59 protein-coding genes and 1 pseudogene (2 of these 60 cut by a window edge) are annotated in these 57,671 nt (G+C 46.7%); 43 read left to right on the top strand and 17 right to left on the bottom strand.

Going from position 1 to position 57,671, the window contains the following annotated elements:
- Together SU60_RS06365 and SU60_RS06360 are read left to right on the top strand one after the other, a co-directional pair.
- Positions 1–127, top strand: partial view of a hypothetical protein gene (locus SU60_RS06365; protein WP_014386660.1) — the final stretch only. It extends 629 nt beyond the left edge of the window; only the last 127 of its 756 coding nucleotides appear in the window; its start codon lies off the left edge, out of view; its stop codon occupies positions 125–127.
- A 62-nt stretch (positions 128–189) separates the two neighbouring features.
- Entirely contained in the window at positions 190–912 is a 723-nt protein-coding gene (locus tag SU60_RS06360; protein WP_041154780.1) for an NYN domain-containing protein, read from the top strand.
- A gap of 255 nt (positions 913–1,167) precedes the next feature.
- On the opposite strand, the gene SU60_RS06355 is transcribed toward SU60_RS06360, so the two are convergent.
- From SU60_RS06355 to SU60_RS06330, 7 genes are all read right to left on the bottom strand, one after another.
- Positions 1,168–1,608: a hypothetical protein gene (locus tag SU60_RS06355; protein WP_041154779.1), complete on the bottom strand. Its 441-nt coding sequence runs from the start codon at positions 1,606–1,608 to the stop codon at positions 1,168–1,170.
- A 96-nt stretch (positions 1,609–1,704) separates the two neighbouring features.
- Positions 1,705–2,241, bottom strand: a complete 537-nt coding sequence (locus SU60_RS06350; RefSeq protein WP_041154778.1) for a hypothetical protein — start codon at positions 2,239–2,241, stop codon at positions 1,705–1,707.
- Between the two features lie 48 nt (positions 2,242–2,289).
- Positions 2,290–3,498 carry a DUF3644 domain-containing protein gene (locus SU60_RS06345; protein WP_245228374.1) on the bottom strand — a complete coding sequence of 403 codons (1,209 nt, stop codon included), beginning with the start codon at positions 3,496–3,498 and terminating at the stop codon, positions 2,290–2,292.
- A gap of 352 nt (positions 3,499–3,850) precedes the next feature.
- Positions 3,851–5,890, bottom strand: coding sequence for an ATP-binding protein (locus tag SU60_RS06340; protein ID WP_014232713.1), 2,040 nt, complete (start codon positions 5,888–5,890; stop codon positions 3,851–3,853).
- Positions 5,887–6,318, bottom strand: a complete 432-nt coding sequence (locus SU60_RS22310; RefSeq protein ID WP_342418110.1) for a hypothetical protein — start codon at positions 6,316–6,318, stop codon at positions 5,887–5,889. The genes SU60_RS06340 and SU60_RS22310 overlap by 4 nt, the downstream gene beginning before the upstream one ends.
- 38 nt (positions 6,319–6,356) lie before the next feature.
- Entirely contained in the window at positions 6,357–7,304 is a 948-nt protein-coding gene (locus SU60_RS06335) for a hypothetical protein (protein ID WP_245228372.1), read from the bottom strand.
- Positions 7,305–7,397: 93 nt separating this feature from the next.
- Positions 7,398–7,994 (bottom strand): tyrosine-type recombinase/integrase, encoded by a 597-nt coding sequence (locus SU60_RS06330; RefSeq protein ID WP_041154776.1) that lies wholly within the window; start codon positions 7,992–7,994, stop codon positions 7,398–7,400.
- Positions 7,995–8,103: 109 nt separating this feature from the next.
- Here SU60_RS06330 and SU60_RS06325 point away from each other — a divergent pair, with 109 nt between their 5' ends.
- The 10 genes and pseudogenes from SU60_RS06325 (at position 8,104) to SU60_RS06280 (ending at position 21,405) form a co-directional block, all read left to right on the top strand.
- Positions 8,104–9,807 (top strand): class I SAM-dependent DNA methyltransferase, encoded by a 1,704-nt coding sequence (locus SU60_RS06325; RefSeq protein WP_041154775.1) that lies wholly within the window; start codon positions 8,104–8,106, stop codon positions 9,805–9,807.
- Positions 9,797–11,032, top strand: a complete 1,236-nt coding sequence (locus SU60_RS06320) for a restriction endonuclease subunit S (protein ID WP_041154774.1) — start codon at positions 9,797–9,799, stop codon at positions 11,030–11,032. The genes SU60_RS06325 and SU60_RS06320 overlap by 11 nt, the downstream gene beginning before the upstream one ends.
- Before the next feature lie 85 nt (positions 11,033–11,117).
- Entirely contained in the window at positions 11,118–11,960 is an 843-nt protein-coding gene (locus tag SU60_RS06315; protein ID WP_209419676.1) for a COG2958 family protein, read from the top strand.
- A 16-nt stretch (positions 11,961–11,976) separates the two neighbouring features.
- Positions 11,977–15,204 carry a type I restriction endonuclease subunit R gene (locus SU60_RS06310; RefSeq protein ID WP_041154773.1) on the top strand — a complete coding sequence of 1,076 codons (3,228 nt, stop codon included), beginning with the start codon at positions 11,977–11,979 and terminating at the stop codon, positions 15,202–15,204.
- A 311-nt stretch (positions 15,205–15,515) separates the two neighbouring features.
- Positions 15,516–16,543: pseudogene (locus SU60_RS22880) on the top strand (IS630 family transposase).
- A gap of 442 nt (positions 16,544–16,985) precedes the next feature.
- Positions 16,986–17,831 carry a phosphonate ABC transporter ATP-binding protein gene (gene phnC / locus SU60_RS06300; RefSeq protein ID WP_041154772.1) on the top strand — a complete coding sequence of 282 codons (846 nt, stop codon included), beginning with the start codon at positions 16,986–16,988 and terminating at the stop codon, positions 17,829–17,831.
- A complete protein-coding gene (gene phnD, locus SU60_RS06295; protein ID WP_041154771.1) occupies positions 17,828–18,691 on the top strand; it encodes a phosphate/phosphite/phosphonate ABC transporter substrate-binding protein in 864 nt (287 codons plus the stop codon). The genes phnC and phnD overlap by 4 nt, the downstream gene beginning before the upstream one ends.
- Before the next feature lie 3 nt (positions 18,692–18,694).
- The gene (phnE, locus tag SU60_RS06290) at positions 18,695–19,531 is read left to right on the top strand and encodes a phosphonate ABC transporter, permease protein PhnE (protein ID WP_425337372.1); all 837 of its coding nucleotides are present in this window, start codon (positions 18,695–18,697) and stop codon (positions 19,529–19,531) included.
- Between the two features lie 9 nt (positions 19,532–19,540).
- Positions 19,541–20,551 (top strand): phosphonate dehydrogenase, encoded by a 1,011-nt coding sequence (locus SU60_RS06285; RefSeq protein ID WP_041154770.1) that lies wholly within the window; start codon positions 19,541–19,543, stop codon positions 20,549–20,551.
- Entirely contained in the window at positions 20,545–21,405 is an 861-nt protein-coding gene (locus SU60_RS06280; RefSeq protein WP_011783503.1) for a LysR family transcriptional regulator, read from the top strand. Before SU60_RS06285 ends, SU60_RS06280 begins: the two co-directional genes overlap by 7 nt.
- Here the strand turns inward: SU60_RS06280 and SU60_RS21265 are convergent.
- The 4 genes from SU60_RS21265 to SU60_RS06265 form a co-directional block, all read right to left on the bottom strand.
- Entirely contained in the window at positions 21,320–22,012 is a 693-nt protein-coding gene (locus SU60_RS21265) for a reverse transcriptase domain-containing protein (protein ID WP_084735639.1), read from the bottom strand. The two genes, SU60_RS06280 and SU60_RS21265, sit on opposite strands and share 86 nt — an antisense overlap.
- Before the next feature lie 371 nt (positions 22,013–22,383).
- A complete protein-coding gene (locus SU60_RS06275; protein ID WP_041154769.1) occupies positions 22,384–22,974 on the bottom strand; it encodes a DUF6448 family protein in 591 nt (196 codons plus the stop codon).
- A gap of 204 nt (positions 22,975–23,178) precedes the next feature.
- On the bottom strand, positions 23,179–24,330 hold the full coding sequence (locus SU60_RS06270) for a helix-turn-helix domain-containing protein (RefSeq protein WP_041154768.1): 1,152 nt from the start codon (positions 24,328–24,330) through the stop codon (positions 23,179–23,181).
- Positions 24,321–26,306: a response regulator gene (locus SU60_RS06265; protein ID WP_425337371.1), complete on the bottom strand. Its 1,986-nt coding sequence runs from the start codon at positions 26,304–26,306 to the stop codon at positions 24,321–24,323. Before SU60_RS06265 ends, SU60_RS06270 begins: the two co-directional genes overlap by 10 nt.
- Before the next feature lie 204 nt (positions 26,307–26,510).
- Here SU60_RS06265 and SU60_RS22090 point away from each other — a divergent pair, with 204 nt between their 5' ends.
- The 11 genes from SU60_RS22090 (at position 26,511) to SU60_RS06215 (ending at position 37,491) form a co-directional block, all read left to right on the top strand.
- Entirely contained in the window at positions 26,511–27,323 is an 813-nt protein-coding gene (locus SU60_RS22090; protein ID WP_209419670.1) for a ferric reductase-like transmembrane domain-containing protein, read from the top strand.
- Entirely contained in the window at positions 27,248–27,745 is a 498-nt protein-coding gene (locus SU60_RS22085; protein WP_209419678.1) for a ferredoxin reductase domain-containing protein, read from the top strand. The genes SU60_RS22090 and SU60_RS22085 overlap by 76 nt, the downstream gene beginning before the upstream one ends.
- A gap of 111 nt (positions 27,746–27,856) precedes the next feature.
- Positions 27,857–28,237: a PepSY domain-containing protein gene (locus tag SU60_RS06250; protein WP_019677800.1), complete on the top strand. Its 381-nt coding sequence runs from the start codon at positions 27,857–27,859 to the stop codon at positions 28,235–28,237.
- A 54-nt stretch (positions 28,238–28,291) separates the two neighbouring features.
- Entirely contained in the window at positions 28,292–28,765 is a 474-nt protein-coding gene (locus tag SU60_RS06245) for a DUF2271 domain-containing protein (RefSeq protein WP_011784788.1), read from the top strand.
- A gap of 22 nt (positions 28,766–28,787) precedes the next feature.
- Entirely contained in the window at positions 28,788–31,007 is a 2,220-nt protein-coding gene (locus tag SU60_RS06240) for a PepSY domain-containing protein (RefSeq protein ID WP_041154766.1), read from the top strand.
- A gap of 75 nt (positions 31,008–31,082) precedes the next feature.
- On the top strand, positions 31,083–31,835 hold the full coding sequence (locus SU60_RS06235; RefSeq protein ID WP_011784790.1) for a VIT1/CCC1 transporter family protein: 753 nt from the start codon (positions 31,083–31,085) through the stop codon (positions 31,833–31,835).
- A gap of 364 nt (positions 31,836–32,199) precedes the next feature.
- Positions 32,200–33,288 (top strand): HsdR family type I site-specific deoxyribonuclease, encoded by a 1,089-nt coding sequence (locus SU60_RS22300; protein WP_245228369.1) that lies wholly within the window; start codon positions 32,200–32,202, stop codon positions 33,286–33,288.
- Positions 33,289–33,314: 26 nt separating this feature from the next.
- The gene (locus SU60_RS22295; protein WP_245228368.1) at positions 33,315–34,199 is read left to right on the top strand and encodes a hypothetical protein; all 885 of its coding nucleotides are present in this window, start codon (positions 33,315–33,317) and stop codon (positions 34,197–34,199) included.
- Entirely contained in the window at positions 34,199–34,927 is a 729-nt protein-coding gene (locus tag SU60_RS06225; RefSeq protein ID WP_041154765.1) for a M48 family metallopeptidase, read from the top strand. Before SU60_RS22295 ends, SU60_RS06225 begins: the two co-directional genes overlap by 1 nt.
- A 589-nt stretch (positions 34,928–35,516) precedes the next feature.
- Complete coding sequence (locus tag SU60_RS06220; protein WP_041154764.1) at positions 35,517–36,299, top strand: ParA family protein; 783 nt, start codon at positions 35,517–35,519, stop codon at positions 36,297–36,299.
- Between the two features lies 1 nt (position 36,300).
- Positions 36,301–37,491: a ParB/RepB/Spo0J family partition protein gene (locus SU60_RS06215; protein WP_041154763.1), complete on the top strand. Its 1,191-nt coding sequence runs from the start codon at positions 36,301–36,303 to the stop codon at positions 37,489–37,491.
- Between the two features lie 91 nt (positions 37,492–37,582).
- Here SU60_RS06215 and SU60_RS06210 read toward each other — a convergent pair whose 3' ends face one another.
- Together SU60_RS06210 and SU60_RS22290 are read right to left on the bottom strand one after the other, a co-directional pair.
- Complete coding sequence (locus SU60_RS06210) at positions 37,583–38,626, bottom strand: RNA-guided endonuclease InsQ/TnpB family protein (protein ID WP_243750270.1); 1,044 nt, start codon at positions 38,624–38,626, stop codon at positions 37,583–37,585.
- Positions 38,580–38,684: a helix-turn-helix domain-containing protein gene (locus SU60_RS22290; RefSeq protein ID WP_243750269.1), complete on the bottom strand. Its 105-nt coding sequence runs from the start codon at positions 38,682–38,684 to the stop codon at positions 38,580–38,582. The genes SU60_RS06210 and SU60_RS22290 overlap by 47 nt, the downstream gene beginning before the upstream one ends.
- A gap of 129 nt (positions 38,685–38,813) precedes the next feature.
- Between SU60_RS22290 and SU60_RS06205 the strand changes: the two genes are divergently transcribed.
- The 6 genes from SU60_RS06205 to SU60_RS06180 all read left to right on the top strand — a co-directional run bounded on the left by SU60_RS06205 (position 38,814) and on the right by SU60_RS06180 (position 40,932).
- The gene (locus SU60_RS06205) at positions 38,814–39,086 is read left to right on the top strand and encodes a helix-turn-helix domain-containing protein (RefSeq protein ID WP_014386681.1); all 273 of its coding nucleotides are present in this window, start codon (positions 38,814–38,816) and stop codon (positions 39,084–39,086) included.
- 140 nt (positions 39,087–39,226) lie between these two features.
- Positions 39,227–39,502, top strand: coding sequence for a hypothetical protein (locus SU60_RS06200; RefSeq protein WP_041154762.1), 276 nt, complete (start codon positions 39,227–39,229; stop codon positions 39,500–39,502).
- A gap of 17 nt (positions 39,503–39,519) precedes the next feature.
- Entirely contained in the window at positions 39,520–39,822 is a 303-nt protein-coding gene (locus SU60_RS06195; RefSeq protein ID WP_041154761.1) for a hypothetical protein, read from the top strand.
- 93 nt (positions 39,823–39,915) lie between these two features.
- Positions 39,916–40,110 carry a hypothetical protein gene (locus tag SU60_RS06190; protein ID WP_041154760.1) on the top strand — a complete coding sequence of 65 codons (195 nt, stop codon included), beginning with the start codon at positions 39,916–39,918 and terminating at the stop codon, positions 40,108–40,110.
- A gap of 18 nt (positions 40,111–40,128) precedes the next feature.
- Positions 40,129–40,560 carry a hypothetical protein gene (locus tag SU60_RS06185; protein WP_041154759.1) on the top strand — a complete coding sequence of 144 codons (432 nt, stop codon included), beginning with the start codon at positions 40,129–40,131 and terminating at the stop codon, positions 40,558–40,560.
- 78 nt (positions 40,561–40,638) lie between these two features.
- Positions 40,639–40,932, top strand: coding sequence for a hypothetical protein (locus SU60_RS06180; RefSeq protein ID WP_041154758.1), 294 nt, complete (start codon positions 40,639–40,641; stop codon positions 40,930–40,932).
- Between the two features lie 149 nt (positions 40,933–41,081).
- Here SU60_RS06180 and SU60_RS06175 read toward each other — a convergent pair whose 3' ends face one another.
- From SU60_RS06175 to SU60_RS06160, 4 genes are read right to left on the bottom strand one after another with little or no spacing between them, the layout of a single operon-like run.
- Positions 41,082–43,289, bottom strand: a complete 2,208-nt coding sequence (locus SU60_RS06175; protein ID WP_041154757.1) for a DNA topoisomerase 3 — start codon at positions 43,287–43,289, stop codon at positions 41,082–41,084.
- Positions 43,290–43,592, bottom strand: a complete 303-nt coding sequence (locus tag SU60_RS06170; RefSeq protein ID WP_052481500.1) for a hypothetical protein — start codon at positions 43,590–43,592, stop codon at positions 43,290–43,292. It abuts the gene before it with no gap.
- Positions 43,574–44,347, bottom strand: coding sequence for a hypothetical protein (locus SU60_RS06165; RefSeq protein ID WP_128814625.1), 774 nt, complete (start codon positions 44,345–44,347; stop codon positions 43,574–43,576). Before SU60_RS06165 ends, SU60_RS06170 begins: the two co-directional genes overlap by 19 nt.
- A 4-nt stretch (positions 44,348–44,351) precedes the next feature.
- Entirely contained in the window at positions 44,352–44,591 is a 240-nt protein-coding gene (locus SU60_RS06160) for a hypothetical protein (RefSeq protein ID WP_017085216.1), read from the bottom strand.
- 163 nt (positions 44,592–44,754) lie between these two features.
- Between SU60_RS06160 and mobH the strand changes: the two genes are divergently transcribed.
- The 14 genes from mobH to SU60_RS06095 form a co-directional block, all read left to right on the top strand.
- Positions 44,755–47,829, top strand: coding sequence for a MobH family relaxase (gene mobH, locus SU60_RS06155; protein ID WP_041154755.1), 3,075 nt, complete (start codon positions 44,755–44,757; stop codon positions 47,827–47,829).
- A 12-nt stretch (positions 47,830–47,841) separates the two neighbouring features.
- Positions 47,842–49,704, top strand: coding sequence for a conjugative transfer system coupling protein TraD (gene traD / locus SU60_RS06150; protein ID WP_041154754.1), 1,863 nt, complete (start codon positions 47,842–47,844; stop codon positions 49,702–49,704).
- Between the two features lie 9 nt (positions 49,705–49,713).
- Complete coding sequence (locus SU60_RS06145; RefSeq protein WP_014386706.1) at positions 49,714–50,298, top strand: hypothetical protein; 585 nt, start codon at positions 49,714–49,716, stop codon at positions 50,296–50,298.
- The gene (locus tag SU60_RS06140) at positions 50,255–50,884 is read left to right on the top strand and encodes an IncC plasmid conjugative DNA transfer DtrJ family protein (RefSeq protein WP_014386707.1); all 630 of its coding nucleotides are present in this window, start codon (positions 50,255–50,257) and stop codon (positions 50,882–50,884) included. Before SU60_RS06145 ends, SU60_RS06140 begins: the two co-directional genes overlap by 44 nt.
- 16 nt (positions 50,885–50,900) lie before the next feature.
- Positions 50,901–51,302 carry a hypothetical protein gene (locus SU60_RS06135; RefSeq protein ID WP_014386708.1) on the top strand — a complete coding sequence of 134 codons (402 nt, stop codon included), beginning with the start codon at positions 50,901–50,903 and terminating at the stop codon, positions 51,300–51,302.
- A gap of 168 nt (positions 51,303–51,470) precedes the next feature.
- Positions 51,471–51,614, top strand: a complete 144-nt coding sequence (locus tag SU60_RS21965) for a hypothetical protein (RefSeq protein ID WP_153274586.1) — start codon at positions 51,471–51,473, stop codon at positions 51,612–51,614.
- Positions 51,615–51,771: 157 nt separating this feature from the next.
- Complete coding sequence (gene traL, locus SU60_RS06130) at positions 51,772–52,053, top strand: type IV conjugative transfer system protein TraL (protein ID WP_014386709.1); 282 nt, start codon at positions 51,772–51,774, stop codon at positions 52,051–52,053.
- Entirely contained in the window at positions 52,050–52,679 is a 630-nt protein-coding gene (locus SU60_RS06125; protein ID WP_014386710.1) for a TraE/TraK family type IV conjugative transfer system protein, read from the top strand. The genes traL and SU60_RS06125 overlap by 4 nt, the downstream gene beginning before the upstream one ends.
- Complete coding sequence (locus SU60_RS06120) at positions 52,669–53,619, top strand: TraK domain-containing protein (RefSeq protein ID WP_014386711.1); 951 nt, start codon at positions 52,669–52,671, stop codon at positions 53,617–53,619. The genes SU60_RS06125 and SU60_RS06120 overlap by 11 nt, the downstream gene beginning before the upstream one ends.
- Positions 53,620–53,622: 3 nt before the next feature.
- Positions 53,623–54,972 (top strand): TraB/VirB10 family protein, encoded by a 1,350-nt coding sequence (locus SU60_RS06115; protein ID WP_052481499.1) that lies wholly within the window; start codon positions 53,623–53,625, stop codon positions 54,970–54,972.
- Positions 54,972–55,520, top strand: coding sequence for a type IV conjugative transfer system lipoprotein TraV (gene traV / locus SU60_RS06110; protein WP_014386713.1), 549 nt, complete (start codon positions 54,972–54,974; stop codon positions 55,518–55,520). Before SU60_RS06115 ends, traV begins: the two co-directional genes overlap by 1 nt.
- A 14-nt stretch (positions 55,521–55,534) precedes the next feature.
- Entirely contained in the window at positions 55,535–55,909 is a 375-nt protein-coding gene (gene traA, locus SU60_RS06105) for a TrbC/VirB2 family protein (RefSeq protein WP_014386714.1), read from the top strand.
- Positions 55,910–56,003: 94 nt separating this feature from the next.
- Entirely contained in the window at positions 56,004–56,378 is a 375-nt protein-coding gene (gene traA, locus SU60_RS06100; RefSeq protein WP_109320306.1) for a TraA family conjugative transfer protein, read from the top strand.
- 207 nt (positions 56,379–56,585) lie between these two features.
- A protein-coding gene (locus SU60_RS06095) for a DUF4165 domain-containing protein (protein WP_041154753.1) crosses the window boundary here: on the top strand, positions 56,586–57,671 show its 5' portion. It continues 255 nt past the right edge of the window; the window shows 1,086 of its 1,341 coding nt (coding positions 1–1,086); its start codon is at positions 56,586–56,588; its stop codon lies off the right edge, out of view.

Raw genomic sequence — 57,671 nt, 5'->3', positions numbered from 1 at the left:
AGCGAAAAAATACGGTACTGCCGACAATGTAGAAGCTTGGGGGCATCCAACTTCCAAATTCACATACCTTATTGTTAACGATAATGGGCGTCGCACCTTAGTAACTGTTTTTGAGCGCGAACAATAACCTTGGAAGGAATAAAATTGGATAGTGCAACTAACTACATAAAGGATGGTCACGCACGGATTATGGGTAACAGAAAAATCGCTGTATTAATTGATTCAGAAAACACTCCACACTCAAAGCTAAACCTGATTATTGAAGAGCTTTCTAGTTTTGGGCAGATCATCGTTAAACGTGCATATGGCGATTTTTCTGCTGAACAACTAAAAAACTGGAAGCAGCCTTTGAATGAGTTAGCGATTCAAGCTAAGCAGCAATTTGCCTATACATCTGGAAAAAACTCGACAGACTCTTTAATGATTATTGATGCAATGGATCTCTTGTACAGCCAAAGGTTTGATGCTTTTGCTTTGATATCCAGTGATAGTGACTTTACAAGTCTTGCTACGAGATTAAGAGAGTCGGAGATACACGTCATCGGTGTAGGAAAAGCGATGACTCCGACTTCGTTTAAAAACGCTTGTGATGACTTTGTAGCGATAGAGAACTTAAACGCTGATGTTGATCTTGGGGAGGCACAACCAAGCTCTAATCAAGACTCAGAACGCGAATTATGGCGATTAATGCATCAAGCTTGGCAGAACTATCGAGATGAATCGGGCTGGGCAAAACTAGGTGAAATAGGCAAGTACTTAAAGAGACTGAAGCCAGATTTTGACCCTCGAAACTACGGGTTGAAGAAGTTATCTGACTTTTTTGATAAATATCCAACGCGCTATAGAACCCGTAACACTAAACGCACTGGTATGGAGTTTCAGCTGATAACAAAGGCAAGCAAACAAAAATGATGTGCTGCCTTCGCTGACGACATACTGCAATCGGGTAACTCAAAAATGCCCCATTGTCATTTTCGCTCTTTAAATTTCTTGTCGTCCTGCTTCAAAATTTTCCTCAATAAAATTCATGTGAGAGAAATATATGTGTTTGCACAATTATTCATTAAAGGTGAGTAGTTAGAAATCAGTTGCCCGGAGATATGCTGACGATGATTTTGAGTCACTTCGGGACAAATGCGAGTTTGGTTAACATCGCTGGGCTAGGATTTAACGTATTCGACAAAGCTTGAATTCGTAACCATTCTCGACTGTGCCATCTAGGCATTCGACTATCCAAAAATGGTCGTCATGACCTGCTTTAATCCCTCCTTTGGAGGTACCAAATTTAGTGCCTTTTACCAAGATTACATAGCATTCTAGTGACTGAGAAAACGCATCCCTGACGGCTTCAAACAGCTCTTTTGAATGGCTAATACTTAATGGCTCGTGGCCCAGCGCTATACTCATGGCTGGAACCCTTTTACTAAAAGTACCATCCTTATGATTGTACCTGTTGTCTTCAGGATGTATGTGGTCTATCTCTGCCGAAAAAACATAGGTTAAATCTGTTTTCGCCACCCACGAGTATTGATCTCGCTGAATGGCACCAAGACTTTGATACGCATTTTTTAAGCCTTTGACCCAAGATAATGGTTTTGATGGTTCCATTGAGATTCCTAATGCACTACAGGTTAAGTGCTTATACTAGGGCTATAAAGTTCGACCAGTCAATTGAACTGGGACAAAAGCGCCTTAGTTCATTCATTACTGGTGCCCTTTCCAGAATTTTTCAATTTCCCATAACGCGCGGCTGCCCATTACTTCTCTGATTGATTGGATCACTTGTTCATATTGATCTGAGGAAAATTTAGACCACCTTGCTAGCTCAGCCTCTTTCCAGCGAAACTTCAGTCCTCCGAAATTACTTCGGCACAAAGCGTTCAACAACACAGCATCTATGGGAGGGTGCAAATCGACGACTTTTACGTGCGAATCATGTCCCCCGCAAACCAAAGCCGATTTTAAGTACATGTTGATTAATTTGGCGGCGACCCCATGAGTAAAGGTCAATCCTATTTTACTTGCTTCAGCAATAAGTTGTTCACGCCATAGGCGGTGCTGTTTATCAATGTCCACTCTTGCTGGTAGTTTATCTGGATTGTCAACCAATGTGTCTAGACCTATAGACTCGATAAGTTGTTTACCTTGTTCTACCGTAAACCTTGTCTCCTTGACACTTGACGCTCTGGAAGCTGCCCATGCACAGAAGCGATGTTTATGTTCAGTTATTGTGTATGTCATCGGTTTAATCTTTTCTCATTTAAGGACAATGAAGCGCTTTACAGAAAGCTACTTTTTCTTTGAAGCTTGAGCCTTCGCTTGCTTAATAAAGTCATCCTTCGTTGTAATATGTCTAACCAGATCATCAACCGCATCTTGAGAATAAATGTGTGTATTGGATATCTTTTGGTAGTGGTGGTGTTTGTTAGACGTTGCTTTCCAATTTAGCTTTTTTAATGCTGCTTGGAAGCAATGATTGTTTATCGTTGGCTTTCCTCTCTTGTCTCGAGCTACTAAACACTTCTCTAGCTTTGCGGTATCGTAGTTAGCATGAAGGGTTTTATTGATTGCATCAATAGCAGTCTTTTGAGTAAAAGTATGAGTTTTCTCTGGGTCTACTCGTTTTTCTACAATGAGAGCTTTTTTCAACCGCTCCAAGTCCTGAGTTTTACCATTAGCAGCAGCAAGTATTATCTGACTATCTTTTTCATTGCGAGCGTATACAAGTGATACGTTAATAGGTATGGCGAACTCAATATCATCTTCTTGCTCAATTTCGTCTTGTACCGTTTGAGCTAATTCAAGAATATCTTCCGCAGCTTTACCATATAATGAGCTTAACATCGCTTTTGGTGGCATTTTGAAATCACCAACTAGAGATATCATGCCAGCATGCTGAGACTGCATAAATGGTATCTCAGCAAAATCTTGAAACTTGGATGAGTAATTTAGAACGCCTGATTGAAAAATTCGAGAGGCTAATCCTTGAAGCTCTGGCATAAGTAGATGAACTGCACCATCACGCCAATCAGCTATACGAGAGATATTCTTCCTTACATTGTCATTCTCTTTGAACAACTTATCCAAACATTGTCGCAAAGAAATTGTTTTCTTAACGCCTTGTTTATTCGATTTCTCAAATATTGATTCTTCACCATCACGCTCAATGATAATTGCCTTAAGTAGCTGTTCCCAAGCTGTTGAGTACATCATGACAAATCCATCTAACTTATTTTCAAGTGATGGTCTGTTATAAAGCTCTAAGGCGAGCATCATATTATCTTTGGATTTTTTGAGCAGAGCTTTCGCTAAGTTAGATTTACATTTATGACCTAACTCTTGATAGTGTTTGCTTTGAGATAAACGCTTTTTGAACTCGATGAAACTTACGTCTAGTACATTTATTGCTTCGTACGTATTAGCTTCGATCTCAGCTAAGAACTGGGTGATCTGTCCCTTCCCGTAGTAAGACTTGAATGTACTGGGTTTCCAACCCACTTGCTCAAGAAGCTCTTCTTTGGTGAAAGTAGAACTCTCAGTTTGATGCTTCTGTAAGATTGGTACAGCAATAGCTGCATATCGGTTTTAGCCATTTTGCACTCAAATATATGATGGGACTATTGCAATGCATATTATTGAATATCAACGAGCAGTTCAGAGAGAGGCATCAAAGAACGGGATTTTCCTAGAAAGTAGCATCAGCTTTAGGAACGAACTTCTAAAACAAGACCCAAATCAAAATTGTCCAGAGACGTCTCACGACGCCTAGCTTGGGGACAAAAGCGCCTTAGATTAGTTAACCTTAATTCGTGTTGTAAGGCATATCTTTGGCGCTATTTTAACAGATAAATTAATCTCGGTTTTGCCACTCTTCAACGATTGGCTGCCAGTTTACTTCACGTGGCTCAGTTGTGGAGTTAGACCATACGTTCCAAAAGTCTGGATCATCAGATTGTGGTCTTTGTTCTTCAGTAAGTTCTTTCATTCGAACTAAAACGGGGAGTTCAGAAGCCCATCCGAGTAAAATTGCATGTCGTGATGGTAGTGATGGTAGCTCTCTTAATAATCCCCTCATGTTATCGGGAACAAGCCTATGGACTTGTTCTTGGTCTCTATCATTGCTAATTCTGTGCAATAAAAAAGTATTACATTGAGACAGAACAGTGGGAGATAGCTCAGAAGGTCGTTGGGATGATACTACTAGACCTAAACCAAATTTCCGCCCTTCGCGAGCGATCTTTTCAAAGACTTTGCAGCACACATCAGAGACTGACTGACTCTCACTTTCTTCTTTGTATCGTTTGATAAATGTATGGGCTTCCTCTGCAACCATTACTGTCGGTAATGGTTTTCCATTCATTTTCCTGTATCGTTGAAGAGCTTCAAAAGTCACTCTAGAGATTACTGCTGTTACAAGATGGATAATTTCATTTGGAACGAGTGAAAGGTCGATAACTGTGATAGCACCATGAGTGTCCTTCCCAAGAAAAGTATCTAACCAATTAGTTAAACTGATAGGTTCCTCCGAATCTTTAGTGACGGCACTAATTCGGGTGTCACCTAACATTGTGCGAATTCGAGTCAAAAGAAATTCCACGAATTGCTCTGTTCCTGTTTCTTGTGCTAAAGCTTCGAGATATGCTACGAAGTCATCACCTTCAAAACGAATAGGCGTATCTTCACTTTTCGGGAGAAGTTCTTGTTCATCGCCGCCAAGTGCAACATGAGCTTGTTTTAAGTCAGCAATCAACCTGTCTGTATCACCGACATCAGGCTTAGCAGGCCACTGTATTCCTCTTCTGGAGGATAGATACGCATTTATCGTACTTATTAGGTTATCGAAAGGTTGGTTGTCGATTTTTTCGTTTAGTGTTAAAAGGCTACTTTCCCATGACGTTAAACTTTCAACTAAGCCTTTGGCAGGGCCAGCATTCACATATATCTGCCCTTGACTTGCTAGTTGCCTTATTGAAACGAGAAGTATTCCGCAAAAATGTTTTGCTTGAATTGTTACGTCATCTTCTGACAACACATCATTTCTCATCGCCCTCAAAGCTCGTCGTAGCAATGGGAGTTGAACTTTTGAACTTGCTTGAGTGAACGCTCCCCACTCAGAACTATTCCATAGCCATGATGGTACTTTAAGATCTAGCTCACCATCATCAGAGTTAGCTTCTACGCGTAATAACTTACCCTTGTATTTTGACTTTGGGCCAAATGCTCGGCTGTACTCCCCATTAGGATCAAGTATTATGAATCGAGCATTTGGGGTCTTTCCCTGTTGTAAAACTGCGTCCAAAGACCATTGAATTAGCCCCGCCACAGAACAAGACTTACCACTACCCGTATTGCCCAAAACAGCTATATGTCGCCCAAAAAGCCTATCGGGATCGATTTTTATTTCTGCATTGTTAGCTAGAGGACTATCTCCTATTTTAACCCTTCTGTTTTCACCTGATTCGATTATTGAGTTTAATTGTTTATCAGTAGGTAGGAGTACTGAATCACCAACCGAAGGAAATGCATCTGTTCCTCTAGTGAATCTGAAGCCATCGTTTTTTCTATCGCTTCTCAATGTCCCAACGGGGTTGATACTGAGCTTTTTTAGTGGAAAAGGTAGATCTATCAAGCCAAAATCTTGCAAGCCTCTTCTCTTTGGATATGGCGAGTGTTCTACTGCGATCCACTCAACTTGACCAACGAGAAACCCATCATCACTGTTTATCAGTACATAGCTATTTATCCGGGGAAAGTTGCGAGGAGAACCTCCTTGAAGAGACACTGAGTCTGGAGAATCAATTTCTAAGGAAACTCTAATTTCACTAGGCGATACAAAACCAACGGTTCCGATTCGTAGCTGCTCTAGTCTTTCTATAGGCAAGTAACTCATAGTGTTACCTCGGTGGTAGTTGCATTACCTGAGTGTTCTGACTGGATAAAGCCTCGCTGCTTTAGTAGTTCGGCCATCTTTATTGATGCTTTATCTATGGCTGGTTTAGGTAGATAGTTATCAACCAAAGTTTTGAGGTCACCTAAATGGTCACCCATTAGTAAAGTGATTTGAGCTTTTCTTCCACTTTTACTAATGAAGTTCATAATTCTTCCGAGCGGGTCACCGAAAGCAATGATGACGAGATGGGTAGATGGAACGGTAAGCATATCTTCAATTACTCGGTTTATATGCTCATCACCAAAGCTATAGCCATACGTGACTAATGTACTGTTTGGACGGCTAGTCGCTGCTGCTAAGTCTCTAAATAGCTCTACATAGGGGTACTCTGCGGTTTCTCTGTCTTTGACTGAATTAGGGTAAATCATTAGTTGTTCATAGCTATTGCTTTCGTGACCTTCTGCTTCTAAAAACGGTTCAACAGAGCGTGCTCCAAAAGGTAAACCAAAGCGCCTAATCGCACCATCTTGTTCGTGCCAATCAAGAGAACCGTGAAGCTTGGTAAAACGAGCCACTCCTTCCAAATATCTTGGTTCACCACGTATTCCCGGAGGTTATAGTGATAATCAACTTCTAATCTTGAGGATCTAAAAACGGGAGCGATACTTCCAACAAAACGATCTATGAGTCTTAAACCTGCAAGTTCAGCACCAACCTCGATAATTCGGTCGTAGTTCGTTGTAAAAATATGCAATCTATCGCGTGTAGCGGTTCTACTTGCAAAGCTCATTAAGAAGCTCACAAGATAGTTGAAAGTTTCCTCTTTTCGTTTTGGTTCAGCACTTTTAATTAAGTGTTCTCCGTTACTGACAGATTTTGAAAACTCACCTAGACATCGAGACAACTCCCCCTTAATTGCATCTAAATCAGCTTTTAGGTCTCTATAGGCTACAAAAGGAGCTGGAGGGTTTTCAGGTTGTGGGTTATTTAACACTGTTAGAATTTCAAGCCCTTTGATAAGTTCATTAATAGCTCTTATTTGATCTTCTATATTTCCTTTATCGCGACCAGCCGCTGTGGCAGCTTTTGTAGCGAATGCATTTATTTCGCTTTGACAGACGGCTAGATCACTGATCCACCCCATTCCAGCAGGAGGCGCACCTGTTGCCGACATTTGAATAGACGTACTCAAACCTGCACCGATCAATAGATTTAAATGTTCGGATTGAAAAAGAGCTGTTAACCAAGGCTCGATATTTTGACGCAATTTCTCTATCGATACTTCGGAACCTTGTTCTCCCCATGTACTATTCGTTGAGAGGGTAAAAGGATAAGAATCACTTTGCTCATTGGGGTTTGGCATTAGCTCAATAATATCGGGAACACTGCCAACTTTAATGTGCTGAGTAGTCATAAATACACTTCTTATATTTGTATGAAAGATATAGTGTTGGGGACACAAACAACTGCCATTAATGTTTACAACTTAAGCCGTTGGCATTGAATCTTACGTCTCGCAACTCTCCGAAATCCTTAGCGCATCTTCAATCTCAACACCAAGGTATTCAATCGTACTTTCTAACTTAGCATGTCCAAGAAGTAACTGGATAGCACGTAAGTTCTTGGTTTTGGCGTAGATCAAAGAAGCCTTGGTGCGACGTAGCGAATGTGTGCCGTACTGAGATTTATCTAAACCGATATCCGTTACCCATCTGTTAACCATAGTCGTGTAGTAATGGTAAGAGATTGGTTGACCTTGACGACGTGGGCTTGGGAACACGTAGTCGGTTGGCGTCAGACAATTCTTAATAATCCATTGAGATAAGGTTTGTTGGGTCTTAGGCGTGATCTCGAAGTGCACTTCTTGATGGGTTTTCTGTTGCTTCACAATAGCTCGTGACATCACACAACCACTGCGGCTAACGTCTTGTACCTTTAGGTTACGCAAGTCACATGCTCTGAGTTTGCTATCGATGGCAAGGTTAAACAACGCCAATTCAAATAACCGTTCCTCAAGCTCCAATCGAATTCGAATGCGCCAAATGTCTTCCAATTTGAACGCTTTCTTCTGTCCAACTCTTTTTCCTTTATTCCAAGCAGCCATAATGTGCTCCTTACTTCATAAAAATCACTGTTAAGTAAGGCAGAACTCAAGGAAGTTTGCTTAGTTACTGGTATCATAAGGTAAATTTTTCGAATTCAAGAAATCAGCAATGAACGAACAAGAACAACTATTCCTCAAAGAGCTGGAAAGTAAGCTCTGGACAGCCGCAGACAAACTCCGTGCGTCACTCGATGCCTCTCAATACAAACATGCGGTGCTTGGCTTAATTTTCGTTAAATACGTGTCTGACGCCTTCATGTTGCGCCAAGAAGAGCTAAAACAAGACTTTGCTAATCCTGATCACGAGTACTTCCTCGATCCTGAAGGTTACACGGCTGAAGAACTTGAACAAGAAATCGCGATTGAGCTGGAACAGCGCGATTACTACAAAGAGAAAAACGTGTTTTGGTTGCCTACAGAATCTCGTTGGAAGTTCCTGCAAGACAATGGCCCGATGGTTATTGGTGGTGCCGATTTGGTTATTGATGGTAAAACGAAGAAAATCACGTCTGTTGGTCACCTGATTGATAATGCATTGGAGGGGATTGAGCGCGACAACCAGAAGCTAAAAGGTGTACTCAACAAGCACTACGCCGCTCTAAAAATTGATCAGTCAAAACTTAATGAGCTGATTAACCTCATCGCGACCATCCCATTCAATCATAAGTCGCTTAACAGCAAAGATATTCTTGGTCATATTTACGAATACTTCCTAGGCCAATTTGCTCTTGCTGAAGGTAAGAAAGGCGGTCAGTTCTACACGCCTGCATCAATCGTTTCGCTGATTGTTGAGATGATTGAGCCGTTTGAAGGCCGTGTGTATGACCCTGCAATGGGTTCGGGCGGTTTCTTTGTGCAATCAGAGAAGTTTATTGAGCGCCGCGCTAACCAAAAAGAGATTGACCCACTCACGCAAAAACAAAGAATCTCTATTTACGGTCAGGAATACAACTACACCACATGGCAGCTTGCTGCGATGAACATGGCAATCCGTGGGTTGGATTATGATTTTGGTAAGGAACCTGCCAGTACCTACACCAATGACCAACATCCTGATTTGCGTGCTGACTTCATCATGGCTAACCCTCCTTTCAACATGAAAGAGTGGAATACGGGTGTCGATGATAATGATCCGCGCTGGGTATACGGCACACCACCGTCGGGTAACGCAAACTTTGCGTGGATGCAGCATATGCTTTACCACCTAGCTCCTGATGGTTCTCAAGCCTTGTTACTTGCCAATGGCTCGATGAGTTCAACCACCAACAACGAAGGTGAAATTCGTGCGGCCTTAGTCGAGAACGATTTGGTTGAATGTATGGTTGCGCTTCCGGGACAACTGTTTACCAACACCCAGATCCCTGCTTGTATCTGGTTTTTAACCAAAAACAAGAAAGCCCGTACCGATAAATCAGGCCGAAAACTACGTGATCGTAAAGGTGAAGTGTTGTTTATTGATGCACGTAACCTTGGCTATATGAAAGACCGTGTGCTTCGAGATTTTACCCAAGATGATATCCAGAAAGTCGCTGACCTTTACCATGCATGGAAAACGGGTGCGGAAGTAAATGGTGTCGCTTACGAAGACCAAGCAGGCTTCTGTAAATCAGCAACGTTAGAAGAGATTAAGAAACACGATTTTGTGCTCACTCCGGGACGATACGTTGGTGCTGCTGAAGAACTAGATGATGGTGTTCCATTTGCTGAAAAGATGACTGTTCTAACCAGTAAGTTAAGTGAACAGTTTGCAGAATCAGCAACACTAGAAGCTGAGATCAAGAAGAACCTAGTGGAGTTGGGTTATGAGCTTTGAAACCGCGACTCTAGATTCATTGTGCGAACTTGTAGTTGACTGTCCTCATTCAACACCAAAATGGACTGATGAAGGGATTATTGTCTTACGAAATCAGAATATCAAAAATGGTGTTCTAGATCTTTCCGCTCCTAGTTTTACTAACGAAGAAGATTATCAAAAACGAATAAAACGAGCAGCCCCAAAAGCAGGTGATATCGTATTTACGCGTGAAGCCCCGATGGGTGAAGTATGCATGATACCAGAAGGCTTAAAGTGCTGCTTAGGACAGAGGCAGGTATTATTACGTCCAAAATCTGATGTAAATGGACAATATCTATTTTGGGCTTTGCAATCTCCTTACGTCCAGCAGCAGATAGCTTGGAATGAAGGAACAGGTTCCACAGTTAGTAATGTTCGAATTCCTGTATTAAAAGCCTTGAATATTCCTCGAATTGGCAATGAGGATATGGTTGCGAAGTCATTGTCTGATATTGCCTCAAAAATGGCGCTAAATACACAAACCAACCAAACCCTAGAACAAATGGCACAAGCTATCTTCAAATCGTGGTTTGTCGATTTCGATCCAGTTAAAGCCAAAATGAATGGCGAGCTGCCAGAGGGGATGGATGCTGCCACTGCCTCGCTATTCCCTGAAAAGCTCGTTGAGTCTGAGCTTGGTTTGATCCCAGATGGTTGGGAAGTAAAACCATTTTCTGAGTGGGTGAAAATAACTAAAGGTAAAAACATCACCAAGAAAACCATTGTTGACGGTGATGTCCCTGTTGTGGCTGGCGGGTTAAAGCCAGCATATTTTCACAACGCCCATAATGTAGATGGGCCAGCTATAACTATTAGTGCTTCTGGTGCAAACGCTGGGTATGTAAATTTGTATTTTGAAAACATTTGGGCTTCAGATTGCTCTTACATAAGCCAATCGACCACCCCTCTGTTTTTCTTACAGTATGTAGCTCTTAGGTATAATCAGAAAAAGATTTTTGATATGCAAACTGGAGCAGCTCAGCCACATATTTACCCAAGAGACTTCGAACGATTGATGATAGTTGTTCCTAATGAAGAGTTATGTAGAAAGCTAGAGGAAGTTTTTGCATCATTTTTCAGAACTGTGGCGAACAATAAACAGCAAAATATCAATCTTGCAGCACTGCGAGATACCTTGCTTCCTAAATTGCTTTCCGGCGAAATCGAGTTAGGACAAGCTCAAGAATTAGCAGAGGTCGAATAATGGCAACCCGAGTAGAAATGATTATCGAAACGCTCAAGCGAACCCCGACAAGAAGTTTACTGCTCGGGATTTAGCCAAAGAATTTGTGCTTCGATATCCAGAAGAAATCGCTGAGAAGCAAGCAAACCCTCGATACAACACCGAAGACAAGCTTATCGCCCAGCTCGCGGCAGAAATTGGTGGGGAACGTACTGAAAGAGCGAAAATCGTTTGTCCTAATGTCGCCACTCGTGACAAACCAAGACCTCGGGTTTATTACTGGGAGCAGAAGCCTACACCTGCTCATCAGGAAGATGATCTTAGCGATGCAGATGAATCAGACATCGATACGCCTCTCGTGCCGCAAAGCTTAAGCGAACACGATCTCTACCCAATGTTGATTGAGTACCTTAGCAAGGATCTGGGCCTTTACTGTCAGCGTATTGACGAGCGTAAATCTAAAAACTCTCATGGCAACGGTGGCAATCACTGGTTACATCCGGATGTGGTGGCGCTAGAGCCGCTCGACCAAGGTTGGGATGAAATTGTGAGAAGCTGTGTGCGCAATGGGAATCATAGCTCGGTTCGACTTTGGTCTTTTGAAGTGAAGAAACATCTTACTAAAGGCAACGTACGAAAATACTTTTTCCAAGCAGTATCGAATTCGAGTTGGGCCAATTTCGGCTACCTTGTTGCCACAGGCTTAAATAGCGACGTTGAAGGTGAGCTGCAAATGTTGTCGAGCTTGCACGGGATTGGCGTGCTGATTCTGGATACTGAATCTTTGTTTGATAGCCAAATACTCATTCCAGCTCAAGAGAGAGTCAACGTGGATTGGCAATCTGCAAACCGAATCGTCTCTGAAAATAGGGATTTCCACCATTACATTGAGCAGGTTGGCATTTATAACCAAACCGGACGGTTGATTAAGAGCACATGGAATAAATAATAAGGATAAAGGCTTAATGATTACTGAAGACCAACTAGAACAACAATGCCTCGATTGGTTTAAAGAGCTAGGTTACCAATACCAAAATGGCTATGACATCGCACCAGATGGTGATATGCCTGAACGTGAAAACTATCAGCAAGTCACGCTACAGGCGCGTTTAGTCTCTGCCTTGGAAACCTTAAACCCAAATGTGCCCAGTGACACCTTAATCGAAGTAGCGAAAATCGTTGCCACACCGCAAACGCCTGTACTGATTAAAAACAACAAACTCTTTCACCAATATTTAATCGAAGGTGTGCCTGTTGAATACTCGGTAATGGAGCAAGAACAATGGGTGACCAAGCATACTCATGTTCGATTAATTGATTTTGAGAACCGCGAGAATAACGAGTTCTTAGTGGTTAATCAGTTCACCATCACAGGCACCAAAGTCAATCGTAGGCCAGATGTGATTGTCTTTATCAATGGCTTGCCAATGGCGGTCATTGAGCTGAAAAATCCAGCCGATGATCACGCCGATATTTGGAATGCTTACAATCAAATCCAAACTTATAAAGAAGAAATCGCTGACCTCTTTGTGTTCAATGAAGCGCTGGTCATTTCAGATGGATGGACGGCGCGAGTCGGCTCGTTAACGGCTAATAAAGAGCGCTTTTTGCCATGGAAAACCATCGAGGACGAAGACGACAAGCCATTACTCGAATTCCAATTAGAAACCATGGTGCGTGGCTTCTTTAAGCCAGAATTGCTGCTCGATTACATTCGCTACTTCGTATTGTTCGAAAATGATAGCGACAAGATCATCAAAAAAATCGCAGGTTATCACCAATTCCATGCCGTCCGAGCTGCTGTTAAGGCAACCGTCACGGCTGCCACAACGTCTGACCAAATTACTGAGCCACGGGCAAATTACGCCAATACCGTGGTGCCCGGAAGTAAAAAAGCGGGCGTGGTTTGGCATACCCAAGGCAGCGGGAAAAGCATTTCGATGGTCTGTTACGCAAGTAAATTGCTGCAACAACCAGAAATGAATAACCCAACCTTAGTAGTGGTTACCGACCGTAATGACCTAGATGGCCAGCTATTTAACACCTTTACGATGGCGCAAGAAACGCTAAAACAGATTCCTCTGCAGGCAGAAGACCGTGACTCATTGCGCGATTTACTGCTCAATCGTCAATCCGGTGGCATCATCTTCACTACTGTACAGAAGTTTGCTTTACTCGACGAAGAAATGGCACATCCTATCCTTTCTGAACGCTCGAATATCGTGGTGGTTTCCGATGAGGCACACCGTAGCCAGTATGGCAACAAAGCTCGCCTAGTAGATGTTAAAGACGAAGATGGCAACGTGGTTGATCAGCGTTATGTTTATGGTTACTCCAAATACATGCGTGACGCGCTGCCAAATGCCGCTTTTATTGGTTTTACAGGTACACCGATATCAATGGATGATAAAGATACTCGCAGTGTCTTTGGTGATTATGTTTCTATCTACGATATTCAAGACGCGGTCGATGACGGCGCGACAGTGCCGATTTACTACGAATCCCGCTTAGCCAAGCTCGATATAAATCAAGATGAAATCGAAGCGCTTAACGATCAGGTCGAAGAGGAAATTGGCGAAGACGAAGAAACGGAAAGTCGCGAGAAAATAAAATCACAGTGGTCAGCACTTGAGAAACTCGTTGGTGCAGAGCCGCGAATCAAACAAGTTGCCCAAGACCTGGTTGAGCACTTTACCATTCGCTGTGAAACTTTTCCGGGTAAGGCGATGATTGTTGCCATGAGTCGAGAGATTTGTGTGGATTTATACGATGCCATCGTGGCCATCAAACCCGAATGGCACAGCGATGATCCAAACAAAGGCGCGATCAAAATTGTTATGACAGGCAGCGCTGCTGACAAGGCCAAAATGCAGCCTCATATCCATGATAAGAAGACCAAAAAGCTGTTCGAGAAACGTTACAAAGATACCGATGACGAATTGCAATTGGTTATTGTGCGAGATATGTGGTTAACAGGTTTTGATGCGCCTTGTTGTCATACCATGTATATCGACAAGCCAATGAAAGGTCATAACCTGATGCAGGCGATAGCGCGAGTGAACCGCGTGTTTAAGGATAAGCCCGGAGGTTTAGTTGTTGACTATATTGGTATTGCCAATGAACTCAAAAACGCACTGAAGACCTATACCAATAGCCAAGGTAAGGGAAAGCCAACCGTTGATACCGCTGAAGCTTTCGCAGTCTTTATGGAAAAAATCGACGTAATTCGCGGTATGTTTGCCACGCCTGTTGATGGTGACATCTTCAACTATCGTCCGGATTTTGAAACCAAACCACTGCAACTGCTTCCGGGAGCCGTGAACCATATCTCAGGTCTCTCACACCGCAACAGCAAAGGCGAAGAAGTTCGTGATGGCAAACGCCGTTTCCTTGATGTCATGGCTGCGTTGATGAAAGCCTTCTCATTGTGTAATACCTTGGATGAGGTTGATGGTTATAAGAGTGAAATCGCCTTTTACGGAGCGATCAAGACCGCTTTCTTAAAACACTCAACAGTTGATAAAAAGCGCAGTGATGAATTGCGTAATTCTGCTTTGCGCCAGATCTTGAATAACGCGGTGGTTGCCGATGGAGTGGATGATATCTTTAAAACGGTTGGTTTAGATAAACCGAATATTGGCTTGCTCTCTCCTGAGTTTTTGGAAGATGTCGCCAATATGAAAGAGAAGAATTTAGCCGTAGAACTGCTAGAAAAGCTGTTGCGCGACGAAGTGAAAGCAAGAATGAAAAACGATGTTGTGCAGGAAAAGAAATATTCCGACCGTATTATGTCGACTTTGCAGAAATATCATAATCGCAACATTGAAACCGCACAGGTAATTGAAGAGCTGATCCAGTGGGCCAAAGAGATGCAAGCTGACGCTGAGATGATGGAAAAGCTGGGGCTTTCCACTGATGAAATTGCGTTTTACCGTGCATTGGTCACCAACGAGGCTTCCGTGCGAACGTTAGGCGATGACAACCTTCGTCAACTCGCCATTGAACTCACTCACCAACTGCGTAAATCCGCTACGGTAGACTGGCAGAAACGTGAGAGTGTCCGTGCTCGTATGCGCAACCTTGTACGTCGTTTATTACGCCGCTGGAAGTACCCACCTGATGCCGCTGAAGAGGCGATTAAGCTGGTTCTGGATCAAGCAGAAGTGCTAGCTGATGGGTGGTATGCAGCATAATTTTAATAGAGGCAAGGGGGGAAAACCTTGCCTTTTGCATATTTATTTATCATTGACTTCCACTTTAGTGAGGGTATTGGTTCGGTCAGAGTACATTAAATAATGAATAGAGGGTTATTTAGTGTATCGACCCTAAATGATTTTTGTCCAAAAACGATTCTGAGATTAAATATCCTTTATAAGGGGGTGTGACGCCCAATGGAACGAAAACGCTAACAAAAAATAAAGCCATTTACTAATGGGTTCGAAAGTAAGCGAACATCATTTATAATGTAGGCTCCGTTCGCCAAGCTTATCGGATATTTACACACATGCGCCACGATGACGGTCGTAAACTTGATCACAAAACATTAGAAGCCATTCGCGTTCGCGCCGTTCAACGGGTCATGGATGGCGAGAGTCCAGAAGTCGTCATCAAAGCGCTGGGGATGAGCCGAGCACGAATCTATGAATGGCTGGCTGCCTACCGCGAGGGTGGCTTTGACGCGCTCAAGGCCAAGCAGATTTCCGGTCGTCCCAAGAAACTGAGCGGTGCTCAGATCCGGGAGCTGTATATCTGGATAACGACCTTTACGCCGGACCAGTTGAAGTTTGATTTTGCCCTGTGGACTCGGGGCCGAGTGCGTGAGCTCATCCGGCAAAAGTTCAACGTCCGGTTAAGCGATGTCTCGGTCGGTCGTCTGCTTCGAAACCTGGGGCTGACGCCTCAGAAACCCCTGCATCGGGCCTACCAGCAAAAGCCAGAGGCCGTGAAACAATGGAAAGAAGAGACCTACCCGGAAATTCGCAAGGAAGCAAAAAAAGTCGGCGCCACCATCTATTTCGGCGATGAAGCAGCATTCGGTCTGATTATCACAGTGGCACCACCTGGGCACCCAGGGGTGAAACTCCGATCATCCGTAATACGGGCAGTCGCTTCAGCATCAATCTGATCTCGGCCATCTCGCCTCGCGGCGAGCTTCGCTTTAAGACCATTCAGGGCAACATGAACACCGATGCGTTTCTTGGTTTCCTCAAGGCTCTGGTGCAAGACGTTGACAAGCCGGTTTTCCTGATCCTCGATAACCACCCGGTTCATCATGCTCGTCGGGTTCGAGACTATGTTGAGAGTCTCGACGGCAAGCTCAGGTTGTTCTTCCTGCCGCCGTACTCGCCGGAGCTGAATCCTGACGAGTCTGTTTGGGGCTATATCAAATACCATCACGTCGGTAAAAAGATCATTAACAGCAAAGAACAACTTCGGAGCACTGTTTACCGGCAGCTTCGACGTTTGCAAAAATTGCCACGACTATTGAAATCGTTTTTTGGCCATCCGGATTTGGCTTATATCTCCGGGTAATGTTCGCTTACTTTATTTCGAATTAGTAAGTGCAAGGCTGTCCTTGCCCACCCTTAAGGCCACACCTTGAATTGCTGCCCGTTTCCAGATCCACCCCACCATAGTCAGCACCTGGAAGCGCGACCTATTGGAGAGCGCGTCCGACCTCCTCGAAGGCAAGAGTATAGTCGGTAAGCAATTCGATGAACTCAGCACGGACGAACTGTACCGTGAGATTCGCCGACTGACGGTGGAACGCAATTTTTGTTGCTTAAGCTCCTGGGTGGCTCGTTCCACTTTGGCTGAGCTCCATGTATTTCACAGAGCCCTTCGGAAAATCCTTGCGAACCAAAAGCACTTCATCAAACTGTCACATCAGTGACACGACGTTGTCATCTCTCAGCTTTATCGTTCAATTGTAACTCGCAATACGGCGAGCTTATTTATTGCAAAAGGTGATACTGTGGCCCCAACTCAATCAACCAATGTGATGCTTCGAGTCGAGAGTATGGGCGTAACCTACCCGGGAAACGTCCTCGCGCTCAAACCCACCAACGTTCACTTTCACAAGGGCGAATTCACCGTGCTACTGGGACTTTCAGGCGCGGGTAAATCCACTCTGCTTCGTTCACTGAATCACCTGGTTAAGCCCACAACCGGGAAGGTTGTGTCTGGCGAGTTTGGTGAACTGACCAACCGTAGAATCCTGCGACAGCACCGCAGCCGCACCGCCATGGTGTTCCAGCATCACCAGCTGATCGAACGATACACCGTGTTACAGAATGTGCTGACAGGCAGACTTGCGTATCACGGTACTTGGCGAAGCCTGCTTCCCCTGCCCCGGCAGGACCTGGAGTTGGCTCTGCAATGCCTCGACCGCGTAGGTCTGGCTGACAAAGCGCTTTCCCGAGTAGATCAGTTGTCCGGCGGCCAGCAGCAGCGGGTTGGAATCGCCAGAGCATTGGTGCAGCAACCATCCATGATTCTTGCCGATGAGCCCGTTGCCAGCCTGGATCCGGCCACTTCTGAAAAGGTACTCGGCCTACTGCGCGATATTTGTCAGGAAGATGGAATCACCGCGGTTATTTCCTTGCACCAATTGGAATACGCCCAGCGTTTTGCAGACCGGATCATCGGCCTTTCGAACGCTCATATCGTTTTTGACGATGCTCCTGAAAACCTGAAATCGAAACACCTGGACGAGATTTACCACCGTTCACCCAGCGTGGTAGCTGCGGAAGGCAAACCAGCCATCCATAAACCTAAGACCACCCCGATAACGACAGACGTACTGGAGATAGCACAATGAAGACAATGATTCACTCTTTGCTGGCTCTGATAATGATGCTCGGCATCCATTGGTCAGCCCATGCCGCAGATACAGACCCTGATCTTTTGAAAGTTGCCTTGCTGCCGGATGAGAACGCGTCAGAACTGATCAAGCGAAACCAACCTTTGAAGGATTACCTGGAAACCACTCTTGGTAAGGAAGTAGAACTGATTGTTACCACCGATTACTCCTCCATGATCGAAGCCATGCGTTTTGGCCGAATTGACCTGGCTTACTTTGGTCCGTTGTCCTATGTGATGGCCAAGAGTAAGAGTGACATTGAACCCTTTGCCGCCATGGTGGTAGACGGGAAGCCGACTTATCGCTCCATCATTATTGCCAATGCGGACTCTGGCGTTGGCTCCTTCGCGGATATCAAAGGCAAGAAAATGGCCTACGGTGACCGCGCATCCACTTCCAGCCACCTGATCCCCAAGACCGTACTCCTTGAGAAGGCAGAGCTCGAAGCCGGAAAGGACTATGAGGCTCATTTCGTCGGTAGCCATGACGCTGTTGCGGTTAACGTCGCCAATGGCAATGCCGACGCCGGAGGGTTGTCCGAAGTTATCTTCGAGCATGTGATGGACAGCGGTTTGATTGATCGGAGCAAGGTCAAAGTGCTGGGCTACAGCGGTGACTTTCCTCAATACCCCTGGGCCATGCGTTCGAACCTGGCCCCTGAGCTGAAGAGCAACATTCAGAAAGCCTTTCTGCAGATCGATGACCCGGAGATTCTCGACAACCTGAAGGCTGAGGGATTCGCGGCAATTACCGACGAAGATTACGATGTCATCCGCGCTATGGGTGGCCTGCTCAATCTTGATTTCGCAAAAATGTGAGGAGTGCCCCATGAACTATACAACGAAGGAACCGGCGACTCTGTCGCGGCCCCGTCGGCCTCCGTGCTGGATGAGCACGCGAAAGGCTGGCGGAAAAAACTCGGACAGTCGCTGTTAGTGCTGCTCATCATTTTTGTCGCAAGTTGGCACGTAGGGCTGCTCAATTTCAATACACTTGCCAATGGCGTGCCAGCCATAGGCACACTCATTGGCGAATCTCTTCCACCTGACTTCACCAATGTGGCCAGCTGGGTGTCGCCGTTAATCGACACGCTTGCGATGAGCATTGCCGGTACTGCCATTGCAGTAACCTTGTCTGTGCCACTGGCATTCCTGGCTGCGCGCAACACCTCTCCACATCCGGTGGTGTTCCAAGTAACTCGAACCCTTTTAAACGGTTTGCGTTCAGTCCCGGAACTAATCATGGGCATCATCTTCGTGGCTGCTGTTGGTTTTGGGGCGTTGCCTGGCGTACTGGCGCTCGGTCTTCACTCCATTGGCATGGTTGGAAAGTTTTTTGCCGAAGCGATTGAGCATGTAGATGAGGCGCCAGTGGAAGCGGCCGATGCTGCCGGCGCTACTCGCTTGCAGGTGCTCTATCACGCCGTGCTGCCACAAGTACTTCCTCAATTCGCGGACGTGTCCATTTATCGCTGGGAATACAATTTCCGTGCCTCGACCGTAATGGGCATGGTGGGTGCCGGTGGTATTGGCTTCGAATTGATGGGCTCGCTGAGAATCATGCAGTATCAGGAAGTCAGCGCCATTCTCATTGTCATCTTGTTGATGGTCACCGTCGTGGACAGTCTCAGTGGCCGCCTTCGTAAGAAATTCAAATAAGGACCGTCTATGAAACCCAAGATTGTGATAACCCATAAGATCCATGACAGTGTTCTGGATGAACTTGCCCAAGATTGCGAGCTGGTCACCAACCAATCCGGCGCCACGTTGCCCCAGGAGGAAGTGGCTGCGCGCGTTGCAGACGCTGATGCGATGATGGCGTTCATGCCAGACCGAGTTGGAGTGGAGTTCCTACAGGGGTGTCCGCGCTTGAAGGTGATTGGTGCAGCCCTGAAAGGCTATGACAACTTTGATGTGGATGCCTGCACGCGTCATGGGGTTTGGCTGACATTTGTACCGGATTTGCTAACCGTGCCTACTGCAGAGCTAGCGGTCGGGCTGACGATCAGTCTCACCCGACAAGTCAAGGCGGCGGACCACTTCGTTCGATCCGGTGAATTTACTGGCTGGACACCACGCTTCTATGGGCAGGGGATCGAAGGCTCACGGATTGGTATTGTGGGTATGGGGGCCATCGGCCAAGCGGTGGCGCAGCGCCTGAACGGATGGGGAGCGGATTTAATCTATTCCCAGCCGGAACGTTTACCCGTGCAGCATGAGCAGGCACTGGGTTTGTCCCATACTCCCCTCAAGATGCTGCTGGCCCAGTCAGATATTGTGATCCTGGCACTGGCGCTCAATGAGCAAACCCTCCACACCATTAATCGCGAAACGCTAACAGGAATGAAACCGGGCGCATTCCTTATCAATCCCTGCCGTGGATCTGTGGTGGATGAGGGTAGTGTTCTGCAAGCGCTTCAATCCGGTCAGTTGGGGGGGTACGCCGCTGATGTGTTTGAGATGGAAGATTGGGCGAGAGAAGATCGTCCGAGGGAGATCGCCCAGGGGCTCAGGGCCCACCCCAACACGCTGTTTACTGCTCACATCGGATCGGCAGTCAGCCAGGTGCGTCTGGCTATCGAGCAACGCGCTGCTCGGAACATTCTGCAAGTGCTTCGGGGTGAGCGGCCGGGTGATGCGATCAATGATCCCAGTGGCCGCGAGAGCGGCCCATGCTGAATCTTGTCTGGCTGAAGAGTTTCGTGGCGGTGCTGGACCACAACGGGTTTCAGGCCGCAGCCCGCCAGTTGGACATCGCACAACCCACACTGTCCCAGCACCTTCAAAAACTCGAAAACCAACTTGGCGTTTTATTGGTCCACAGGGGGCGCTCTGGCTGTGAGCCAACCCGGGCTGCCTTAACCTTGTTGCCTTTTGCCCGAAGTCTGCTCCGGCTGGAGGAGCAGGCGAGATCTTCCATTATGGAGGCTCGACTTCGCGTTGGGGCGAGCTCCAATATTGGGATTTATATGCTCCAGCCCTACATCCGTCGTTACAAGGAGCTGGGCGTAGGGCCCGAGGTGGATGTGGTAATAGATTCCAATCCGACTATTGCACGGCATTTATCGGACGGTGAGCTGGACGTGGCGATTATGGAGTGGTGGCATGATCTACCCGGATTCCATGCTCAGGCGTGGCGTAACGAGCCCGTTGTTCTAATCGTTCCGCCTGGTCACCCGTTAGCCCGTCGAACCGATATCGACCGCGATACGCTGTCTAACATGGCTCTGATCGGCGGCGAACCCGGCACCGGCACTGGCCGGCTTTTGGCGACCTACTTCGGTGAGCATGGGCCATTTCCGACGGTATCTATGCAGCTGGGTAGCACCGAAGCCGTCAAGCAAGCGGTTAAGGTCGGACTTGGCGCATCGTTGGTGCTTGAAAGTTCTGTACGGGAGGAGGTCCAAAATGGAAGTCTGGTGGCTATTCCCGTGAGTGAGCCTGGCCTTAGCAAGGAGCTGATGGTGATTTATCCGAGCAGCCTGGACAAACACAGGCCAGTATACTCGTTTGTTGGGCATCTCTGTGAATAGCTATTGGGTCCACCTCACGCATATCTAGCTGGGAATGCAGATACTGAGCCTCACGCTCACTTCGACAACGCAGTATTCCGTCATCTGCATATCGGCAGAATGGGATATCCGGATGACGAACGGTCAGCCAACGATCCAATGCATAATGCCGAAACAGGTTTGCCAGAACTGGCGATAACGGGCCACCTTGTGGTGTGCCAACGTTCCGTCGTTCCTGCTTACCATCTTTCGTCTGCATCGGTGCCGTTAGCCAGCGCCTCACATACAGCAGCACCCAGGATTCAGAGCAATGGTGGTCAAGGGCCTTGAGCAATAGCTCATGATCAATATGATCAAACAAGCCACGGATGTCATACTCCAGCACCCAGTCCCTTTCCCAGCACCGCTTTCGCGTGATCGCAAGCGCATCATGCGGGGATTTCCCGCGCCGATACCCGTACGAGTCCACATGAAAGACAGGTTCCAGGATAGGTTCCAGCGTCATAGTAACCACAGTTTGCGCTATACGATCGCTAACCGTGGGTACCCCGAGCAATCTTTCTCCTCCACTTTTCTTCGGAATTGGAACTGCTTTGACGGACGGTGGGAAATAGCTGCCGGACGACATCCGATTCCAAATTAGATAGAGGTTCTTACTTAAGTCTCGATCAAAGTCCTGAATCGTCTGGCCATCTACACCGGCCGCACCTCGATTTGATTTAACGCGCTGATACGCCTTCCATACCTGGCGCTTGGAATTTTTTTCTCTAATTGCGGAAATACCGAAATTAGATAAAACACAGCACGCCCCTCAGTTAGTAATATGGCTGCCCGATATCCCGGAATGATTATGAAGCGGAGATTGGTGTTGGCTTCATTTATGTTTTTTGATGCGCCTTAATAGAATGATGGTACCAATTCAGCCGAAGGCGAAACTGGAAATGAATACAACGGCAAAGCAGGCCGTCAGCCTGCTTTGCGTCTGCGTGAAGATAGGAATTAGTGCCCCTGGTGCCCCTGCCCTCCAGCAGCGCCATGCACGCCCTCTATATAGTGCATGTAATTGACGTAGTCAGCGACAAAGGCACGCCCCTTATCGCCGCTTTGATCAGCCATGGCCCTTGCACGCTGAGCCTCATGATAACGCTCACGAATACCGTTCTCGATCTTGCGGGTTATATTTGCCACGAGGCGATCAATTTGCCCGTTTTCCAACGCCGCATCCGCCGCCATTAAACCCGGATCAATCTGTCCGGAAGGCTTGATGCCGGTAAAGGGTGCGCCTTCGGAGGCACGATGCACCTCAACGAGCGTCGAGAACAGATGCTGATCGGCAATGTTTTTCGCAGTTTCGCTTTGCCCGCGGACTTGGCGCACATCGGCGAATACCCTTTTGATTTCGGCCTCATCCTTTGCCGGCACCCATTTGAGCAAGGGCTTAACATTGCCTGACTCCAGTGCCGCACGGGCTTCGGTAATCACGGGACCGTCCAGAGCATCACAATGAGCTTGGGCGCTACCGGCAAACATCAGGCTGAAGATTGCTGCGGCCACTGCGGGAACAGCAGTTTTGCGTAATTTGGTTTTCATACATGACCTCTTCATATTGCGTTGAGCTTCACGAGCACCGGGTTTGGTGACGCTTGGCAATCAGAGTACGGAAGGCAGGCCAAAGAAGCGTTCGCAAGTACGAAACCGAACCGATTCCATGGTTTAGAAATAAAAATAAACAATTCAGTTAGTTAGAGATTTCAGTATCGGGTGGGAGCGTACTCGAACGTCTGATTGCCAGGTTCAGGATGGAGGCTCGGGGCGAATATCGCCCTGCAGGGTTCGTCGGCGATATTCACTGGGGGTAAATCCTGTCTCTTTCTTGAAAGCAGTATTGAATACGGACTTCGAGTTGAAGCCAGAGTCATACATGATCTGCAGAATATTTGCCTGATTGGCTGCATCGGCCAGGCGCGATTTCGCCTCGTCGATGCGATAGCGACTGACGAACTCAAAGAAATTGCAGCCAAAGCCTTGGTTAATGGCCCGTGAAACCTCTCTTGAAGGGGCGCCCAATTTCCGTGAAAGTTGTTCCAGGGTCAGGTTGGGGTGCAAGTGGGGCTTTTCCTGGTGCATTAACTGTTGGAGCCTGACCTTTAAAGTTTGATCAAACTGCGGCGTGGGCTCTTCTTCCAGCAAGGCGGCCTGGTCTGCTGCCAATCCAGAGAAAACAACGGGTTGGCGAAGAGAGTTTATCATCAGAAAATTGATGAAAATGAAGCCCGTTACAGCGCCAGCGCCGGCCACCCACTCGGTTCCGGGCACGCTTCTAAACACATGCGCTGTAAGGCAGTACATCATGCTCACGGTCCAAGCCACTGCATAGCCGATCAGAAGCGTCCGTAACCACGCAAGTTGTTTGTTTTCAATACTCGAGAAAATCTGTCGAATACCAAGGCCGAAACGGTTAATCGCACGAATAGTCGCGTACAGGTAGCCCAGAAAGACCGCGTGAATAGCGACTGCAAGAAGGGGAGAGGTAAGTACGCCCGGGTGGTCCCGTTCAAGCAGAATCTGAACTTTGGTCTCGCTTGGCTGTAAATAATATTCAATCAGAAAAATTGCGCCGACCACCCAGAAGAGCAACGTGTGCACGAGATGCTTCCCGCGTAACTGGAAATTCTGATACATCAGCGATTGCGCATATAGATAGAGCGTGCCGGCTTGTAGAAGTCCGATGAGTGTTCCGAGGTAGGCGAAGTTTGGGTACTGGAGCGCAAGCCCGCTGCCATAGAGGAAGATCTCTCCCAGCCCGGCGGCGAAGAACACCAGAGTGGCAACCAGGAGTCGGTTAGATATGAGCCCACTGTTGGATGGAAGTAGGAGAAAAACGGCAAGAGCCAGCGATTGAATGATGCTCGTCAGCAGCACAATGTCGGTGAGTGTCAGATACATACCAGATTCAGCTCCGCTTCAAAACCATCCTGCCGTCCTGTTGCCGGCGATCTGAGATGCAGGGTCATGCCGGCACCTTTAGCAATCGCATCGGCAATCGCGAGGCCCAGGCCAGAACCTGCAGCGTCCGTTTTGGCGCGTGCAAACCGGTTTCTTAAAAGAGCGAGCTGTTCCGGTGGCACTCTTGCACCGCCATTGCAGACCCTTAAAACCCCATTATCGTTCAGGTTGATCTTCACCGGCTCGCTACGGGAACCATGCTTAAGGGCATTCTCGATCAGGTTACGCACCAGGATGGCGAAGGCATCGGGATCAAGAAAGGAGTTCACTTCGCGCTCCGGCAGGGATAAAACAACTCGCCCGGGTGCCTGGGCCTCAAAATCCCGGGCAATCATCGCGAGGATGGGCACAAGATCCTGCTGGCTTTGTGAGAGTGCACCGCCACCTTCTGCTTTTGCCAACTCGAGCAGTTTTCCGGACAGCACCGAGAGACTGCGTAACGCTTCTTCAATTTCTGCAACATCATTCTTGAGATAATCATCGGGCATTCTGGTTTTCAGTCGCTGCACTTTGGCAAGCGCTGTTGCCAGGGGAGTTCGCAGTTCATGGGCACTGTTGGCGGTAAAGCTGCGTTCTGATTCGAGAGCACGATGCAAACGCTCAAGCAGCCGGTTGATGGCACCGGCGATTGGTTCAAATTCACGGGGTAACTGCTCTTCTACAACAGGGGACAGATCTCCCGCGCCGCGGGATTCAATGTCTTGCTGAAAATCGACCACCTTACGAAGGGAAAGCCGGACAATCCACCAGACACCCAACAGGCTGACCGGAATCAGCACCAGTAAAGGCAACAGTAAGGCTAATCCCGCCTCCAGAGCGGATTCACGCCGGTGCGCCAAGGGTTCGGCCACTTCAAGATAGATGGTATAGCTGACTGCAGATACGCCATATAGCCGGTGGGTCAGAGTATCTGAAAACCCTTCCGCGGGGGTCCTGCTAAACACGCCAGGGTCGGCATCGTGGGACTGGAGCAGAATATTTCCAGCTTCGTCCCGTACCAGATAGGTCAGGTATTCGTCATGGTCTTTCAGGGCTGGGGCCTTTTGATTGCCCGCGCCGTTCTCACGGTTCAGGATGTCGGTGACCGCCAGTGGCAGTATGCGCTGGGCGGTTTCTTCCAGGGCACTGTCGAAGACCTCGTTCATTTCATGCTGTGCCACCAGTCCCGAAGCGGTCACGCCCAACAGCCAGAGTAGGGTGACACCGAGTGTCAGGCCGATACCGAGTGTTTTTTGCAGGCTGGTTCTAGTGGTCATGTGTTTCCAGGCGATAGCCATTCCCCTGACGGTTACGATAGCGTCCCGCCCGAGCTTTTTACGCAGACGGCTGACATAAACTTCGATGGTGTTACTTTCGATTTCGGCCCCGAAAGCGTATAGACGATCCTCCAGTTGCGATCGCGATAACAGCATTCCGGGTCGCTGGATAAAGCCCTCAAACAATGCCCACTCCCGTGCCGTAAGTTCTACCGGCAGGCCGTTGCGACTGATGCGGTGATCGCCAAGATCAATCATCAGCTCGCCCACTTGTATAATCGGGCTTGGATTGCCGCGATATCGGCGAGCCACCGCGGCCACGCGGGCCGACAGCTCCGAAAGATCAAAGGGTTTGACCAGGTAGTCGTCAGCACCGGCATTTAATCCTTCAATCCGGTCAGACACCTGATCCTTGGCAGTAAGAATGATCACCGGTGTTGTTTTTCCGGTAGCCCGGAGTGTTCGCAAAAAGCCCAAGCCATGACCGTCGGGGAGCATCAGGTCCAGCAGAATCAGGTCGTAGGGTGTGTCCTGACACTCGCCTCGGCAAAGCCCAGCGTTTGCACCCAGTCCACAGCGTGGCCGTCGTCCGCAATCTGATCCCGGACCGCCTCGCCCAATCCCACCGTATCCTCCACCAAAAGTACCCGCATCGTTCACCTCTGACCCAGCCCTGGAATCAAGATACTACAGCTCAAACCTGACAGCCAGCTGAATGGTCAATAACGCTTCGATCTCTCTTCACCGACCTTCAGCTGGCTGTCAGGTTTGGGCGCTAGCCTTCGGGGGAATATTCCAGGTACCGATCGCAGGAGATGTGATGATGCGGATGATTTTTCCTTTCGTTGTGTTGGTTTTGGGCCTATGGGCTGGAACCTCTTTGCAGGTCCTGGGGCCGGTTCTCCCTGGGCAGTCTATGACCAGAGCCTGCTGCTCAGTGGGCTGTTATCCATTGCTCTGATGTCACTGACCATGATGCTGGCTCTGCGCCCAGCCTGGTTGGAGAGACCGCTGGGCGGGTTGGATCAGATCTATCGCACCCACAAATGGGCGGGCATTCTGGCAGTGGTATTCGCGGCAGCTCATTGGCTGATTGAAATGGGTGACGATGTTATAGAGTCGATTTTCGGAAAGGCCGGCAGGCTGCACGATCAGGATTATTCCGGGTTCATCGACACCATGCGCGATGCTGCGGAAGAGGTAGGGGAGTTCGCCGTCTATCTGCTGTTCGCCATGCTGTTGATCACTTTGTGGCGCAAGTTTCCCTACAAATACTGGCGTTATTTGCATCGCGGCATGCCGGTGCTTTATCTGTTGCTCGCTTTCCACGCGGCGTGGCTGACTCCGCTGCAATGGTGGCAGCAGCCAATCGGACTACTGATGGCCATTTTGCTCTTTGGCGGGAGCATCGCCAGCGGGCTATCTCTGACCGGCAGAGTTGGTCGTCGTCGCCAGGTTCGCGGTATGGTCACCGCGATCAAAACTCCAGACCGGGACGTCACCGAAGTTACCTGCCACATGGGGCCGGCATGGCCCGGTCACCGTGCGGGGCAATTCGCCTTTGTGACCTTCGACCGGATTGAGGGTGCGCACCGTTCACCATCGCCAGTGCGGATCGGGAAAATGGCACTGTTACCTTCCTCATCAAATCCCTCGGAGACTTTACCCGCAATCTGAGCCAGAAAATCAGCGTGGGGCAAACCGTAAATATAGAAGGCCCTTACGGCTGTTTTAACTTCGATCGCCGCAACCGCAAATCCCACCAGATCTGGATAGCCGGTGGCATCGGGATCACGCCGTTTCTGGCCTGGCTCGAAGCTCTAAGCAGCGCCACCGACGCCACCGTGCCTGAAGCCGATCTGCATTACTGCACGCGCAACGCCGGCCAGGATTCCATGGTGGATCGACTTCGGGCGCTTTGCGATGGCTTTCCCGGGATACATCTCGAGATTCATGACAGCAGCAAGGGGCAGGGGTTGTCTGCCGAGACGTTGTCTACCAACGGACGCTCGGCAGCAGGCGCAGAGGTCTGGTTCTGCGGCCCGGCAGGCTGGGGGAAGCCATTAGAAACGGCTTGCGGGCAGCACCCTTCCGCCTGACTCGCTTCCATAAAGAAGCTTTTCAGTTCCGCTGAAATGGCCTCGTTTGTTCAGGTCGTTGTCAGGTTAGCGCCTTAGAGTGGATTTAACACAACCAGCAGGAGAGACACCATGAAGACCAAACCCATTATTCTGAGCCTGTCTTTGTTACTTCTGAGCGGCACCGCACTGGCCGATGACGACTGCGATGATCCGGTGGCGAGTTGGCAGCCCCGTGAAAATCTGCGTGAAAAGCTGGAAGCCGAAGGCTGGACAGTTCACCGAATAAAGGTTGACGACGGTTGTTATGAAGTCCGGGGCCTCGATGCCGATGGGGTCAGGGCAGAAGCCTCTTTCGCGCCCGCTTCATTGACCATGATGAAATGGGAGCGTGAAGACAGTGACGATGAGGAGAGGGACCGCGGCAACAGGAAAAATGGACAGGACAATCCCAAAAGTCAGGCGCCACGCAACGGCATCGTCAAGGGGCGTCCCACGGTTACCGTTGAGTAACTGAGCGAATTTGCCCTGTTCCTTTAACGTTCATCAGGTTTTTGGAGACCATTTATGAAAACGTTTGTTCTCACTTGCAGCCTTTTCGCCGCCTTGGCTTTACCGGTATTCGCCCAGGCCCGTGACGTGACCTTCACTACGGAACTACAGAATTACGGTGGCGATGGAGCCTATCTGGCTCTGTATCTTACCGATGCCGCCGGAGAGTATCAGGGTACCCTTTGGGTTTCCGGGAAGAAATCTAAATACTACAAACACCTGGGAGGCTGGGCCCGGGGCAGTGGGCTTGATCCTGCAGAGTATGACGGCTTGACTGGCGCCAGTGTTACCAGTGGCCGCACGCTGAAAGTGACTCTGAACCTCGATGATTCGCTGATCGACAACGGCTATGAGGTTCGAGTCGACTCTGCTGTTGAAGATATGCGCGATATCAGAGCCGATGTGATAGCCCCCCTGACCACCGAAGGGTCCGGAAAGCCGGTTTCAGGACGTGGTTACGTGCGCGCTCTGACCTACGAGCTTCAATAATTCACCAGGAGCATCGACTATTATGTTGCGCAAGTTCCACAGTTTACCGGGTTTGCTTGCAGGCGTGTTCCTGATCGTTCTCTCGGTCACGGGAGCTGTGTTGGCTTTGGCTCCGACGCTGGATAGAGTGTCAGCGGTCATTCCGGCTTCCGGTGAAGTCAGTATTGCCGAGCTGGCAGACCGGGTCGTTGCTCACTATCCCGGGACTGAGCAGATCGTGCGAGAGCCTTCTGGCAAGGTCATTGTCTATTACAGCCGTGACGGCCAGGCCGGTGCGGATCTGGTGAATCCGGTAACAGGTGAGGGCACCGCACCCTACGAACCTTCCGCATTTTTTGGCTGGGTCAAGGACCTGCACCGTGCGTTTATGCTGGATGATGCCGGTAGAGCGCTGGCCGGCGTATTAGCTGCTTTGATGGTACTTCTGTGTCTTTCGGGAATATTGTTGATAGCCCGGCGTACCGGGGGTTGGAAGAATATACTAAGACCGCTTTCCGGCTCAGGCGGGAAACGAATCCATGCCGAGCTGGCCCGGTTTGCCGTGCTCGGCCTACTGTTATCCGCACTGACCGGTAGCTATATGTCGGCACAGCGCTTTGGTTTGCTGCCGGAAGCGCCTGACACAGGGCCAGGGTTTCCGGCTGAGGTCTCGGGCGGGCAACCATCGCCTGTGGGCACCTTAAAAGCGCTAGGCAATTTCGATCTTGGCGAACTCCGGGAACTGGTGTTTCCCTATCCCGGTGATCCGCAGGACGTCTATTCGCTGTCAACCGCCGGCGGCTCCGGATTCGTGGACCAGGCTACGGGCGAGTTGCTGCAGTTCCAGCCGCGCTCTGACAGCGGCGTATTGCAGGACTGGATTGTACGTTTGCACACCGGTGAAGGCCTATGGTGGCTTGGCCTGATTCTTGGCGCTGCGGCACTGACTGTGCCAGCTCTCTCGATAACAGGTGCAACCATCTGGTGGCAGCGTCGCCGGTCTTCAGGGCAGCTTCCTGACAACGCCGATGCCGCTCAGGCGGATACAATTATTCTGGTCGGCTCCGAAGGTAATGCCACCTGGGGATTTGCCCAGGAACTCCATAGCAGCCTGAATAAGGCCGGTTTCCGCGTGCATTGCAGCGAGATGAATGCCCTGGCTAAGCAGTATCCGCAGGCTTCCAGGCTGTTCGTGCTGACTTCGACATACGGTGATGGTGATGCACCCGCATCGGCCCGGCAGTTTATGGCCAGGCTCAAAGAATTCCGGGCTGAGAAGAACCTGCGATACACGGTACTGGGTTTTGGTGACCGGCAGTTTCCGAACTTCTGTCAGTTTGCCTTGTCGGTGGATGCTGCGCTCGCCGGTAAAGGCGTCAGCCGTTTGCACGCCATTGAACTGATTGATCGGTGTTCTGCCTCGCAATTCAGTGAGTGGGGAAACCGGGTTGGTGAGGTTATCGGTACTCCGCTTTTCTTGAACTACTGTGCATTGCAGCCAGCAACGGTCAAACTGGAACTGGTAGAAAGGGCGGATTACGGGATTGCGGTTCAGGCGCCCACCAGTATCTTCCGGTTCAAACCGGCGGAGCAGGGCGGATGGCTAACGGCTTCTCCAAGAAGATTTAAAGCGCTGCCACCGTTCGAGGCGGGAGACCTTTTGGGGGTTATTCCCCCACACGGTCAACCCCCGCGGTTCTACTCGCTCGCGTCCTCGGCAAATGACGAAATTGTTGAGATATGCGTCCGTAAGCAGGCCGGCGGTCTTTGCTCCGGTTATTTGCATGACCTCAAGCCGGGTGATTGTATCGATGGCTTCATCCGCCCCAATCCAGGCTTTCGGCCAGCTACCGGTAACCGACCAGTGATTCTTGTCGGTGCAGGTGCCGGGATTGGTCCGTTAACCGGTTTCATCAGAAACAATACCAGTTGCAACCCTATGTATCTGTACTGGGGCGGTCGCGATGCCAGGTCAGATTTTCTCTACCAACCTGAGCTTGGGCGCTATCTTGAGGATCATCGACTGAGCGGGCTGAACACAGCCTTCTCAAGAACAGACGAGCGCGCCTACGTGCAGGATAAGCTCAAACAGGATGAATTAGCCGTGCGACAGATGGTTAACACCGGTGCGCAGATACTGGTCTGTGGTGGCCGGGATATGGCGGCGGCTGTGCGGCAGGTTATAGAAGACATTCTCAAACCCTTGCACATCGATATTGAAACTCTGAGAGGCCAGGGACGTTATCTTGAAGATGTATATTGACAGATAAAGTGACAAGGTCGAACTGAGCCTATAATCCCAAAGCACCAAATCGCGTCCTGAACAGGAAGCTGAAAGATGCCATCCACAGAAAATGAAAGACTGCTCAGCGAGCACCAGCCTAATGCCGTTCGTGCACGGCTTGCTGGTCCCGTTAAGGCCTCGACGCTACCAGATGCTGTGCTTGGCGGCATCGATGGCTGCGTTACAACGTTTGCGGTTGTATCGGGTGCGTTCGGCGCAGGTTTCTCGCCACAGGTTGCGTTGGTACTCGGCTTTGCAAACCTGATTGCAGACGGCTTCAGCATGGCGGTAAGTAATTACGAAGCGGGCCAGGCGCAGTTGAATCAGATCAAATTTGCTGAACGCACAGAACGTGAACATATCCGTGCTGTGCCAGAAGGTGAACGTGAGGAAATTCGCCAGCTGTTTCAGGCGAAGGGATTCGACGGCGAATTGCTGGAGCAAGTAGTGGAGGCTATCAGTCGTAATCCCGATGTGTGGGTAGCAACCATGTTGCGAGAAGAGTACGGACTCTCGGGTGCCGGACTCAGCCCACGCCGAGCCGCGTTGACTACCTTCGCCGCATTTTTGTCGGTTGGTGCTTTACCTTTACTGCCTTATGCCATCCCGGGTATGGAGAGTCAGATTCAGTTCCTGACGAGTCTTGGTTTGGCAGGCGTCGTCTTCTTGGGTATCGGAATGCTTAAAAGTATCGTCTATGGCTTACCAGCAATGCGATCAGGACTCCGGACTTTGATCATGGGTACGGCCGCAGCGGGGCTGGCGTTTGCTACTGGGCATTTTGCGCAGGGGTTATTGGGGGGTTAGTTCTTCAGCGGTGAATAGACAATTTAACATAATATTCCCCTAAGAGCTGATATTCATTCGCGTACCCGCTATTGGAATTAACGGCGGATTTCTCGCTCTGTTCGCCCAATGAGTGTAGTTGCAGAATTGAATTTTTAAAGCACAACTCATGCTGAAATGAAAATTATTTAGCAAGGGCCAGTCGTCGACTAATTACTGCGCAACTTTATGAATTGTGGAAAAAATGGTGTCGATATCATTGATGCCAAAGGCTTAGCGTACAATTTTTTCCGTTTCGTGAACTGACCCCCGAAACGGTGAAGAGCCAACTGAAAGCGAAAAAAACGAGACTACTGATGAGTTTCTCAAGGACTTAAAAGGTGCTTTGCCAGATGATTTTAGTGCAAAGGGTAACTTGTTTGTGTTGGTGGATGAGTGTCATCGAACCCAGTCTGGAAAGCTTCATGAGGCGATGAAAGCAATTTTACCTGAGGCCATGTTTATTGGTTTTACAGGTACGCCACTGATGAAAAAGGACAAGAAAAAGTCTCTAGAGGTATTTGGTCCTTATATTCATACCTACAAATTTGATGAGGCGGTGAGCGATGGTGTGGTGCTAGATTTACGTTATGAAGCCCGCGATATTGATCAGCACTTAACATCGAATAAAGGGGTGGATACTTGGTTTGATACCAACACTCAGGGGCTCTCGAACCTCGCTAAGATACAACTCAAAGAGAAATGGGGCACGATGCAGAAGGTCCTCTCGAGCAAATCGAGGCTTGAACGTATTGTGATGGATATTTGGCTGGATATGAAGCGAAAGCCTGCACTGCTCTCTGGTCGAGGCAATGCTATGTTGGTTTGTGCCAGTGTTCATCAAGCTTGTGTTGTATTCGATCTATTTAGCAAAACTGATCTTGCGGGTAAATGTGCGATTGTCACCAGTTACCAACCGACGGCAAGCTCGAGCAAAGGCGAAGAGTCTGGCGAGGGTCAAACAGAAAAGCTGTTTAAATATGAAACCTACCGCAAAATGCTTGCAGATTACTTTGAGCAAAGTGAAGAGGAAGCGGCAAAACGGGTTGAAGAGTTTGAGCTGAAAGTGAAAGAGCGCTTTATTAAAGAGCCTGGTCAAATGCGTTTGTTGATCGTCGTTGACAAACTATTAACAGGGTTTGACGCACCATCGGCTACCTACCTTTACATCGATAAAAAAATGGCCGACCACAATTTATTTCAGGCAATCTGTCGTGTAAATAGGCTGGATGGGGACGATAAAGACTATGGCTATATTGTTGATTATAAAGATCTGTTCCGTTCTCTGGATAAAGCGATTAAAGACTATACCGCCGAGGCTTTTGACGGCTATGACGATGAAGATGTAGCGGGTCTTTTAAAAGACCGACTCAAGGAAGCAAGAACTGACTTAGATAATGCACTAGAAGTGGCGCGAGCCTCTGTGAGCCAGTGAAAGCCCCTAGGGATACTCAAGCCTTCATGCACTATTTTGTTGGTGAGTCGGGTGCTGAATCAACCAATGAAGATGAGCGAAGTGAAAAGGAAGCACTGCGATTAACCCTATACCAAGCGGTCGCAAAGCTTATCCGCTCCTATACCAATCTAGCCAACGAAATGGCGCAAGCGGGCTATACCGCTGAGGAAGCACAAAGTATCAAACAAGAAGTCGCCTATTTTGAAAAAGTTAGGGATGAAGTGAAGTTGAGTAGCGGCGACTTACTGGAAATGAAGCGCTTTGAGCCCGCGATGCGTCAATTGCTCGACATGTATATTCGTGCAGATGACAGTGAAACTCTGATGGACTTTGAAGAGTTTGGGTTGATCGATTTAGTGGTAAATAATGGCGGTAAGGGGTTGGATTCATTGCCTGAAGACATTCGTAAAAACGAAGAGGCAATGGCAGAAGCTATAGAGAACAACGTTCGCAAGACGATTGTCGATGAAAACCCAGTAAACCCTAAATACTTTGAAAGTATGGCGACGCTGCTTGATGAGCTGATTAAGCAGAGACGTGAACAAGTCATTAGCTATCAAGAGTATTTAGAGAAAATACGAGCATTAGCCAAAAAAGTCGTCAACCCGACAAGTAACACAGCCTACAATTATCCAGATTCCGTTGATACTCTTGCAAAACAAGCGCTATATGACAATTTTGGTAATGATGAGGTGCTCACTACACAAGTCGATACAGCTGTTCGGTTGAACAAAGAGGCTGATTGGCTTGGTGATACTTTCAAAGAGCGCAAAATTGAAAATGCCATTCTAGAGGCCACTAAAGATTTTGGGATGGACGATGATGATGCAATTGATGAACAGTTGGACCGTATGATGGATATCATCAAGGCGCAAAGAGAATACCATTGATGGCTACGACCGACAGTTTTGAGGTAACCATTGCTGGTATTGAGCTCACCGTTAACCGTAAAGCGATAACCAACATTCACTTAAGCGTATTGCCACCCAATGGCGCGGTGAGACTGTCCGTGCCTGTCGCAACAAGTGATCAAGCCATTCGCTTAGCTGTGATTAATAAGCTTGCATGGATCAAGCAGCAACAAGCGGATTTTGCAAGTCAGCGTCGTCAATCCGTTAGGGAAATGATCAGTGGTGAGAGTCACTACCTTTGGGGGCAACGTTATTTGCTGAGAGTTGTAGAAGCACCAGGTAAACATCACGTTGCGGTAAAAAGTAATCGTATTGAGCTTGGTGTTGCGAGTAAAACTACAACAGAGAATCGTTTAAAGTTGCTTAATGAGTTTTATCGGTCTGAAATCAAAGCCTCATTGTCTACGCTTTTACCTTTGTGGCAAGAAAAATTGGGGGTTGAAGCCAATGATGTGGGCATCAAGAAAATGAAAACCAAGTGGGGTAGCTGTAATAGCACAGACAAACGTATCTGGCTGAACCTTGAGCTAGCTAAAAAGCCGCCAGAGTGCTTGGAGTTCATTCTAGTTCATGAGCTTACCCATCTATTAGAACGTCACCACAACGACCGTTTCCGAGCGCTGATGGATGAGCATTTACAAGATTGGCGCGAACGGAGAAGTTTGCTCAATAGCTTACCGCTGGCGTATGAAGACTGGAGTTATTAGGCAAAACATAATTTCTAAGCTCTCAAAATTGACTACTTGTGCATAAGTAATCAATTTTTGTAGGTAGTTAGATTTTAATAGAGTGATAACTCTAACCAATAATTGTCCAAAAGTTTGCTAGAGATTGAGCAGCCTTTGTCATTTCCACAGTGCTTCTGGTAACAATGCACCTTAAAAATGATCAAACTTTAACTTTTGCATCCTGTCGCTGATATTGAACTAGCAAGGGAGTATTACGTCAGGTCTAGACGCCCAGTAATTCCACAGATCCCAGTAGCTATTGAGGATTTGGCTGACAATAATCCAATACAGAACCAAGAAAATAAAGAAGACTTGCTAACCGAAAAAAAACAAGCGCAAGGTAATATTGGATTGAGACAGGATGCACATTGTTCTGTCGATACAGCTCACCTAAACATTGATGATTTTTCTCGCGGCCCTTTGAGGCCGTTTTTTATCTGTAATTGTTATGTTAGTACCACGATATGACATTGCAGTATCATAAAGTGAGTGTTAGAATCTTTCACATGTGAAAGTGCCGATGTTTCGTCACTAGGAATCTCATTTGCAATCGGAGAGCGAGGTAAACATGGCAAAAGCTATCGCCTATGCCAATCAGAAGGGAGGCGTGGGTAAAAGTACTATCTGTATCCAGCAAGCCTTCGATTTGGCAGAAAAAAAGAAAAAAGTCCTGGTACTGGATTTCGATGGTCAGGGTAATACATCTTCACGTTTGGCTCCTCGTGTGGAGTTGGAAGATGGCAGCTACGAGCCAGTATATAGCGGTACTAAAGTAGCTGAATTGTTCCTTGATAACTGCTCAAGCATTCAAGTAACGGAGTGTCCATGTGGTGTTGATTTGATTTACACGCCCAAAAACGATCCGGATTTGTTTGAGATGGAGGCAGTGCCATTGGAACAAGCAATGAACCCAGCTCGACATTTAAAAGAACTAATCAAAGACTATGATTACGTGTTGATTGATTGCCCACCGAGTCTTGGACGTAAGCTGGTTGCTGCACTGATGATTGCGACGCATGTTGTATGTCCTGTAAAACTATCTGGCTTTGCGGTTGATGGTGTAGAGGGCTTGCTGACGACCATTATCGGTGTTCAGCAACAGCACAATCAAAACTTAGAAATCCTGGGCATTGTCATCAACGATATGGATCGTTCAGTGAACCACAACAAATCGTTTACTGAGCTGAAAAAAGCTATCCCAGAGTTGATCTTTAGTAACATTATTCAACACCGTCCACCGCTTGATTCTGCAACTACAGATGGAGTTCCAGTATGGTCTCTTCGCTATGGTCATGTAGCAGCAAAAGAAGTGCGAGCGGTGCTGGACGAGATTGTAGAGAAGGTAGGTTAAGATGAAACTAAATAACCTAAAAAACCTCAACCAGTTAGCTCAAGCCGCCCAAAAAAAGCAGCCAGATGGTAAGGTAATTCTGACGGTTCCTGTTGATGAAGTTATTTCAAAAGAACAGGTTCGTAAACGGTTCCGTAATATCGAGGAACTGGGTGATTCAATTTTGGAAGAAGGCCAGCAATCCGCGATTGTGGTCTACCCGAAAAATGAAGACGGCAAATATGTCATTCAAAAAGGCGAACGTCGCTGGAGAGCATGTAAAGCCAAAGATATTCCAACAATTGACATCGTTGTTAACGAAAAAGAACAAACGGACTTGGACGAAACAGCGGGAGAATTGATAGAGAATATTCAGCGCGATGATTTGACTGCACTTGAAATTGCTAATGCTTTACAAGTATTCATTGATAAAGGGTGGCAGCAAAAAGACGTTGCAAAACGTATCGGTAAGAACACAATTTTTGTTTCAACGCACCTTTCATTATTAAAAATGCCTGACTGCGTTCGAGAATTATACGATAATGACATTACAGCTGATACGGAAACACTCAATAACTTACGTTTGCTATTCGAACTGAATGAAGAGCGATGCCGGGCTGTCTGTGCCGTTGCTATGAGTGATGGCATGACACGTAAGCAAAGTCGTGAGTTGTTGAATGATGCAAAACGTATCAAGAATGGTGATGAACCAACTTCAAATGAAGATGGTGCAGTAACCAATAACTCTGAGCAGGATAATAATTCGAATTCTGACTCAGAATTGGGTGAAGAGAAGGGTGGCAACTTTACACAAAGTGATATGGAAAGTTCTGATGATACAACGGGTGATAATGTTGTTCATCAAGCTACGGGAGAGGAATTTACTTCTGATGATGCTTCATCTCAAGGCGATACAAACGCGCCGGGTGATAAGCAGGTTGATGAAAGTGATGATTCAACCGATGATGCCGAAGAAGAAGGCATTGAACCTCCTCTTGCAAAAGGTAAAGACTGGAAAGGGGCTGACCCAGGTAAGTTAGTCATCACCGTTAACATTATCGGTGAGAGTGAAAATAAGCGTGGTGTACTGATGACAGATCGTATTGCTACTGAACCAAATGTGGTTTGGGTTAAGACTCTTGTTGGTGAGAAAAAGGAAGTAAAGCCAATTAAAGTAGCGGTGACTGACATCGAGCTCGTAAGCGTTGAGTAAGGTAAGTATGGATTGACTGCTCCCCTCCCTAGAAGGGGATTCTTGTTTCAAGGCGTTATGCCCGAAGTTCATTAGAACAATCGGGACTTACTTACGCTCCACAAGCTAACACCGCTTGCCCAGCGGCTTTGATATTAATAGCGGCATTGGTATCACGGTCTAAGCGCGCTTCACACGCTGGACAAGTCCAATGCCTTATATGTAACGGTAGAGAATCAACTACGTGACCACAGCAATTACAACGCTTACTAGACGGATACCACTTGTCAATCTGGACAAGTGTTCTGCCGCGCCATTCTGCTTTGTACTCAAGCTGCCTAACCATTTCGCCCCAATTGGCGTCACCAATGGCCTTAGCAAGTCGCGGATTCTTGACCATGTTTTTAACGCTCAAACTCTCACAGCTAATCACTTGGTTTTCGTTTATCAACGTAGTGGTGAGTTTGTGGGTAAAGTCGCGGCGGCAGTCGGCAATCTTCGCCTGAATGCGAGCAACTTTGATTCTGGCTTTGTGGAAGTTGGCAGTTCCTTTCTTCTTCTTGGAAAGGCGGCGTTGCGCCTGAGCCAATTTCTTCTCGTACTTTGCAGTATGGCGGGGATTGCCAGATTTAAACCCGTCAGCGGTAATCACAAGGTCGGTCAAACCCAAATCAATACCCGTTGTCTTTTTGGTAACAGGCAGTGGTTTAGGCTCGAAGCGGCACAGCATAGACACGAAGTAGCGGCCTGCACTGTCTTTCGAGATAGTGACGGTAGTTGGTTCGCTAGGAAGTTCACGCGACCAGCGAATATCAAGCGGCTGTTTGGACTTGGCAATGTAGATATTGCCATCTTTGAACTTAAACGCCGACTTCGTGAATTCTGCGCTTTGCTTGCTGCGCTTCTTCTTAAAGGCTGGATACTTCGCCCTTCCTTCAAAGAAGTTCTTAAACGCAGTTTGTTGATGGCGCAAAGATTGTTGGAGCGGTACACACGACACGCTGTTAAGCCATTCAAACTCAGTTTGCTTCTTGAGTTCGGTCAGCTTAGAGCTTGCCGTGTTGTAGTTAACCTTTTTGCTTTCGTTGTAGAAAGCGTCGGTACGCCATTTAAGGATCGCGTTGTAAACGAAACGCACAGCCGAAAGTCTGCGCAAGCAATTGAGCCTGTTCAGTCGTTGGGTAAAAGCGTTGTTTAATAGCGATCTCTTTCATAGTTCACAAGAATACAGTTGTTTTTGTGAAAGTAAATATTAACATTAACCAATCGGGTAGTTTTTGCTCCTTCGGAGCAACCTCTATCCCTCCTCGCCCTAGAAGGACGGGGTTTCTCGCGGGATTTAGATGAAGTTATCTCAGGATATGAGTCGCAAGTTTGAACTGGTAAATGCGCTGTCTAAGTTAGATAAGCCCAGCTTGCACGATCTCCATTCAGAGACCAAGATTCCTGAGTCCACTATTAAACGCCAACTGGCGATGCTTCGTGATGAGTTTGATATGAAAATTATATTCATCCGTGAATCGAGGGGAGAGCGAGGAGCTACAGGCTACTATATGATAACGGACTGGGGTATTTTGGACCGAGAGAAGTTCATCTTGCGGCACGGAAAGCTCTGATTGTAATATCCAACCTCAAATTAGCCCTGGCATTGCGCCGGGGCTTTTTTATGCCTGTAGACTTTTAAAACTTTATAAGTATTATAAAATGATACTGTAATATTGAGGAGGTAGCTCCTTTAGTTTTTTGGAGGTCTCAAATGAAAGTTCTTCATCTCCCTGTGAAAGCTCTGTATTTCAGACAAATGCAAACCGGGGAAAAGAAGTATGAATATCGTCTTCAAACGGATTACTGGCGGAAACGACTGGAGGGCCGCGAGTATGATGAGGTGCATATCAAGCTTGGCTATCCAAAATCTGGGGATACCGAGAAGATTTTAGTTCGACCGTGGAAAGGTTTTGAGGAGATGGTTATTACTCACCCTCATTTTGGTAATGCTCCCGTTAGCGTGTTCGCAATCAAGGTCAATGAGTAATAGGAGATGTACTGATAATGGATTCAGAATTGAAGCAAGAAAGCCAATTTTACCGGGACTTTGAAGATAAGTTGCTACACGTTATAGCAAAAGCCCATGTGATAAACCTGAGCTGTATGAGCAAAGGTGAAGCAATGCGACTGGTTGCTCATTTAGAAAACCTAAACCCTGAAAAATATCCAGAATTTTATGGGGTTAGCAAGTCGTTAATAAACGTTACGAGTTCAAATCTGATTGTTACATTGAACAACACTATTCAAAAAATGAGTTCAAGTCTGTCTGCGCGATTGGCTTTGATCAATCCTGAAAATACCCGCTAGTTTGTACAGAAAAGGGCAATTACTCCCATTGGTATATAGCGTAGGTAGGGACATGATTGCCCTTGTATCTAAAAAAGTAGCGAGGCTCCGATAATGAATAAGCAAAAGAACTGGGCATTCTGTGAGCAGATGGCTGCGGCAACGGTAGAGCTTGGGACACAAGAGGCACTCTCATGTATGGCTAGGTACATGATAGCCATCGCACACGATCAGGGAATCTCATTACAGTTTGAGTGCGATCTTGGTTCTTTAGAAATCCAACCAAATGAAATACTGATAAAACACTAAAAATTACAGGAGTTGGCTATGAGCAATGCACTGAGCGTTATTACAAAACAACTTTCAAAAGAGTCTGATCCCGCGTTCTTAGAGTTTACAGCTCGGATAGTTGAATCTATTGAATTGGTTTTAGGTTATGAACCAACAGTTGAGAAAGTACGCGACTTGTTGGGAAACAAGAAAAAAACCGTAGCCTTGTTGAATTCTAGTCACAATGAGTCCGTTGTTAAGTTAGCTCTGGAGATCTCACAGTACGACGATAGCCACTACGACACATTACTTTCGGCAGGTATGTCTGCTTTAAACAGATACTTGTCAAAGAATAGCGGTTCTGTTTCTGGTTGTATGTTCATGCCTGGAGATATCACTGCGAAAGAGTTGGCCGAACGATTTAACGGAGAATGGATGTTCTTTAGCGATGATAAGAAGCTTTCACTTACTACAGGAGAAATGTCGTGACTACACCAAGTCTAATGGATGGTGTATTGCTCGATAATGTTGATGTTACGGTAGTACGTTTCTAAAAAAGGGTTTTTAATGCTGGATTTTTTCTTTATAGGCCCATTAGTAATTGGTTTGGTTTGTTGGTTTAAAGCCCAAAATGAGGAATGGGAGTCACTCGCTAAAGATTTTTCAAAGCGCTGGGCGTTAAGTCTTATAGCTATGATCGCTGCTGCCGCGTTGGGAGGAATAACGATGCCAAATGGATCAGAAAGTAGTGAGTCAGTATGGCTCATATTTGTTGGAATCATTTGGTTTGTATGCATTGTTACGATGCTTTGGGTTGCCCTAACCACACTAATGCAAGCGATTAAATTGAAGAAACAATAATAAGGAACCGAGTATGGCTCACGTAGATCAAATACATAATGGACCCTTAAAAATTTAAAATGCTAAATATCACTCTGTTTAATGGATGTTCTAGTGTCAGTGAGCCTATTTGATTATCAGTTATATACCGGGGCCTAAGCCCCGAGACGTTAGTCAAATAACTCTTCCAGAGATTTTTTCTTCCGAGAGTATGGCATCGTCGATTTACAATCAGGATACCCGGTACAACCCCAAAAAGAGCTAGCTCGCTTTTTACCTGGAGCCTTGCCTTTACGTAGGCGCATTGGCTTGCCACAGTCAGGGCAATCAGGACAATCCTCAGCAGTAATACGCTTTTCTGGTTTCCCACGATTGTCAGGAAAAGTCTTTTTACATGTCTCGTTCTGACACCCCCAAAAAAAGCCATTTTTCCCTTTTAGTCGCTTCAACTTACCACCACAATTGAAACAATCATGAGTAGGACCTTCCGCATTTTTGAAAGCCTTAGCTAAGATGCCTTCTGGTTGAGTTAGGGTTGGAGCATTCTGCTTGAGTTGTTGGATCATTTGAACAATCCAACCTGAGATTTGCTGCATAAAGACGGACATGTTTCCGTTCCCTGTCGCTATTTTCTCCAGTTCCTGTTCCCAAGCCGCCGTCATGCCTGGGCTTTTGATCGCTGCTGGTACGACAGCAATAAGTGCGTGAGCTTTATCCGTGGCGATAAGGAGCTTTTTCTTTCTCTGCAAGTACCCTTTATCGACCGCACCCTGAATAATGCCTGCACGGGTAGCTGGGGTGCCGAGGCCAGCGGTGTCTTTTAGGACTTGCTTAAACTTTTCTTCTGTGACAAAGCGAGCAATGTTTTCCATCGCGCTTAGTAGTGTGGCTTCGGTGAAATGAGGTGATGGCCGAGTCATTTTGTCAGTGATTACCGAATCATTGATCAAGGCTGGTTCACCCTGGCTAACTTTCGGTAATTTCTCTTGCTCTTTTGGTCCATCAAGATCATCGCCTTCATCTTGAGGGGATGATTCTGCATCATTGTTGAATAGTACTTTCCAACCTTGACGTAAATGTGTTTTGCCGTTGGCCGTGAACGAATGATTGCCGCATTGAACATCAATTGTAGTTTTGTTGAATTCAAAAGGACTGTAGAACTGGGCGATGTAGAAACGACGAATTACATCGTACAGATTGAACTCTTTTTCGCTCATGGCACTTATGTTGGTTTTGGCCGGAGTTGGAATGATGGCATGGTGAGCGGTGATTTTTTTGTCATTGAACGCTCTTGATGATCTCGATTGGTCTGCTCCAGCCACCAGCCCTGAAACACGCTGATCCGAAAGAATCAGAGCTTGAAGAATATCGGGGATATCCTCTTTCTGTGATTCTGGCAGGTATCTGCAATCTGTACGGGGGTAGGTGGTTGCTTTGTGCTTTTCGTACAAAGCTTGTGCTGCATCAAGTGTTTCTTGCGCACTGTACCCCCAACGTTTGGCCGCGTATTGCTGTAAACTAGTCAAATCAAATGGAAGAGGGGCTGATTCCTTGCCAGCTTTTGTTTCAGCCTTACTTATAAGTGCTTGCGCTCCTTTTACTTGAGCGGCTACTTGCTCTGCATAGGCTTTGTTTGTGCATCGCCCTTGATCGTCAGAGCACTCTTCTGGCGGCACCCAGTGAGCAAGGAATTGACCGTTTTGAACAGATACACCGACGTCCATCGTCCAGAACGGTGATGGTTTGAAGTTGGCTATTTCACTGTCTCGCTGGCACACAAGGGCGACCGTGGGGGTGATTACTCGTCCTATATGGAGCGTTTGCCCGAAGCCTACCTCTCTTGCAAGTACTGTATAACAGCGAGACATGTTCATACCCACTACCCAGTCAGCTCGCTGGCGAGATAGGGATGCGTAATAAAGGGGTATCGTCTCCTTGCCATCTTTGATGTTTCGAAGTGCTTTTCTGATACTGCTTTCATCAAGAGCAGTTAAACAAACTCGTTTTACGGGGCCTTGGTATCGGAATCTATCGAGTAGGGAACGAGCGATCGCTTCGCCTTCACGGTCATAGTCAGTCGAGATATAAATTGTGCTGGCTTTTTTCACCAGCTGCTCGATCACTTTATATTGCTTGGAAGAGCTACGCCTCACCTTGCTACGCCATGATTCAGGAGAAATAGGCAGTGTTTCAAGGGACCATGCTTTATATTTCTCGTCATAGTCATCGGGCATATAGAGTTCTAATAGATGACCAAGAGCCCAGGTTATTGCCCGGCCACTTCCATCATGAATAAAACCGTCGCCGTGCTGAGTTACTCCCATCACAGCTGCGAGGTCTTTTGCTTGGGATGGCTTCTCACAAATGTACAGATCCATTTAAGCGCACTCCTTTGGTTTGAGCGCGATGTCTTGAATACCGTTTTGCTGCGTAGAAAGGTTGGTCAGCTGTTTCCAGTTTTCGGAGGCATCGGCTATTAAGGGGGATTTCTCTGTGCCAGCAATAAAAGCTAGGTTGGCAGAGATAACGACTGCTGCTTCTTCCGGAGTGCCACGTTGTCCGGCCTCAACCAGCATGATGTTCAGCTCATCAAAGAGCTCAGCTTTAGCTTGAAGAACGAGAAGCTCTTCTTCCGTCAACTGAGTATGTGATGAGCTGGTGGTTACTTTATGGCTTTGCATGGGTTTACCACTGTAAATGGGCGAGTAGAACTGCGAACGATCTTGCGCTGTTCATTCGTCATTTTTTGTGATGTGCAAAATTGCGTCCAAGCGGTGAGATAATCTTGGTAAGTGTGTTGTGGCGGATTGCACTGACCAACCAGATCGCTTGGGATACTGCCTGTTTCGCCTTTTTCTTTCTCGATGAACTGCCAATCGCGTTCATCCATGCCATTACCGCTATCACAGAAACGCTCCCAGCGTGATAGTTCGTATAAGGAGTACCCTTTGCCTTTCACACCAGAAGAAAGTTTTTTGTATGCGGAAATGGCATCTTCCATGTTGGAACCATTTTTATCCTTCTGCTGTTTTATCAATGCGCTTTCATTATTCGCGCCGAGACTACTTGGACCTAATACATGGATGTAATCGGGTTTGCGAAATGCTGCTCCACCCAGTCCTAAATCTTCATAAGAAACATTGAGACCACGATCTACACGATCTTGCTTCTTATGTGCTTCGATATCAGCACTGCCACGATTTTCAGCAATATTCAAAAGGAAGTAATAGGCATCGACATCATCATCAGACGCAAGCAGTTTGTCAGCCTTCGCTTCGTAGATAGGAAGGTTCTCTTGAATCCATTGATCTGTCGGCTGCTGAGGAATGCCGTAGCGTTGGTGCAATTCTGCGTTTGTTGGTGGGATATCTTTGGTTGAGGAACACCCAGCCAAAATAGCTAACCCTACAAGTACTACTAATTGCTTTTTAATCATCTGCTTACCCATTGAATTGTTGCTCCAACCATTGTTCATCAATGGTGTCGATTGTCCGGCCATCACTGTTGCTTAAAAGCTTACGAGTAATGGCTGTTGTCCAGTTATTAACAAGAGACATGTCAGACTGAGCCTGATGCAAAGCCTCTTTGTCTCCCTGCATGTTGTTAGCGGTTACTGCCTGTGCTTGGCGCTTTAAAGCATCAAGTGCCAAATAGGCAGCATCGGGCAATGTTCTTTCCATACAACTCTCCTGATACCAAATAATGATGCTGTGTATTTTATCTGGTCACTCAATCATCTCTGACGCCTCAAACTGCCCAAAATGGACAGGAGGGGAGATATGAGAAGACAAAAGGGTCTGCGAGCATATACGCACGGAAAAAGCGCAGGTAAATAAGAACCAGATGATAAGTAGTGCCTTTAAAAAATTATTTGGTGGGCGCGGTGAGAAAAAAGTAGAGGTAGTAGCTTCCCAGGTTAGGGATTTAGCTGACGAAGAGATACCTCGATACCCGCCGTTTGCCAAAGGGCTACCAATGGCCCCAGTCGATAAAGTGTTGCAGACACAGAACGAACTTATTCAAAAAATCAGGAGCACTTTAGGTTTTACTCAAGAAGAGTACGACCGTTTAGTCATGCCTGTAATTGGCCGTTACGCGGCGTTTGTTCATTTATTACCAGCATCCGAAGCCCATCATCATCGGGGAGCTGGTGGATTGTTTCGTCATGGGCTGGAGGTTGCCTTTTGGGCGACACAGGCATCTGAGTCAGTTATTTTCTCAATTTCAGGCTCCCCTCGTGAACGAAGAAACAATGAGCCGCGATGGCGTTTGGCATGTTGTTTTTCAGGGTTATTGCATGACGTTGGTAAGCCATTGTCTGATGTTGTGATCACAAACAGCGATGGTAGTAAAACGTGGAACCCATATTCAGAAACTCTGGTTGACTGGGCTAAGCGCCATAATGTGAGTCGTTATTTTCTTCGTTGGAGAGATAGAGAACACAAACGGCACGAGCAATTTTCGCTGCTGACCGTCGAACGAATTTTGACTCCAGAGGCTTTGGAGTTTCTAGCTGATCCCGGTAAAGACATTGTTGAATCCATGCTACAGGCAATATCAGGTCTTAGAATAAATGACCCGGTAACAAAGTTAATGCTTAAAGCTGATGGTGAAAGTGTTTCTCGTGACCTCAAACAGAATCGCCTAGATGTCGATGAGTTTGCTTACGGTGTTCCTGTTGAGCGTTATGTATTTGATGCTTTACGTCGATTGGTTAAAACGGGCAAATGGAAAGTCAATGAGCCTGGCGCGAAGGTGTGGCATTTACATCAGGGTGTGTTCATTACATGGAAGCAGGGAGCCAGTGATATTTATGACTTGTTAACGGAAGATAAAATTCCTGGCATTCCTCGTGATCCAGATACCTTGGCTGATATTTTAATTGAGCGTGGTTTTGCTCTGAAAAACGTATTACCAGAGCATGGCAAAGATGTTTTCTATCGTTATTGGGAAGTTATCCCTGAATTACCTCAAGAAGGGGAAGAAGTCACAGGGAAAATCAAAATGCAGATGCTGCGTCTTGAATCGTCGGAGTTGGTTTTTACCACTGAACCGCCTGCGGCCATCGCGGGTGAAGTTATTGGCGATGAGGACGAACAGGAACTTGATGCCAGTGAGCTTGATGACGATGCACCGGAAGATGGAGATGAGAACTCTGATTCGCTCACCGCTACACCAGAGCCTATTGGTTCTCTTGATGATGGATTCGAAATTCCAGATTTTATGGCAGCACCGCCCTCAACGGACTCTCAATCATCGGAACCGAAAGGTGGCACTTCCACCGATACCAAAACAAGCAAGAATGACGATAAAGCTGATGCCCCAAAAGAACCATCAGCACAAGAAATCGCTCAAACCGCAGCACCATTAGCATTAGACGATCCATTGAAAGGGCTGAAAGATGCTGGTGGGGCATTAGGAGTTTGCGATTTTCCATTCGACGCATTTGGGCTCAATACCGAGCCTGATACAACACAAAAAGACAAAGCTGAAACGCCAAATGTTCCAACAGAACAAAGCGAAGAAGACACATCTTTACCCGGCATAGACAACATTCGCTCGGGCAAGAAGCGTCAGCCTAAAGCATCCGCAAACACGGCAGCATCCTTGTCACCGAATGAGTTTTTTGGCCCTGAACCGAGCGCAATATTTGATGCCCCACCAATGCCGCCAGAGGATATGTTTGCACCAATAGATGCTGTCCCTTTGGATGCCTATGACTACTCCCATGAGATGGAAGAGCGTGAAGAGTTTGTTCCAACAGAACATTTCCAAGATGCAGAGACATATTCTTTCAGCCAGCAGGATAAATCGAGTGATGTTGATGTGCGTGGTCATTTGGAGAATGTTCTAAGTGGATACGGCGCGGCAGAAAGTATTTTAAAAGAAGCCATTATTCCTGTGCTGGATGGACACAAAACATTAGGTGAAGTGCTTTGCTTTATGAAGAAAAAAGCAGTGATCCTTTATCCAGAAGGTGCCCGAGCGCTTGGGGCTCCAGCCGAAGTCTTGAACACGTTATTTGACGCTGGCGCTATCGTGCCTGACCCAGTTCATCCAAACCGGAAGGTTCATGATTTTAGTGGCATTAAAGGGTTGTTACTTTCTTCTGATATCTCAGATGTTATCAAAGCTGCGATAGAACAAGCTGAGAAAGACTTTGACCCAATTCGTGAAGTTAGTGCGCTAAATGATAAACGCCAATCTGGCAAGAAAGCTGAAAAGGCACACTCAGAAAAGAAAGTAAAGAGCCAGCAAACCAACCAATCTACGCCGAAAAAGCCTAAACCTGCAATGGATATTTCGGCATTACTGCCCGGAGAGCAAACAGGTGGCCGCTCATCTGAGAATAAAAGAATCGCACAACAAACGGCACAAAGTAAGAAGGGCACAGCAGCTAAAACTCAAACCGAACAGCACAAAAATGAGAGTGAAAACAGTGCTTCTAATGAGGAAAAGCAAAATGTGTCACGTTTACCTAAGCGCCAAAAACCAAAGACAACGGTAAATAAACCACCAAAAGAAACGCGGCCAGTGAGTCTGGATTTCGATTCTGATTTAGAACTGCCAATGACAAAAGTGGTCGGGCAAATAGATCTAGAAGACGAGGAACCTAAAAAGCCTCAGAAGGCGAAAGAAATTAGTGATGAGGACTTTTTACCTCCTCAGTCTGACATTGATGCAGAGGAGGCCATTAGGCTTCTGAAAGAAATGATAAAAAACCAAAAAGGACGATGGTTAGTCGGTCCGGTCATTAAGGAGGATGGGTGTTTGGTAACAAGCGATAAGGCTCTGGAGAAAGTAACTGGTGAGTGTACGAATCTTAGCAAATCTATGCTGAGAGCATTACTCGCTAGTGGGCAACGACGCCCAAGAATGACTATTCGCCAGGGGAATTTAAGGTTAGAGGTGGAGTAAAGATAGATGAGCATGGATTATGACCCACTTGGGTATGAAATGCCGTGGAGGCCAAATTTTGAAGGTCGTGCAGCGCTAGGGTGGGCAGCTGCCAGCGGTGTGGCCTTGACGGTTAATCAAATGGCAGAGTCAATGCCTCCGGAACCGTTTTATTGGATGACTGGTATTTGTGGTGTTATGGCAATGTCCCGAATCCCAAAAGCCATGATGTTACATCGTCTCCAGAAGCATCTATTTGGTCGTGAACTGGAATTTATCTCTTTAAAAGAGCTAGAAAAAATGATGGCTGGCTCAGAAGATGATATGTGGCTTGGTCATGGTTTTGTATGGGAAAAGCGTCATGCTCAGCGTGTATTTGAAATCATCAAACGTGACTGGCACACCTTTACTGCTCAAGAGCCTTTAATCAAGAAGACGGTTCGCGTCCTTAAAGGCAAAAAGAAAGAAGATCCAATGGGGCAAACATGGATTCACGGTGTTGAACCAAAAGAAGAGAAGTTGATGCAACCGTTGAAGCATACAGAAGGCCACACGCTTATTGTAGGTACAACAGGTTCAGGCAAGACTCGTATGTTCGACATTATGATCACGCAAGCTATCTTGCGCAATGAAGCAGTGATCATTATCGACCCTAAGGGTGATAAAGAAATGAGGGACAATGCAAGGAGAGCTTGCGAAGCTATGGGCCATCCAGAGCGATTTGTTTCCTTTCACCCTGCGTTCCCAGATGAATCCGTGCGATTGGACCCTTTACGTAACTTTAGCCGTGTGACGGAGATTGCGAGCCGTTTGGCCGCGTTGATACCTTCGGAGGCAGGTGCAGATCCATTCAAATCATTTGGTTGGCAAGCACTGAACAATATCGCTCAAGGTCTTGTACTGACTTATGAACGTCCTAGCATTGTTCTGTTGAAACGATTTTTGGAAGGTGGTGCCGCAGGTCTGGTTATCAAAGCCGTACAGGCTTATTCAGCACGAGTTATGGAAGACTGGGAATCAAAAGCAGCACCATATTTGGAAAAAGTGAAAAATGGCAATAGAGAAAAGCAAGCCTTTGCCATGATGAAGTTCTACCAAGATGTTATTCAACCAGAGTTCCCTCACTCAGATTTGGAAGGCTTATTGTCGATGTTCCAACATGACTCGGCACACTTCGGGAAAATGGTTGCTTCACTGCTTCCTATCATGAACATGCTTACCTCGGGTGATTTAGGAAAGATGCTGTCTCCCGATTCAAGCGATGTCGATGATTCCAGGCCAATAAGTGACTCAGCCAAAATAATAAACAATGGCATGGTTGCATACATTGGTCTGGATAGTTTGACCGACAGTATGGTTGGTTCTGCAATCGGCTCTCTTTTCTTATCTGACTTAACAGCTGTTGCTGGTGATAGATACAACTTTGGTGTCAACAATAAGCCCGTCAATATCTTTGTGGACGAAGCCGCAGAGGTGATCAATGACCCATTCATTCAGCTTCTCAACAAAGGTCGTGGCGCGAAACTTCGACTATTTGTTGCAACACAAACATTCGCTGACTTTGCCGCTCGGATGGGGAGTAAAGATAAAGCACTACAGGTTCTGGGAAACATTAACAACACATTCTCATTGCGTGTAATTGATCCTGAAACACAAAAGTTCATTACAGACAACTTACCGAAAACACGTTTGAACTACGTCATGAGAACGCAGGGCCAAAATACGGACGGTGAGCAGCCGATTATGCATGGGGGCAACCAAGGGGAACGGCTTATGGAAGAAGAAGCTGAATTGTTCTCTACGCAACTCCTGGGGATGCTGCCCAACCTTGAGTACATAGCCAAAATCTCTGGGGGGAAGATAGTCAAGGGACGGCTACCTATCTTGACATCTTAATGGCGAAATATGAGTGCGAATAAGTATAAAAATTATGAGGTTACTAGAGTGGTTGATGTGAATCCGCACAAGAAAGTACTAAGCGTGATCCGAAAGCGTGATCGAAAAAATGCACACACACTGGCACTGCTGTTTTTTGATTGGCCTGCAACCAATGATGTGATTGAGCAACTATGTTGTCTCATCACTGATGGGATCAAATCGGATAAGGAGCCAGTGATTTATCCGATTTTGGAAGAGGCATTAGATAAATATAGCGGTGTAGTGTTCCATGCGAACAAACGTAAGTACGAGGACCCGGTAAGACTAGGGGTTTTCTTGGAAACCATCATCACTGAAACAGCTAAAGCGCTAGAAATTGAGATTGAAGATTCACTAGGTAACAAGTGGTCTGTGGAGAAAGGTGAGCCTTTTTCTCACTGGCTTGCAGACCATAAAGGTGAATTATTCATTGTTCCACATCAACATCAGAATGAATGCAAACTTCGCAAGGCTTTGTATCAGTTAGTCGCTAGCGAAAGTGTAAAAACAGTATTAAGGAGAACCAATTATGAAGAAGCCGTTGTGGCTGGTCGCTTGGTTGCTAGTCATTGAAGTCTTGGTGATTCTTTTGCTAGTACCTGGTGATTGGACAGATAAAACAATTCAGCGTGAATCAGAGCTGGTGGAGCAGAACTTAGGCTATGAAGCTAGACAGTGGATTAGTGATACAGCTGGGGACTGGTACAAAACTAGTGTGCTTGATTCTGGCTTTTATGCTGCTATGTATCACACGTTAATTCCAACAGAAGAGGAACGTAGAAAGTCGAAAGGAATGGAGAATATGGGCCAAGCATGGTTCGTTTGGGTGGAGGGGCGAATTGAAGCCTTTACCAATGTAATTTACCAGTTCTACACGCGGTTAGCACTTTTGTCCTCCTGGGCACCGTATCTGCTCATCTTGTTCATCCCGGCGGTTTATGACGGTTTGATGAGTTGGAAGATCAAACGAACCAACTTTGACTATGCGAGCCCTGTTGTCCACCGATATAGCATTCGAGGAACGTTCTTCCTAAGCATGGGGCTGTTTATTACCTTTTTTGCTCCCATAGCTCTAAATCCAATTGTAATCCCCGCTGTGATGATGCTCTGTTGTGTGTTGTTGGGACTTGCATTCGGCAATTTACAAAAACGAGTTTAACCAAAGGATATTCAATATGAAAAAGACTGCTCTAACAATCATTGCCGCATTCATGCTTGCAGGTCCAGCAGTGGCGAAGACAGATAAACCCTATACGGAGGAAGTGGAAACTTTCTTTGAGACCTTCGAACTGATGTGTGAAAGTTGCGCCGAAGTTTCGGAGTTTATGGTTCAGACACTAGAAGAGAAGTGCGATCAACCGATAACCATAGAAAATATTCAGAATGTAACGAAAACACATCCTCTCTATGCATTTCTTCTGGCTATGGGGAACATGAACCCAGATGGAAAACCTCTTAGCTTTCAGTCTGCCGCTGACAACGTGGACTGTAACGATGGAATGAAGTGGGTAGAAAAGACCCAAAGCGCGATGAAAGCAGCATATCAAGAGCAGAAGAAGCAAGCGCAAAACGGATAAGTCACATTACATTGCAAAGGCGGCCATTTGTTGGCCGCTTTTTTGTGTCACTCACTTTCACATGTGAAAGTCTTAATGCTTCCCAAATGGACAAATACAGCGCTGTGAAATGAGCACGAGATCAGGTGAGAATAAAGAAAAATTAAATAGCAATCAGTTGGAGGTTATATGTCTTCTCATACACATACAGCAAATAGCTCTGAACGCTCTGGAGCATCATGGGGCGTAGGGCAAATTATCCTTTGGCAGTTAATCTTTGCCGTAGGTTTCTTTTTTGGTATTCAGTATGGCGATCTTGTTCGCTTGTTTTAACCTTTCACATTACCCGCTCTAAAAACGGCTTTATGCCGTTTCTCTCTTTATAAGACCACTTTTCGCCCAAGTTGCCCAAAAAGGGCGTTAGCCCGTGGCGTGTTTGTTGAAAAAATCTTCCAGAATTGGCGACATTGGAAATTGGAAGAGATATGGAATGAAGCCCGTCAAAATCCCACGTCGTATAGACGAACCGCCGCACATGCTGCTCTGGAGTGCAGATGAGCTGGCTCCTATGCTTCTTGGCCTTGTCATCGGAGTGATGATGGGCAAAGCCTTGATTTTTTTCTTAATCGGCTTGGCCGTGACCAATTTATATCGTCGATTTCGTGATAACCACCCTGATGGGTACATGCTTCACATGCTGTATTGGGGGGGATTCATCGCAACAAAAGCAAAATCTTTGAAAAACCCATTTATCCGGAGGTATTTCCCTTGAATTTAAAGGTGTATTTAAAAACCTGGGAGGGCACTCAGGCTGAAAATAAATGGGGGCGAGTCTTCGTCCTCGGTCTGATCTTCACCGTCTTGCTGCTAGCTGTGAAGTTGTTTAGCAAAGAGACCATTGTGACCGTTCAGCCTTGGACTTTGAATGAAGAAGCTTGGGTATCACAAAAAAATGCCTCTCAATCATACAAAGAGGCGTGGGGATGGGCTCTTGGAACGCTGATGGGTAACGTAACTCCCGGCAACGTTAACTTCATCAAAGAACGTATGGAGCCAATTCTAGCACCGACTATTTATCAAGAGTTTATTGATGCACTTGAAATCCAAGCGCAAGAGATTCAAGCAGACCGAATCACTATGCGATTCGAACCTCGTTTCGTCGAATACGAAGAAACGACTGACAAGGTTTTTGTGTATGGGCACTCCTTTGTTAAGGGGGCTGCTTTTGACGCAAAAGAGCAACGTACAGACAGAACATACGAGTTTGAGCTCCGCGTTTCGAACTATATGCCTGTCCTTGATTATATGACCACGTATGAAGGTCGCCCTCGAACGAAGAGTGTTTTAGACAAATTAGAACGTAAAGAAGAGAGCCGGAGAAAGCGTAATGAAGGTTAATTCGATTGTTTTGGCGCTTTCAATTGCGCTTGGTGTTTCAAGTGCAGTGAATGCATCAGATGATGAAATACCAGTTGTTCCTGTCAGTGTTATGAAGAACAACGTTCCAGCCCCCGTAATCCCTGATTCAGTAGCAAAACAAAGAGCTACAACTACTCAGGCCAATAGCTCGAATTTGGCTGGTGGTTACACTGAAAACTCACAACTGGTTATGGAGCCTGGGGTTAATCAGATCATCCCTATTGCTATCGGTCATCCCAACCGAATCGTTACTCCATTTGGTAAGCCGGAAGTGACGTCAACATCCTTACAGCCGGGGCAAAATAAAGGTGAATGTGGGGAAATATGCATCAAAGAGAATGTTATCTATGTGGCTACGGCAAAAGAATACCCAGTAACCATGTTCATTACAGAAAAGGGCTCAGAAGCTCGTGCGCTGAGTTTAACAATGGTTCCTCAAAGAATCCCACCTCGTGAAGTGTTTTTGAAGCTCGACAATAACAGCTTAATACCTGGCATGTTTGCAAACAACAAAGCTAAAAGCTGGGAGCAAAGTCAGCCATATATCGAAACACTTCGAACAGTATTCAGAAAACTGGCTCTTGGTGAAATCCCTAATGGCTACTCCATGAATCGAACTCCAAGCAATGTTCAATTACCTCAGTGTGCGCAGCCTGGTATTTCAGTCAATTTTGCAAATGGACAAATGATGATGGGGCATCATTTGACTGTATTTGTAGGTATTGCTCGAAACGTCACAAGTGAACCTATTGAGTTCAAAGAGCAATCTTGCGGAAACTGGAGTGTTGCTGGTGTGACTTCATGGCCGCATAAGGTTCTTGAGCCAGGTCAGAAAACCGAAGTGTACGTGGCAGTAAAACAGCGCGAGAAAACCGAATCGGCTACTCGTCGTCCTTCACTGTTGAGCGGAGGAATGTAAACGATGATTAATATGAATTGGTGGAACGAGCTCGATCCAAACAAAAAGCGTTGGGTTGCTGTTGCAGGTGGTGTTTTCGTTCTGTTTGTGGCTGTGAGTCTTTTTTCTGATGAAGGTACAAGTGACTCCAGCAATAAAAGTCGTAAAGAAACCATCCGTCACGTATTAACTGACAAGGGCACTCGTGAAGCGGGTATGGATGCATTGGTTGGCAATCTTAAAACAACGAAAGCTGAACAAGAACAACTGCGACGTGAACTGGACAAAGTAAAACGTGAACTGGAGAACACTAAGTCGAAGGCTGGTGCATCAGTTGATATAGGTAAGGAACTCGAACAGCTGAAACGCGATGTTAAGGAGCTTTCTCAAGAAAATAGAAACTTAGCGCGAGATTTAGAAAAAGCTCAGAAAGACGCTGAAAAACGTTCAGGGAAGCCTACAGCTGGTGGCGCTGAAACTGGTTTGACAGAGGAACAGGGCGCTCAACAAGCTGGTGGATTCACCTCTACCGAAAAGCTTGATTACAAGGACCCTAATGAGTTCTTTAAGAAAGCTCCACTACCAGCTAACTCTCACAGCAAACCAACGGGTAAGGAATCGGATAGATCAGGTAAACCTACCGCTCAACCGGGCATTCGAATTGTTAACTACACAGAATACAACGAAGCAGAAGAGAAAGCGGCGGAAGAGCAGGAGGACCAAGACAACTCTATCTACTTACCTGCGGGTTCAATTCTTACTGGTGTAACGATCACTGGTATGGATGCTCCTACCGCAAAGGGAGCAAGAAAAGACCCTTTCCCAGCAACAATTCGACTCCAGAAGGAAGCTATTTTACCTAACCGATTCAGAGCCGATGTTCGTGAGTGTTTCTTGATTGTATCCGGTTACGGCGATCTGAGCTCAGAAAGGGCATATCTACGAGGCGAGGTTATTTCCTGTGTTCGTGAAGACGGCGGCGTAATTGAGTCTCGCTTGGACGGATATGCAGTGGGTGAAGATGGTAAAGCTGGTGTACGTGGCCGCTTAGTATCTAAACAAGGTGCAATGATAGCCAAATCTTTGACGGCTGGTTTCTTGAGTGGCTTTGCTCAAGCGCTTGATACAAACCCAGTTCCAGTTATCAACACTAATCCAACAGACACACCTGTATATCAACACGTGTTCAATGAAAACACTATGCAGAGTGGTATATCAAAAGGCGCATCAAGTGCGATGGAAAAGGTTGCTCAGTTTTATCTTGATATGGCTGAGGGAATGTTCCCTGTAATAGAGGTCGATGCAGGTCGTCAAATTGACGTAATTATCACCAAGGGGCAGCAACTAAAACTTAAATCGCAGGGGACAAAATAATGACGAAAAAAACACAAAAGCTGACCAGAAAGGGCAGTTTCACAGGGGGCTTTCCAATGGTTAAGCCCATAAAATCTACAGTGTCGATGATTTTGGGCAGCGCTTTATTGCTATCAGGCTGTACCTCAATCGGCAGTGATGAGTATAGCTGTTCAGGTATTCCTGATGGTGTTCAGTGTATGTCAGCGCGAGATGTCTATGCGGCGACAAACGATGGCAATATCCCACGCTCAGTAAAGCCTGGAGAAGAGCCTGTTTCTGTTCCAGGAGAGATAGCCAACTCATCATCGACGGGAGATTCAGTGATAGACAATTACGTCACACCGCGCCTCCCGAATCGTCCGGTGCCTATTCGTACTCCAGCACAGGTCATGCGCATATGGGTAGCCCCTTGGGAGGATACCAATGGTGACTTGATTGTGACTGGGTACGTTTACACCGAAATAGAACCGCGCAAGTGGGTAATTGGGGAAGGGACTCAACAAGATGTACCTATGCTCAAACCCTTGCAAACGATAAAACCCAAAGCTAATTCAGAAACTAAATAGGAGAACTTAGCAAAATGAACGTCACATCCACATCAAACAATAAAGTCAACCTTTTGTTCTGGGTGGCGTTGGCTCTGGTGATCAGTTTTATGTTTGCCAATCAAGCCCACGCTGGTACAGGCGGTACAGAATTTGATGATATCTGGACCACCATTACTGACTGGACTCAAGGTACGCTTGGCCGAATCATCGCAGGTGCAATGATCTTGGTAGGCATCGTTGGTGGCATCGCTCGTCAAAGCTTGATGGCATTTGCGATGGGTATCGGCGGCGGTGTCGGCTTGTACAACAGCCCTACCGTTGTTGAATCTATCATGACAGCAACTCTTGAAACTGCTGACAAAGTTGCCCCAGTTGCAATTCAACTAAGCAACGGATTAGGTATGTGATTTCATACCTAACAGTACTTTGTAAGTACTTGATATAACGGGCAGTTGAATATCTCAACTGCCTTTTTTAAGATTGAAAATCAGGAAAACAATCATGGAAATCACAAATAAGGCTAACAATAAAGCCAATCTTCTTTTCTACGTCGGTTTAGTAATGATCGTTGGACTTATGTTTGCGAACCAAGCTCACGCTGGTACTGGTGGTACAGAGTTCGATGACATTTGGACCACCATCACCGACTGGACTCAAGGTACACTGGGTCGCATCATTGCTGGTTCAATGATTTTGGTAGGTATCGTTGGTGGTATCGCTCGTCAAAGTATCATGGCATTCGCAATGGGTATCGGCGGTGGTGTTGGTCTATACAACAGCCCTACGGTTGTAGAAGCGATTATGACAGCTACATTAGAGTCAGCTGAAAAAATTGCTCCAGCAGCTATTCAGTTCAGTAACGGCTTAGGGCTATAAGGTCTCAATACTCACTTTAACCCCTCCTTTTATACTTGGCATTTTTGGTTTCAGTCGTCAGAAAATGCCAAGTGATTTCCCTCCCAGAAAAACGCTTTAAAAACGCTCAAATTGGGCAGTTACACAGTCTGTGTATAGCCGATTACTCCAGTAACCTCCTGTATTGGGTTCTTGTAACCCTATTCAATAGCTATTGGAGAAAACATTATGAATAAGTTCAAGCTAAGGCTACCAGTCTTGCTTGGTGCGATGGCCGCAATTGCTGCACCATTAGCTCAAGCGGAATTGTTAGAATACAGCTTTAATACACCTGATGGTGCAGAACGCACATTATCTCCAAGCACCGTTTACGCCAACCCAACAGGGAACATAAAGTTCGCGTTGAGTGCAGGGATCGACCGTAAGGTTAAAATCTCTATCGTAAGGCCAGACGGTTCAGTGGTGAATTCGGCTACGAGTCACCTGCTTGGAGGCGCAGACCGTATTACAGTTAATGGAAAGTCCTATTATGGTGCGGAGTTAGAACTAGCCGCTCCGGGGGAGGGAGAGTACTCATTTAAGGCAGAAATTCTTACGTCTGTTGGAGATTCTGTTCAAACAGATACATACCCAATTATTGTAGATATCACACCTCCTGTTATTTCTGGGGAGATTCAGTGGGTCAGAAGTGGTTTTAGTATGGGTAGTATTGATGTCTTTAACCACGGTTATGCGGGTAAAGAGTTGAGATTGGAAGGGATTGATGATGATAGCGGTATATCGTCAGCAAAATTCTTTACCATCGACTCTTCTGGGCAAAAACGAGAAACGAACGCATCCTTGGATACAGTTCAGGGAGTGGCATCTTTACCTGTCGGCAGTGCAGTCAGTAGCTCGATGGCTCCTGAAAATCAAGCAGAGTATACTCTTGGTTTTTCAATCAGTGACGAAGCAGGAAACCAGACAGAAATCAGTAGAGTTTCAACGATTGATAAGGTTGTTCCCCAGGTCTGGACGGAAGTATTCGATAGTTCCGAAGGCATTTGGAAACCCTACACATCGGGTATGAATGTTTATGAAAACCCTGTTCAAATTCGTTACAAACGAAGAAAGCAGGAACATACTGCATTTAATGGAACAAAATATGGATGGGGAGATACAACCTATGATTCGGAAGATAATGAATTTATTTACCGAAATGTAAGTTTAAACTACCCTCAAAAATACTCATATTTCCATTTCTTCACCCAAGCTGGTGGTTACTCAACACATCGTTACGCAGATTTTAATTTTAATCTAGCTGGTGGGGCTTCT

The sequence above is a fragment of the Vibrio mytili genome (assembly GCF_000830505.1).
In the GTDB taxonomy this organism is placed as follows: domain Bacteria; phylum Pseudomonadota; class Gammaproteobacteria; order Enterobacterales; family Vibrionaceae; genus Vibrio; species Vibrio mytili.
This window is presented reverse-complemented; position numbering and strand designations above follow the sequence as displayed.

Excerpts from the sequence above, each read along its gene's own strand:
- SU60_RS06360 (WP_041154780.1), top strand. The coding sequence starts at position 190 with ATGGGTAACAGAAAAATCGCTGTATTAATTGATTCAGAAAACACTCCA.
- SU60_RS06355 (WP_041154779.1), bottom strand. The coding sequence starts at position 1,608 with ATGGAACCATCAAAACCATTATCTTGGGTCAAAGGCTTAAAAAATGCG.
- SU60_RS06350 (WP_041154778.1), bottom strand. The coding sequence starts at position 2,241 with ATGACATACACAATAACTGAACATAAACATCGCTTCTGTGCATGGGCA.
- SU60_RS06340 (WP_014232713.1), bottom strand. The coding sequence starts at position 5,890 with ATGAGTTACTTGCCTATAGAAAGACTAGAGCAGCTACGAATCGGAACC.
- SU60_RS22310 (WP_342418110.1), bottom strand. The coding sequence starts at position 6,318 with ATGATTTACCCTAATTCAGTCAAAGACAGAGAAACCGCAGAGTACCCC.
- SU60_RS06335 (WP_245228372.1), bottom strand. The coding sequence starts at position 7,304 with ATGACTACTCAGCACATTAAAGTTGGCAGTGTTCCCGATATTATTGAG.
- SU60_RS06330 (WP_041154776.1), bottom strand. The coding sequence starts at position 7,994 with ATGGCTGCTTGGAATAAAGGAAAAAGAGTTGGACAGAAGAAAGCGTTC.
- SU60_RS06325 (WP_041154775.1), top strand. The coding sequence starts at position 8,104 with ATGAACGAACAAGAACAACTATTCCTCAAAGAGCTGGAAAGTAAGCTC.
- SU60_RS06320 (WP_041154774.1), top strand. The coding sequence starts at position 9,797 with ATGAGCTTTGAAACCGCGACTCTAGATTCATTGTGCGAACTTGTAGTT.
- SU60_RS06310 (WP_041154773.1), top strand. The coding sequence starts at position 11,977 with ATGATTACTGAAGACCAACTAGAACAACAATGCCTCGATTGGTTTAAA.
- phnD (WP_041154771.1), top strand. The coding sequence starts at position 17,828 with ATGAAGACAATGATTCACTCTTTGCTGGCTCTGATAATGATGCTCGGC.
- SU60_RS06285 (WP_041154770.1), top strand. The coding sequence starts at position 19,541 with ATGAAACCCAAGATTGTGATAACCCATAAGATCCATGACAGTGTTCTG.
- SU60_RS06280 (WP_011783503.1), top strand. The coding sequence starts at position 20,545 with ATGCTGAATCTTGTCTGGCTGAAGAGTTTCGTGGCGGTGCTGGACCAC.
- SU60_RS21265 (WP_084735639.1), bottom strand. The coding sequence starts at position 22,012 with ATGTCGTCCGGCAGCTATTTCCCACCGTCCGTCAAAGCAGTTCCAATT.
- SU60_RS06275 (WP_041154769.1), bottom strand. The coding sequence starts at position 22,974 with ATGAAAACCAAATTACGCAAAACTGCTGTTCCCGCAGTGGCCGCAGCA.
- SU60_RS06270 (WP_041154768.1), bottom strand. The coding sequence starts at position 24,330 with ATGTATCTGACACTCACCGACATTGTGCTGCTGACGAGCATCATTCAA.
- SU60_RS22090 (WP_209419670.1), top strand. The coding sequence starts at position 26,511 with ATGGGCTGGAACCTCTTTGCAGGTCCTGGGGCCGGTTCTCCCTGGGCA.
- SU60_RS06250 (WP_019677800.1), top strand. The coding sequence starts at position 27,857 with ATGAAGACCAAACCCATTATTCTGAGCCTGTCTTTGTTACTTCTGAGC.
- SU60_RS06245 (WP_011784788.1), top strand. The coding sequence starts at position 28,292 with ATGAAAACGTTTGTTCTCACTTGCAGCCTTTTCGCCGCCTTGGCTTTA.
- SU60_RS06240 (WP_041154766.1), top strand. The coding sequence starts at position 28,788 with ATGTTGCGCAAGTTCCACAGTTTACCGGGTTTGCTTGCAGGCGTGTTC.
- SU60_RS06235 (WP_011784790.1), top strand. The coding sequence starts at position 31,083 with ATGCCATCCACAGAAAATGAAAGACTGCTCAGCGAGCACCAGCCTAAT.
- SU60_RS22295 (WP_245228368.1), top strand. The coding sequence starts at position 33,315 with ATGCACTATTTTGTTGGTGAGTCGGGTGCTGAATCAACCAATGAAGAT.
- SU60_RS06225 (WP_041154765.1), top strand. The coding sequence starts at position 34,199 with ATGGCTACGACCGACAGTTTTGAGGTAACCATTGCTGGTATTGAGCTC.
- SU60_RS06220 (WP_041154764.1), top strand. The coding sequence starts at position 35,517 with ATGGCAAAAGCTATCGCCTATGCCAATCAGAAGGGAGGCGTGGGTAAA.
- SU60_RS06215 (WP_041154763.1), top strand. The coding sequence starts at position 36,301 with ATGAAACTAAATAACCTAAAAAACCTCAACCAGTTAGCTCAAGCCGCC.
- SU60_RS22290 (WP_243750269.1), bottom strand. The coding sequence starts at position 38,684 with ATGAAAGAGATCGCTATTAAACAACGCTTTTACCCAACGACTGAACAG.
- SU60_RS06205 (WP_014386681.1), top strand. The coding sequence starts at position 38,814 with ATGAAGTTATCTCAGGATATGAGTCGCAAGTTTGAACTGGTAAATGCG.
- SU60_RS06200 (WP_041154762.1), top strand. The coding sequence starts at position 39,227 with ATGAAAGTTCTTCATCTCCCTGTGAAAGCTCTGTATTTCAGACAAATG.
- SU60_RS06195 (WP_041154761.1), top strand. The coding sequence starts at position 39,520 with ATGGATTCAGAATTGAAGCAAGAAAGCCAATTTTACCGGGACTTTGAA.
- SU60_RS06190 (WP_041154760.1), top strand. The coding sequence starts at position 39,916 with ATGAATAAGCAAAAGAACTGGGCATTCTGTGAGCAGATGGCTGCGGCA.
- SU60_RS06185 (WP_041154759.1), top strand. The coding sequence starts at position 40,129 with ATGAGCAATGCACTGAGCGTTATTACAAAACAACTTTCAAAAGAGTCT.
- SU60_RS06180 (WP_041154758.1), top strand. The coding sequence starts at position 40,639 with ATGCTGGATTTTTTCTTTATAGGCCCATTAGTAATTGGTTTGGTTTGT.
- SU60_RS06175 (WP_041154757.1), bottom strand. The coding sequence starts at position 43,289 with ATGGATCTGTACATTTGTGAGAAGCCATCCCAAGCAAAAGACCTCGCA.
- SU60_RS06170 (WP_052481500.1), bottom strand. The coding sequence starts at position 43,592 with ATGCAAAGCCATAAAGTAACCACCAGCTCATCACATACTCAGTTGACG.
- SU60_RS06165 (WP_128814625.1), bottom strand. The coding sequence starts at position 44,347 with ATGATTAAAAAGCAATTAGTAGTACTTGTAGGGTTAGCTATTTTGGCT.
- SU60_RS06160 (WP_017085216.1), bottom strand. The coding sequence starts at position 44,591 with ATGGAAAGAACATTGCCCGATGCTGCCTATTTGGCACTTGATGCTTTA.
- mobH (WP_041154755.1), top strand. The coding sequence starts at position 44,755 with ATGATAAGTAGTGCCTTTAAAAAATTATTTGGTGGGCGCGGTGAGAAA.
- traD (WP_041154754.1), top strand. The coding sequence starts at position 47,842 with ATGGATTATGACCCACTTGGGTATGAAATGCCGTGGAGGCCAAATTTT.
- SU60_RS06145 (WP_014386706.1), top strand. The coding sequence starts at position 49,714 with ATGAGTGCGAATAAGTATAAAAATTATGAGGTTACTAGAGTGGTTGAT.
- SU60_RS06140 (WP_014386707.1), top strand. The coding sequence starts at position 50,255 with ATGAAGAAGCCGTTGTGGCTGGTCGCTTGGTTGCTAGTCATTGAAGTC.
- SU60_RS06135 (WP_014386708.1), top strand. The coding sequence starts at position 50,901 with ATGAAAAAGACTGCTCTAACAATCATTGCCGCATTCATGCTTGCAGGT.
- SU60_RS21965 (WP_153274586.1), top strand. The coding sequence starts at position 51,471 with ATGTCTTCTCATACACATACAGCAAATAGCTCTGAACGCTCTGGAGCA.
- traL (WP_014386709.1), top strand. The coding sequence starts at position 51,772 with ATGAAGCCCGTCAAAATCCCACGTCGTATAGACGAACCGCCGCACATG.
- SU60_RS06120 (WP_014386711.1), top strand. The coding sequence starts at position 52,669 with ATGAAGGTTAATTCGATTGTTTTGGCGCTTTCAATTGCGCTTGGTGTT.
- SU60_RS06115 (WP_052481499.1), top strand. The coding sequence starts at position 53,623 with ATGATTAATATGAATTGGTGGAACGAGCTCGATCCAAACAAAAAGCGT.
- traV (WP_014386713.1), top strand. The coding sequence starts at position 54,972 with ATGACGAAAAAAACACAAAAGCTGACCAGAAAGGGCAGTTTCACAGGG.
- traA (WP_014386714.1), top strand. The coding sequence starts at position 55,535 with ATGAACGTCACATCCACATCAAACAATAAAGTCAACCTTTTGTTCTGG.
- traA (WP_109320306.1), top strand. The coding sequence starts at position 56,004 with ATGGAAATCACAAATAAGGCTAACAATAAAGCCAATCTTCTTTTCTAC.